This is a genomic window from Burkholderia sp. MSh2, from assembly GCF_000731655.1.
Classification (GTDB): Bacteria; Pseudomonadota; Gammaproteobacteria; order Burkholderiales; family Burkholderiaceae; genus Burkholderia; species Burkholderia paludis.
This window is the reverse complement of the sequence record NZ_JPGM01000006.1, coordinates 171,627-222,867: the sequence shown is the minus strand read 5'-3', so window position 1 is coordinate 222,867 and position 51,241 is coordinate 171,627. Positions and strand designations below refer to the sequence as shown.

Sequence of the window (51,241 nt, the reverse complement as noted above, 5' to 3'; positions counted from 1 at the left end):
GGGGCGATCGCTGACAAGAGGAGGGGCGCAGCACATCGGGCGTTCACCCGATGCCGGTTGTTGGGGGGCGGGGCGGGCGGCGCAGGCGGCCGCCCGCCCCGGTTCGTTGGCAATCCGGTGCGCCGGGGGCGTTCCCGCGACGCGCATCGCTTTCGTTGATCGACACCATGACACCGAATCAACCGTTTCTCGCGTCCCAGCGCGATGTGCTGTTGCTGCTCGCCCGGATCCTGCTTGTCATCCTGTTCATGATGTTCGGCTGGAAGAAGATCGTCGACTTCCCCGGCACCATCGCGTTCATGGGTTCGGAAGGCGCGCCCGCGCCGATCGTCTCCGCCGCGATTTCCGTCGTGATGGAGCTGTTCGTCGGGATCGCGATCCTCGTCGGTTTCCAGACGCGGCCGCTCGCGCTGCTGCTGGCGCTCTATACGATCGGCACCGGCATCATCGGCCATCACTACTGGACGATGACGGGCGGCGAGCAGATCGACAACATGATTCATTTCTACAAGAACATCGCGATCTCCGGCGGCCTGCTCGCGCTTTGCGCGGCGGGCCCCGGCCGTTTTTCGGTCGATCGCGGATAAACGGACCCTGGGCGCGCGCATGGGGCGTGCGCCGGAAGGTCGAGACTCCGAGGGGCATCATTTTGCGACTCAAACATTTCGCATGGCTGATCGCGGCTGCCACACCGGCGGCCGCTGTCGCGCAGACGAGCGTGACGCTGTACGGCCGCATCGACGGCGGCATCGAATACCTGAACCACATCGCGCAGCCGAACGGCGGCAGCGCGACGCGCTGGAGCGCCGAAAGCGGCGACTGGGGCACCAGCATGTTCGGGCTGAAGGGCTTCGAGGATCTCGGCGGCGGGATGGCGACGGTCTTCAACCTGGAAACCGCGTTCCAAGTGATGAACGGCCAGACGGGCGGCGGGCGCATGTGGTCGCGGCGCGCGTACGTCGGGCTGAAGAGCGACACGTGGGGCCAGCTGCAGGCCGGCCGCAACCTGTTCATCGACAGCGACGGCGTGTGGGAATTCGATCCGTTCGTGCAGCAGGCGTTTTCGTCGGCATCGCTCGTGCGCGGCCGCAACTGGCAGCAGACCAGCAACAACGTCGAATATCACAGCCCGGTGATCGGCGGCTTCGACGTGCAGGCGCAATACGCGTTCGGCAACCAGTCGAGCGGGTTCAACTACGGCGCGTCCGGCGATTTCGGCCGCTCGGACGGGATCATGCTCTCGTACCACTCGCCGCTGCTCGACGTGCGCGGCATCTACGACGAACTGCGCGACAGCAACGGCAAGTTCAGCAACATCTTCACCGCGTCGCGCGAGTATTTCGTCGGTGCGAACGTGAAGGTGTCGAAGTTCAAGATCCAGGGCGCGTATACGCACTACCAGGCGCCGGACAGTCCGGTGGGCGTCGCCGACCGGGCCGATCACTACTGGCTCGGCGCGACCTATTCGGCCACCCCGCAATGGGCGGTGACGGGCGGCGGCTATTACGTGAAGGTCGGCGACGGCGGCGGCGATGCATCGCACGATCCGTCGGGCCACGCGATGATGTATGTGCTTGGCACTACGTACAATCTGTCGAAGCGTACGTTCGTGTACGGCACGGTTGCGTACGTGCGCAACGGCGGCAACTCGAACTTCTCGCTGCTCGCGACGCCGCGCGACGCGACGTCGGGTACGAGCCCGATGACGGGCGAGTCGCAGACGGGCGCGTATGTCGGGATGATGCACACGTTCTGAACACGGCGGGTCGCACCCGCCGGGGCGTACACGAAAAAGGCACGAACGTTCGACGTCCGTGCCTTTTTTCCTGGCCGGCGCGTTGGCGCCCGGCTTTGCAGGTCCAGGCGAGGAGGGGCGCGGCGCGCTGCTCGAGCACGCAATCCTCTGACGTTTTCGCCGGCCCGGCCCGCTGCCGTCCGTTGCGGCGGACGATCCGCATCGCGCTTGTCGCCGCACTGATGCGCCCCGCCAACGTTTGCGCGCACCGCTTGAACCTCGACAACGTTTGCCGTTGTTTTTTAAGGAAAAAAATTGATCTGAGTCAGACGACTTGCGCTAGAAAACGCTTGGCTATCTCTATATACTCCGCACCGCGTTTGACGGAAGTGCCTCCGTCAGTCGCGAAACATGGGCCGGATACCTGCCGGTGCGCCTGTTTCCCCTTCTTTTATCCCCGGGGACGTCTCATACATGACGAGTGTCATCGATCCGCTTCTCGATCAGCGTGTTTCCCCGCAATGGCGTGGCCTGCTCGGGGCGCTGGCGGCTGAATTCGAGGATCAACTGGGACACGACGAACTGCGTCAGTTGATGGCGCGGGTCGGTGCGCGTTTCGCGGCGGCGCATCCGCTGCGCGCGTGCGCGTCGACCACGGAACTGGCCGCCGCGCTGAATGCGCAGTGGCGCGACATCCAGTGGGGGTATGTCGAACTCGCCGACGAGCGCGATTGTTTGCGCATCACGCACTATGGCGCTCCGCTGCGGGCGTTCGGCGGCGGTGCGCTGGCGTGGGCGCCGGCTTTCCTGCAAGGCAGTTACCAGGGGTGGCTGACTGCGATGGGGGCGACCGATCTCGACGTCGTGCAGGCCGGCCCCGTCGACGACGACTACGCAATCGAATTCACGCTCGGGCGCGGCGCGCGCTGACGCGCATCGTTCGCGCCTGTCTCCGTAGTGCCTTATCTACTGTCCCCGAGCGGGACGATCGAGCCAACCGCGCCATGACCAGCTCACGGGATATCGAATCACTCTTCGCCCGCTTCGGCGGCAACGCAGGGGACTATCAGGAGGTTCGCGCGGAGGCGGAAGCCGTCGAGGCGCGCGCCCGCTGGCCGTTGCTCGGCGTGCTCGACCCGGTCGGGCAGCCCGGCATCGTCCCGTCCGGCGATACGCCGCCGCGCGCGCCGGCGTCCCGGCCGGTTTCCGGCATACGGATGGCCGCCGAACGCGCTCGCGAGGATGAGCGCGCACCTGCGCGCGCGCCTGCCGTCGCGCCCGCTGTTGCACCGGCTGTCGCGCCCGTCGTTGCACCCGCTGTTGCACCGGCCGCCGCACCGGCCGTTGCGGCCCCGCAGCCCGGGCCGCTCCTGAAGAAGCTGTTTGCCGCTGCGCCGGCGCCCGCGGCCGAGCCGGCCGCCGCGGATGCCGTGCCGCTCGAGCGCCTGTTCGATCGCCTGCGTGGCGGCCGCGCGCAGGGTGCGCCGGATGCCGCGCCGGGGCGCGACCGTGCCGGACAGCCGGCGGCGGACGGCGGCATGTGGTTCATCGGGGGAGTACGTCGGTCATGAAGGTCATCACGGTCGTTTCAGCGAAGGGCGGCGTCGGCAAGACCACGCTCGCGGCCAATCTGGCGTCGGTGCTCGCGGCCGGCGGCGAGCGCCATGTCGTCGCCGTCGATCTCGATCCGCAGAACGCGTTGCGCCTGCATTTCGGCGTGCCGCCCGATTCCGGCGACGGTCTTGCGCGGGCCGCCGTGAGCGGCGCGCCGTGGGCGTCGGCGATGGTCGACGGCATCGACGGCATCACGGTGCTGCCGTTCGGCACCGTCGACGAGGACGACCAGCGCGGCTTCGAGCGCCTGCTCGACCGCGATCCCGCGTGGTTCGCGCACGGCGTGGCGACGTTGTCGCTCGGCGCGGACGACATCGTCATCGTCGACACGCCGCCGGGCTCGTCGGCCTTCACGCGCGCGGCGCTCACCGCATCCCATTTCGCGGTGAACGTCGTGCTGCCGGATGCCGCGTCCTACGCCGCGATTCCGCAAATGCGGCGCATGATCGATGCGTATGCAGCGCCGCGCGCCGATTTCATCGGCGAAGGCTACGTCGTCAACCAGGTCGACCAGTCGCGCGAGCTGGGCCGCGACGTGTTGCGCGTGCTGCGCGACCGCCTGGGCGCGCAACTGTTCCGCGGCGTGATTCATGCGGACGAGGGCCTGCCCGAGTCGCTCGCGTGCCAGACGACGCTGCTCCATTACGATGCGCGTTCGCAAGCGGCCGCCGACCTCGATGCGTGCGGCGCCTGGTTGCTGCGCGAGATCGGGGCCACGGCGCCCTCCCGGAGCGCCGCATGAGCACTGCGCCGGCCGGGCCGTCGTCCGTTCCCCCGCGCCGTTCGTGGCTCGACCGTTTCGTCGACGCACGCCTCTGGCAGAGCCGCCCGTTCGCGGTGCTGCTGACGGCGTTTGCCGTCGCGTCGCTGTTCTTCGTCTTCACGGTGCCGTTCGACAATCCCGAGCAACTGGCGTTTGCGACCTGCTGCTTCGTGTGCGCGCTGCTGTTCCGCCGCATCGAGGGGCACTACGCGACACTCGTGATGATCATGCTGTCGGTCGTGACGTCGGGCCGCTACATGTACTGGCGGCTGACCGAGACGACGGTCTGGGCGCATCCGCTCGACGCCGTGTGGGGCATGCTGCTCGTCTCGGCCGAGCTGTATTCCGCCATCGTGCTGATGCTCGGCTATTTCCAGACGTCCTGGCCGCTCGGGCGCAAACCGGTGCCGATGCCCGCGTCGCGCGACGACTGGCCGACCGTCGACGTGTTCATCCCGACCTACAACGAGCCGCTGTCGGTCGTGAAGCCGACGATCTATGCGGCGCTCGCGCTCGACTATCCGGCGGACAAGCTGGCGATCCACGTGCTCGACGACGGCCGTCGCCCGGAATTCAAGGCGTTCTGCGAGGAAGTGGGCGTGCACTGGACGATTCGCGCGCACAACCGTCACGCGAAGGCCGGCAACATCAACGAGGCGCTCAAGATCACGCAGGGCGAATATCTCGCGATCTTCGACTGCGATCACATTCCGACCCGCTCGTTCCTGCAGATCGGCCTCGGCTGGTTCCTGCGCGACCGCGACCTGTCGATGCTGCAGACGCCGCACCATTTTTTCTCCGCCGATCCGTTCGAGCGCAACCTCGGCACGTTCCGCAAGGTGCCGAACGAAGGCGAGCTGTTCTACGGCCTCGTGCAGGACGGCAACGACCTGTGGAACGCGACGTTCTTCTGCGGTTCCTGCGCGCTGCTGCGCCGCTCGATGGTCGAGGAGATCGGCGGCATCGCCGTCGAGACGGTGACCGAGGACGCGCACACGGCACTCAAGCTGCACCGCCTCGGCTATACCACGGCCTATCTGTCGATCCCGCAGGCGGCCGGCCTCGCGACGGAGAGCCTGTCGGGCCACATCGGCCAGCGGATCCGCTGGGCGCGCGGCATGACGCAGATCTTCCGCATCGACAATCCGCTGCTGGGCAAGGGGCTGTCGATCGGGCAGCGGCTCTGCTACCTGAACGCGATGATGCACTTCTTCTACGGCGTGCCGCGTCTCATCTTCCTCACGGCGCCGCTGTCGTTCCTGTTCTTCGGCGCGCACGTGATCCAGGCGTCGGCGACGACGATCGCGCTGTATGCGCTGCCGCACGTGATGCACGCGAGCGTGACGAACTCGCGGATGCAGCGCGCGTTCCGTCATTCGTTCTGGGCGGAAGTCTACGAATCGGTGCTGGCGTCGTACATCACCGCGCCGACGCTGCTCGCGCTGATCAACCCGAAGCTCGGCAAGTTCAACGTGACGGCGAAGGGCGGCCGGATCGATTCCGATTACTTCGACTGGGCGATTTCGCGCCCGTACCTGGTCCTGCTGCTGCTGAACATGCTCGGCCTCGTCGCGGGGGCGGTGCATATCGGCCTGAACTGGCACGTTCACAGCGAGGTGCAGACGACGCTCCTCAACCTCGCATGGACCGGCTACAACGTGCTGATCCTCGGCGCGACGGTCGCGGCGGCCAACGAACGCCGGCAGGTGCGCGCGGCGCACCGCGTCGCGATGACGATTCCCGTGATGCTGCGCTTCGATACGGGCCGGACGCTGTCGTGCGAGACGATCGACTACTCCGAGGGCGGCGTGGGCGTGAAGCTGCCCGACGGGTTCGTCGTGCCGCTGAAGGCGAACGTGAAGGTATCGCTGTTCCGCGGCGCCGACGAATACGCGTTCCCCGCGACGGTCGAATACTCGGAGCCCGGGCGTATCGGCCTGCGATTCTCGGGGCTCAGCAAGGCGCAGGAATTCGACCTCGTGAAGACCACCTTCGCCCGCGCGGACGCGTGGACCGACTGGGCGGACGGCCGTCGCGCCGATTCGCCGCTGCGCGGCCTGGCGCACGTGCTGCGGGTCGGCGGGCGGGGCATCGGCGGACTGTTCTCGCTCCTGTACAGCGACGTGCGGGCACTATGCGCATCCCGCAGGAACAACAAGCGCATCACCGCAACGACAGATAACTAGACGTATGGCTAACAGGACGGGGAGAATGCCGCGCGTGCGCGGCATTCAAGGGGCGGGCGCGCGCCTGCCGGTGCCGGTGCGCGAGTCCGCCGGCGGATGGATGCGGTGGCGGGCGCGGGTGCGGCGCATGGTCGTGCCGCTCGCATGCTGGATGATCTGGCAGGCGGGCGCGGTGCCGCTCGCGCAGGCCGTCGAGGCGGCGCAGGCGGTGGGCGACGTGCCGCCGCCGTCGCCGGCGGGGCCGTTCTTTCCGGAGGCCGGGCGTCAGCCCGCGCTGGCGGAAAGCGCGCCGGTGCTGTCCGCCGATCAGCAGCGCCTGCTCGGCGTGCGGCGGCCGACGACCGCGAATCCCGGCACGCTGCTGCCGGGCGGGCGTCGCCAGGGCCTGACGTTCGCCGATTTCGGTGCGCTCGATCCGCTGCAGCTGCGCGGAACGGAAGGCCAGAACGGCGTGTCGTTCGCGGTGCGCAACGACGAGATCGTGACGGGCGCGGTGCTGCATCTCGTCTACAGCTATTCGCCCGCGCTGCTGCCCGAGCTGTCGCAGCTGAAGGTGCTCGTCAACGGCGAGGTGGCGGCGACGCTGCCGTTGCCGCAGGCGCAGGCCGGCACGACCGTGTCGCGCGACATCCCGATCGATCCGCGTTTCATCACCGAATACAACCACCTGAACCTGCAGCTGATCGGGCACTACACGCGCCGCTGCGAGGACCCGTCCAACTCGTCGCTGTGGGCGACCGTCAGCAATGCGAGCACGCTCGACCTGACCTACGCGTCGTTGCCGGCGAAGGCGGATCTGGGCGCGTTGCCCGCACCGTTCTTCGATCGCCGCGACGTGCGCCGGCTCGAGCTGCCGTTCGTGTTCGCCGCGCAGCCGGGCCGCGAGACGGTCGAGGCGGCGGGGATCGTCTCGTCGTGGTTCGGCGCGCTCGCCGGGTATCGCGGCGCGCTGTTCCCCGCGAGCGTCGGCCAGGTTCCGCCGTCGGGCAACGCGGTCGTGTTCGCGACGCCGGACGATCGCGTCGACGGCATCGCGCTGCCGCGCATCGACGGCCCGACCGTCGCCGTGGTCCCGCGTGACGCGCCCGCGCGCGGGCAAGTGCTGCTCGTGCTGGGCCGCAACGCCGCCGAACTCAGGACGGCCGCGACCGCGCTCGTGCTCGGCAAGAACGCGCTGAGCGGGTCCAGCGCCGCCGTCGGGCAATTGTCGGGCGTCGCGCCGCGCGTGCCGTACGACGCGCCGAACTGGCTGTCGTCGACGCGTCCCGTGCGCCTCGGCGAGCTGCTCGACGAGCGCGCGCTGAGCGTGACCGGATACGACGGCGACGCGGTGCGGGTCAACCTGCGGGTGCCGCCGGACCTGTTCATGTGGAACACCCGCGGCGCGCCGCTCGATCTGCGCTACCGCTACACGGTGCGGCCGTTTCCCGATCGCTCGTCGCTGAACGTCAGCGTGGGCGACACGTTCGTGAAGTCGCTGCCGATTCCCGCGCGCGACGCGTCCCGTTTCAGCCTCGGTCACTACCTGCAGCGGATCGCCGCGGACGGCACCGGCGCCGAACGCTACCGCGTCGACGTGCCGCCGCCGCTGCTGACGCCGCGCGCGCAACTGCGCCTGCATTTCTACTACGACATCCCGAACACCGGCGAATGCGCGGGCCGGCTGCTGCAGAACGTGCAGGGCGCGATCGATCCGGACTCGACGATCGACGTGTCCTCGTTCCCGCACTACAAGGCGATGCCCGACCTCGCCGCGTTCGCGAACAGCGGGTTCCCGTTCACGCGGATGGCCGACCTGTCCGGCACGGCGGTCGTGCTGCCCGACGATCCGGGCGCCGGCGTGTACGGCCTGTTCCTGCTCGAAATGGGCCGGATGGGCGCGTCGACCGGCTACCCGGTCACGGGCGTGAGCGTGACGGATGCGGCCGGCGTCGACGCGCTCGCGGACAAGGACCTGCTCATCCTCGGCGCGCCGGGCAAGCAGCCGCTCCTCAAGCGCTTTGCGAAGGCGATGCCGTTTTCCGGCGACGGCGAGCGCAGCACGTTCGCGCTGACCGACCTGGTGTTCCGCGTCAAGGACGCGTGGCGCGGCGCGCAGGAAACCGAGCCCACCCCGACGCGCGCGGACCTGTCGCTCGTCAGCGACCAGGAGAACGCGCTGATTGCCGGGTTCGAGTCGCCGCTGCACGCGGCGCGCAGCGCGGTCGCGCTGGTCAGCATGGCGGGCCGGTCGGACGAGGACCTGACGTCCGCGCTGCTCGACGCCGACATCCTGCCGGCGATCCAGGGCGGGATGGCGGTCATTCACGGGCGTTCGGTCACCGTGACCTCGAACGGGGATATTTACCACGTCGGGTCGCTGCCGCCGATCGCATACGTGCGCTGGGTGCTGTCGGCGCATCCGCTGTTGCTGCTGTTCGGCGGGCTGTTCGCCGCGCTCGTGATCGCGGCGCTGTTCTATCGTTTGCTGCGCTCGGTTGCCGCGCGCCGTCTCAAGGAATGACATGAGGGTTCGACTCGGGATTGCGCGGGATGGCCGCGTTTCGCGCGGCGCCCGGATCGTGCGGTGCGCCGCCGTGCTCGCCGGCGGCATCGCGGCCGCGTCGGCGCCGGCGCTTGCCGTCGAGCCGGCCGCGCAAGCGTGCGGGGAGTGGAGCGCCTACCGCGCGTTCGTCGATCGTTTCGTGCAGGCCGACGGCCGCGTGATCGACCATTCGACCGCGACGCAGCAGACCACGTCGGAAGGACAGTCGTACGCGATGTTCTTCGCGCTGGTGGCGAACGATCGCGCGACCTTCGACCGCCTGCTTGCATGGACGCGCACGAACCTGGCGGACAACCGCTTTTCCGGGGGCTCGGTACGCCTGCCCGCGTGGCAATGGGGCCGCAAGGCCGACGGAACGTACGGCGTGCTCGATCCGAACGCGGCCGCCGACGCCGACCTGTGGATCGCCTACGACCTGATCGAGGCGGGCCGGTTGTGGCGCGCAGCCGAATACACGGCGCTCGGCACGGCGCTGGCCGAGCAGGTCGCGCAGCACGAAGTGACGACGCTGCCCGGCTTCGGCGCGATGCTGCTGCCCGGGCCGACCGGCTTCGTGACGGACGGCACGACGCGACTCAACCCGAGCTATCTGCCGTTGCCGGTGTTGCGCGGCCTTGCCCGCGCGTTGCCGAACGGGCCGTGGGCCGAACTCGCACGCAATGCGCTGCGCATGGTGAAGGCCACCGCGCCGCAGGGCTACGCACCCGACTGGGCCGCGTGGCGCGCCGGGCAGTTCGTCGTCGATCCGCAGCATCGCGATCTCGGCAGTTACGACGCGATTCGCGTGTATCTGTGGGCGGGCCTCGCGTCGCCCGCCGATCCGCTCGCGAAACCGTGGCTCGCCGCCGTGCACGGCATGGGCGAGCGCGTCGCGCAAACGGGCGTGCCGCCCGAGAAGGTGGCCGTGACGAACGGAATCGGCACCGGGGAAGGGCCGCTGTCGTATTGGGGAGCGCTCGCGCCGTATTTCAAGGCGCGCGGCGACCAGCGCAGTCTCGCCGGCGCACGCGCCGTGCTCGCCGCGCTGGACGGCGCGCCGCAGGGCCATGAACCCGTGTACTACGACCGCGTGATGGGGCTGTTCGGCGCGGGCGCGATCGACGGGCGCTATCGCTTCGATGCGAACGGCGCGCTGATCCCGGCGTGGAGGGCGACATGCGAATGATGTCGCACAGACGGTCGCGCGCGGCCGTGACGGGCCGTTCGGCCGGGCGCGGGCGTGCCCGCACGGGCGTGCGAGCGCTGGCCGCCGGCCTCGCGCTCGCGGGGCTCGCGGCGCTTGCACTGCCGCCCGCCGCGCATGCGGCCGGCGATCCGCTCAAGGTGCTGATCGACCAGGGCAAGTACTGGCAGGCGCGCGGGCGCGGCGATCTTGCCGAGCAGGCGTGGAAGAAGGTGCTGAGCCTCGACCCGAATCAGCCGGATGCGCTGTTCGGGATGGGCATGGTGCTCGCCGACCGCAAGGACGGCGGCGCACGGCGTTATCTGGAGCGGCTGCGCCAGGTGGCGCCGAACGATGCGCGTCTCGGGGAGCTGGGCCGCCGTCTTGGCGAGACCGGCCCGCACGACCAGGAACTCAACGATGCGCGGCGCCTTGCGCAGATGGGCCGCAGCGCGTCGGCGGTGCAGGAATACCAGCGGGCGTTGCAGGGCGCGCCGTCCTCTCCGGAACTGCGTCTCGAGTATTACCAGGCGCTCGCGGCGACGCCGAGCGGCTGGGACGAGGCGCGGCGCGGGCTCGAGCAGCTCGCGCGCGACAACCGCGACGATCCGCGCTATGCGCTCGCCTATGCGCAACACCTGACGTATCGCGACGCCATGCGTCGCGACGGCATCGCGCGTCTCGAACAACTGGCGAACGATCCGGCGGTCGGCGCGAAGGCGCGGCAGAGCTGGCGGCAGGCGCTGCTCTGGCTGGCCGCGCGGCCGTCCGATCAGGCGCGCTACGAGGCCTACCTGAAAGCCGTTCCCGACGATCCCGCCGTTCGCGCGCGTTTCGACGGCATGGTGCGGCAAGGGCAGACCGACCGCGAGCACGCGCAGGAAACGGCGCAGAACGATGCGCGCGGCAGGACGGTCGCCGACGGTTTCGCGGCGCTCGATCGCGACGATCTCGCGACGGCGCGCGACCGTTTCAGCAGCGTGCTCGCGGCGGCGCCGAACAACGGCGACGCGCTGGGCGGCATGGGTATCGTCGAGCTGAAGCAGGAACATTTTCCGCAGGCGCGCAGCTATCTCGAACGCGCGTCGCGCGCAGGCAACCCGGCGCGCTGGCGGAGCGCACTGACGAGCGCGACGTACTGGACGTATACGAGCGACGCGCTCGGCGCGCAGAGCAACGGCGATTTCGCGAAGGCGAAGTCGCTGTACGAGCGCGCGATCGCGCTGAATCCGTCCGACATCACGGCACAGGTGCTGCTGGGCGACGGCCTGCTGGCGAATCGCGATCCGGCCGGCGCGGAGCAGGCTTACCGCATGGCGTTGCGCCGTCAGGCCGACAGCCCCGACGCGATTCGCGGGCTGGTCGGCGCGCTCGCCGCGCAGGGGCGCGGCGACGAGGCGCTGCAGTTCGCGAACCAGCTGACGGTCGGGCAGCAGCAGAAGGCGGGCGGCGCGGACCGGCTGCGCCGGACGGCCGAAGCGGCGCAGGCGCGCGCGGCCGAGGCGCGCGGCGATCTGGGCACGGCGCGCAGCCTCTTCGAGGATGCGCTCGCCGGCAGTCCCGACGATCCGTGGCTGCGGCTCGATCTTGCGCGGGTCTACGTGCGGCAGGGCGCGATCGCGTCCGCGCGGAGCATCATGGACGGCCTGCTCGCGAGCCATCCCGACATGGCGGACGGGCTGTACGCGAGCGCGCTGCTCGCCGAGCAGACGCGCGAATGGTCGGCGGGCCTCCAGAACCTCGACCGCATCCCCGTCGCGCAACGCACGGCGGCGATGACGGCCTTGCAGCACCGGCTCTGGGTCGGGCAGCAGGTCGATCTCGCGACCCGGCTGGCGCGCCGCGGCCAGCGCCAGCAGGCGCTCGCGATGCTCGCCAACGCCGAAGGCGTCGCGGCGGGAACGCCGTCGCTCGCCGCGGTCCTGGCGGGCGGTTATGTTGCCGCGGGCGATCCGCAGCGCGGACTCTGGCTGGTTCGGCAGGCCCTGTCGGCCGCGCCCGGCGATACCGGCCTCCAGCTGCGGTACGCGGGTATCCTGCTCGCGGGCCATCAGGACGCGCTGCTGGGCGACGTGATGCGGCGCCTGTCGGCGATGTCGTTCACGCCGGAGCAGCGGGTCGATTTCGAGAACCTCAACCTGGCGATCGTGGTGCGCCAGGCCGATGCCGTGCGGACCCGGGGCGACCTTGCCGGCGGCTACGCGGTGATCGCGCCGTGGCTGGCCGCGATGCCCGACAACCCCGATCTGCAGGCGGCGCTGGCGCGTCTCTACACGTCGGCGGGCGATGCGGCGAACGCGCTCAAGTGCTATCAGACGGCGCTGGCGCGCCGGCCCGACGATCTCGGCCTGCTGACCGCCGCAACCTATGCGGCGAGCGGCGCGAAAGCCTGGCGCGACGGCGAGCGCTACGTGACGGCCGCGCTGGAGGCCGCGCCGGACGATCCGGACGTCCTGGCCGCCGCCGGCCGGTTCTATCGCGCCGAAGGCAAGCTGTCGGCCGCCGCGCTGTATCTGAAACGCTCGCTGCTCGCGAGCACCACGCCGCCGCCTGCGCCCGTCGCGCCGAGGGCCAATGTGCCGCGCGGCTGGGAGGCGGCGATGCAGCGAATCGGCGCGAACCCGCTGCCGGGCACCAATCCGTTCGAAGGCAAGACGGCGGTCGACGTCGGCGGCGGCGCCGCCACGCCCGCCGACGGCGCGCGCCCGTCGGCGCTGCTGCCTGCCGCCCCTTCGTGGTCCACTCTTTCGCTTCCCGCCCAGACCGTGCCGTATTCGATGCCGCCCGCGCCACCCGCGCCTTACGTGACGCCCGCTGTCGCGCCATCCGGCGGGCAGCCCGCCGCGCCTTCCGCTTATCCGTCCGGGAACGCGCCCGAGCGGCGGTCCGGCGTGTCGCCGTCGGCCGGCGTCGACACGAGCGGCTACGGGCAGGCGAGCGACGGCGGCGGCGAAAGCGGCGGGCCGCCGGCCGCGCAGCCCTATACGCCGTATTCGTCGGTTCCGCCTTATCCGCAGCAGGCCGCCGCGCCTGCGGCCTATCCGGCGCAGGGCGGCTATCCGGCGCCGCAAGACTATGCGGCGACGCCGTGGCCGATGTCGCCCGCCGCGCGTGCCGCGCAGACCGGAACGGATACGGCCGCGCCGGAGCGCACCCGCACGCGGAAGGCGACCAGGGCGGCGCAGTCTCGTCAGCCTGCGTATGCGCAGGGCTATGGGCAGACGTATCCGCAGCAAGGCTATCCGCAGCAGGGCTATCCGCAGCAAGGCTATCCGCAACAGGGCTACCCGCAGCAGGGCTATTCGCAACAGGGCTATTCGCAACAGGGCTATCCGCAGCAAGGCTACCCGCAGCAAAGCTACCCGCAACAGGCATATGGCCAGCCGTACACGCCGCAGCCGTATCCGGGCCAGGCAGGCGGCGCACCGACCTACATTCCGCAACCGCCGGCCGGGTACGCGCAGAGCTATGCGCCCGCACCCGCCGCGCGCGGCGGCACGGTCTCGGGCGACGCGAATGCGCAGACGCTCGGCGTGGCGGCCGAACTCGCGCAGGTGAATCGCGAACAGGCGAGCACGGTATCGGGCGGGCTCGTGTTCCGGAATCGCAGCGGCGAGGCCGGCCTGTCGAGCCTCACCGACATCGAGGCGCCGATCGAGGGACGCATCAGGGCCGGTAACGGCCACATCGTCGTCACCGCGACGCCGGTCACGCTCGATGCGGGCACCGCGACCCTCGACATCCCGACCTATGCGCGCTTCGGCTCCGGCCTGGCGAAAGCCCGGACGGGAACGTTCGGCGATCAGTCAGCGAGCGGCGTCGGCTTGTCGATCGGCTACGAGGGCAAGCAGCTGAAGGCGGACGTCGGCACGTCGCCGATCGGCTTCCCGTACCAGAACATCGTGGGCGGCGTGCAGTACGACGGCGGCATCACGGACAAGGTGACCTACTCGCTCGCGGTGACGCGCCGCGCGGTGACCGACAGCGTGCTGTCGTACGCCGGCGCGCGCGACGCCGGCTCGGGCCTCAAGTGGGGCGGCGTGACGAAGAGCGGCGCGCGGGCGTCGCTGAGCTGGGACGACGGCACGAGCGGGCTGTATGTCAACGGCGAATTCAACTACTACGACGGGCATCACGTCGAGCGCAACTACTCGGGCAAGGGCGGCGGCGGCGCGTATACGCGCTTCTATCAGGATGCCAACCAGACGTTTACCGCCGGCATCAATGCGACATGGATGCGGTTCAGCAGCAACCAGTCGTATTTCACGTACGGCCAGGGCGGCTACTTCAGCCCGCAGCAGTATGTGATCCTGAACCTTCCGATCGACTACTCGGGGCGCACGGGCGCATTCACGTATCAGGTCAACGGCTCGATCGGCGTGCAGCACTACCGCGAGAACGCCGTGCCGTATTTCCCGCTCGACCCGTTGATGCAATCGTCGGCCGCGGCCAATGCGGCGGCTATCACCAACGCGCTGCCGGTGACGCTCGATCCGGGCGCGGTCTATCCGGGGCAGAGCAAGACCGGTATCGCATATTCGATCGCCGGGCGCGGCGAGTACCAGCTCGCCTCGCAGCTCGCGGTAGGGGCGGCGGCGTCGTTCGGCAATGCGTATCAATATCGCGAGTGGGTCGCCGCGGTCTACCTGCGCTACAGCTTCACGCCGCAGGTCGGGCTGCAGCCGTTTCCGCCGAGAGTGTTCACTTCGCCGTATCTCGCCGGCCAGGATTGAACCGCCGAGCAGTCGGGCAGGCGAAGCGTGACGCATGACGTGTCACGTTTCACGTAGGCGGGCGGACGGGGTGCTTCGACGGGCCTGCGGCCGCGCCGTCCGGCGTGCGCTCCGAAGCGTTCGTCGAGCGCATGCACGACCCTGTGCGCGGCGAGACGGCGCATCGCCGATCGCGTCGGTCGCTTTCCGGCGCAGCGCGCGATGGTCGCGCGCCCGTCGCCGCATCGGGCGGTCGTGCCAGGCTGTGTATCGGCGGTCGGGCCAGCCGTCAGCCGTTGAACTCGCAGCTGTCGGTCGTCGTCAGCGTCGCAAACGGGCCGCCGAGCGTCGCGTTGTGGTGCGCAACGATCTGTTCGGCCGGCAGGGCCGGCGTATCCATGCAGGTGTGCGCGTCGGTCACGAGCACCGCGCGAAAGCCGTGATCGGCCGCCGCGCGGCAGGCCGTGTCGACGCAGTACTGGGTTTTCATGCCCGCGACGACGATCTCGCCGATGCCGGCCGCATGCAGCCATTCGGCGAGCTGCGTGCCCGCGAAACAGCTCGATCGCGACTTGTCGAACACGACGTCGCGCGCCGGATCGATCGCGAGGGCCGGCAGCAGTGCGGTCAGCGGCGTGCCGGGCGCAATCGGCGAACCGGCGGGCCCGGTGTGACGCACGGCGAACACCGGGGCGCCGGCCTCATGTGCACGACCGATCAACCGGTTGATGTTCGCGAGCACGCGCTCGCCGTCGTACGGACGCTCGGGGCCGTGAAACAGGCCGACCTGCATGTCGATGACGAGCAGGGCGCGTTTCGGGGAAGGGGCTGCGGACATGGTGTTTCTCCTGAGTGGCCGGTACGGACGGAGAAACGACAAGACCCCGTCCGGAACCGGCGGGGCCTGTGAGGGATTGCGCTACGACCTTGCGCGCACTCGCCGCACGAGCCCGCCGAAGGCGGTCGTGCGCGTCGTGGTCGAGGAGGAGGTCGTGGTATGGCGCATGCAGCGATCATGCCCGATCCGGGCCGGCCGCGTCAATCGCGCGGCGCGCGTCGGCCGCGGCTCAGTCGAGTGCCTTCCCGGCCTTTTCGTCCATGCAGCGCAGGGCGAGCAGCGTCATCGCGCCGCAGCCGATCGCATACCACGCGGGCGCGTTCGCGTTGCCGGTCGCCGCGATCAGCCACGTGACGAAGAATTGCGCGAAGCCGCCGAAGATCGCGACGCCGACGCTGTACACGAGCGCGCCGCCGGTGGCGCGCACCGCACGCGGGAACAGTTCGCCCAGCATCGCGCCGGTCGCGCCGATGTTGATCGCGTGCACGATCGACAGCGCGGCGATGATCGACAGCAGCGACGTGGCGCCCGGCCAGCGGTTCAGCGCGACGAACGCCGGATAGATCGCGGCCATCAGCACGACGCGCGTCCACCAGACGATCCGGTTGCGCCCGTACACGTCGGACAGGTGGCCGCCGAGCGGCGTCACCAGCATCAGGATCGCGCCGGCGACGCAGCCGGCCGTCATCGACAGCCAGGTCGGCAGGTGCAGCACCTGCACGCCGTAGATCGCCATGTAGAACACGATGATGTAGTGGATCGACGTGCCGCCGATCGTCACGCCGAGGCCCGCGAACACGGCCTTGCCGTGATGGCGCAGCACGTCGGCGAGCGGCAGCGACGCGACCGGTTCGTCGTGCACGGCGGCGGGCGCGGCGGCCGGCACCTCCTCGACGGTGCGGCGCAGCCAGTAGCCGAGCGGCACGAACAGCGTGCCGATGACGAACGGGACGCGCCAGCCCCAGCTTTCGAGTTGCGCGGCATTCAGCGTCGACGTCAGCGCGACGCCCGTCAGCGCGCCGGCAAGTGCGGCGAGCCCCTGGCTGGAGAACTGGAACGATGCGTAGAAACCGCGGCGGTGCTGCGGCGCCTGTTCGAGCAGCAGCGTCGTCGACGCGCCGACTTCGCCGCCCGACGCGAACCCTTGCAGCAGGCGTGCGAGGACGAGCAGCAGCGGGGCGGCAAGGCCGATCTGCGCGAAGGTCGGCGCGACCGCGATCGTCGCGGTGCCGAGCGCCATCAGCAGCAGCGTGAGGATCATCGCCTTCTTGCGGCCGACGCGGTCGGCATACATGCCGATCACGAGCCCTCCGAGCGGGCGCGTGACGAAGCCGACGCCGAAGCTCGCGACCGCGAGCATCAGTTGTCCGAACGACGAATGCACGGGAAAGAACAGCTTGCCGATCAGGATGGCGAAGAAGCTGTAGACCGTGAAGTCGTAGAACTCGAGCGCATTGCCGACGGCGGCCGCCGCGATCAGGCGGCGTTTCTTCGCGGCGGCACGTGCATCGACCGGCGTGCCGGCGAGCGAAAGGGCGGACGTTTCCATGTGGGGCTCCCCCGGTTGGCGCGTAACGATGGGATGAAGGGCCGTCAGGCCGCGAGCCAGGCTTCGGCGACGCGAACCCAGTAGCTCGCGCCGATCGCGAGAATGTCGTCGTTGAAGTCGTAGCCGGGGTTGTGCACCATGCAGCCGCCCTTGCTGCCGACGCCGTTGCCGATGAACGCGTAGCAGCCGGGGCGGGCCTCGAGCATGAAGGCGAAATCCTCGCTGCCCATCAGCGGCGCGGCGTCGGTCTCGACCCGCTCGGCGCCGAGCATCTGGCGCGCGATGTCGGCCGCGAACGCGGTGGGTTCCGCGTGATTGACGAGCACCGGGTAGCCGTAGTCGTAGTCGACCTCCGCCGTGACGCCGAAGCTTTCCGCCTGGCCTTTCGCGAGTGCGTCGATGCGGCGCGCGAGCAGCGCGCGCACGTCGGCGTTCAGCGCGCGCACCGACAGTTTCATCACGACGGTTTCGGGAATGATGTTGAAGGTCTCGCCGGCCTGCACGCTGCCGACCGTGATCACGGCGGCCTGCTGCGCATCGACCTCGCGCGCGACGATCGTCTGCAGCGCGACCATGATGCTGCCGGCCGCCGACATCGGATCGCGCGCGAAATGCGGCATCGCGCCGTGGCCGCCGACCCCGCGCAGCGTGATCGTCACGCGGTCGGCCGACGCCATCGCGGCGCCGGTGCGAAAGGCCATGTCGCCGGCCGCGCGGCCCGGCATGTTGTGGATCGCGAAGATCGCGTCGCACGGGAAGCGCTCGAACAGGCCGTCGTCCATCATCGCCTTCGCGCCGCCGAAGTTTTCCTCCGCCGGCTGGAAGATCAGGTTCAGCGTGCCCGAGAATCGGCGCGACGCCGCGAGGTAGCGCGCCGCGCACAGCAGCATCGCGGTGTGGCCGTCGTGGCCGCACGCATGCATCTTGTTCGCATGGCGGCTGGCGTACGGCAGGCCCGTGGCTTCGGCGAGCGGCAGCGCGTCCATGTCGGCGCGCAGCCCGACCGTGCGCGCGCCTTGCCCTTCGCGCAACACGCCGACGACCCCCGTCTTGCCGATGCCGCGATGCACCTCGTATCCCCAGCCGGCGAGCAGTTCCGCGACGAGATCGCTCGTGAGCGTCTCTTCGAAAGCGAGTTCGGGATGCGCATGGATGCGGCGGCGCACCTCGACCAGCTCGGGGGCGATCTCGGCGATGCCGGGGATGACGGGGTTCACGGCTTGCAGCATGGTCTCTCCTGTGGGGGCAGTCGGGCGTTTGACGCGCATGTGACGACCAAGGATATAAATTTCTTTTGGGTACCAGAAGCTGATAAATTGCTTTGGTGCTCACCGTCGGTTGCCGCTCGGGAATACCCTGAACCGGCGTCTGGTCGGCGTGTGTCGCGCAGCATCGGGTTTCCACGGATCACGCATTGCCGCCATGAAATACCATCAGTTGAAAGCGTTCGTCACGGTCGCGGAAGAAGGGAGCATTCGCGCGGCCGCGCGGCGCCTGAACGTGTCGCCGGCGGCACTGACGAAGGCGGTCAAGGAACTGGAGATCGCGCTCGGCGTGTCGCTCGTCGTGCGCACCGCGCGCGGCGTGCAGCTCACCGCGTTCGGCCAGCAGTTGCAGGTGCGCGCGCGGCTGATCGTCGCCGAGATGCAGCGCGCGCGCGACGACATCGAACAGGCGCAGGGCGCGATGACGGGCTCCGTTGCCGCGGCGATCACGCCGGCCGCCGCGATGACGATCCTGCCCGATGCGTTTCGCGCGTTCCGGCGCCGCTTTCCGGTGGCGCGGGTCAACCTGATCGAAGGGTTTCCGGGCGTGGCGCTGCCGCGGCTGCACGACGGCTCGCTCGATTTCGCGGTGGCCGTCGTCGTGCCCGAACTGCTGGCGGCCGAGTTCGATCATGCGGAACTCTATGCGAGCCGGTCGCTGATCGTCGCGCGCAAGGGGCATCCGCTCGCGGCGGCCACGTCGCTCGCCGATCTCGTCGAGGCCGACTGGCTGATGAACCCGTCGCCGGAAAGCTCCACGCAGGTGCTGTTCAACGCGTTCGTCGCATACGGGCTGCCGGTGCCGGCGCGGGTCGTCGAATGTCCGAGCTTCGGGCTGGCGCGCAGCCTGATGGCCGGCTGCGACCTGATCGCGTCGATGCCCGAGCAGTTGCTGCAGGGCGAGTGGGCGCACGACCAGTTCGTGGTGCTGCCGATACGCGAGCGCCTGCCGGGCGTGTCGGTGCAGGTCGTCACGCGCCGCGACAGCCCGCTGACGCCGGCCGCGGCGATGCTGCTCGACTGCCTGCGCGATTCCGCGCGGCGCAAGGGGCTGCGATGAGCATGCGTCGCCTGCGGATCGCATCGTTGTCGTGACGATTTTTCACCCGCGGCCGCTCCGGCGACACGCCGTTCAGGCTTGCGCGGCGCGAGCCGGTATCATAGCGGCCGGCCCGCCGCTCCGGCCGGCCTCCAACCACATCGCCACCCGGCATCCAGCAATCAGAGGCATCACATGACCAGTGCAACCCAATTCGACAACGTATCGGTCGTCAAGCGCGCGAACGTCTATTTCGACGGCAAGTGCGTGTCGCATACCGTGCTCTTCCCGGACGGCACGCGCAAGACGCTCGGCGTGATCCTGCCGTGCGCGCTCAACTTCGGCACGGATGCGCCCGAATTGATGGAAGTGCAGGGCGGCAAGTGCCGCGTCAGGCTCGACGGCAGCAGCGAATGGCAGACCTACGGCGCCGGCGAATCGTTCTCGGTGCCGGGCAAGAGCCGCTTCGACATCGAAGTGCTCGAGACGCTCGATTACGTCTGCAGCTACCTGTAACGCGCGTTCGGCGCTCGACAAGGAAAAAGCCCCGCTTGCGCGGGGCTGGTTGCAAGCGGATGGCGCCAGGCCATCCGGCGCGCCGATGCGCGTTACAGGCAGGCGTTGATGTCGCCGGCCGACGATGCATCGCCGCCGCGGAAACCGACCCAGGTCTTCGCATTCGCGGCGCCGGCCGGGCGTACGACGGCCGCGGCGCCGTTCGGCGGCTGCTGGCCCGGCGCATAGACGGCCATCGCGAGGCCATTCGCCAGCTCATACTGCGACGTCACCGGTTGCTGCGACTTGTCGGCCCAGGTCTTGGCGATGCACTGCGCCACTTCGTCGGCGGGTTTCTGGCTTTGTCCCACGTTCTGCAGGGCGGAATCGGCGGCATGAGCAGAAAATGCCACGGTCAATGCGATGAGCGGTAAGTATTTCGCGTTCACGTTATCTCCCTTGAGTCGTGATTGATTGAGCGGGATGCGCAGCAGAACTGCGTACAAGTGAGATTGCCTCGGGCAGGCACGGTTCCGGCCATTCCGAAACAAGTTGTTAGCGCGCTTGCCAAATGGCGGATCGGGTGCTGGGCACGTTGCCGCGGTGCGGCATGCACGGTGTGCGGCACGACGTCATGCGTTGCATGGCCGGTGCGCTGCGGGATCGTGTGGGGAGGTGACGGTCGCGGCGAACGGCACGTGTCTGCATGCCGTGCCGCGACTCTCGTTTTGATCGCGAAGTGGAATGGCTGATTGATGGCCCCGTCGCATGAACACCATCATGACAAACTTTCGCCCGTCGAATTGTTAACCAACTTCAAGCGCGGCAGGGCGAGTGCGCCCCGGCGCGCGGCGGCATGATGCAACGGGGCGTGCGCGGCCGGCGGCGCGCGCACGCAAGGGGTGTCAGCCGGCCTTGCGCGTGCCGATGCCGCGCAGGTTGGCCGGGACGATCGGGCGGAAGCGCTCGCGCTTCTGTTCGTCGTCGAAGTGCTGCAGCGCGGGCTTGACCAGGTCGCTGCGCGACACGATGCCCGTGATGCGCAGCGATCGCTCGTCGGCGACGACCGGCAGGCGTTCGAGGCCGAGCATCGCGAGCCGCGACGCGACGACGCGGCAGGTTTCGTGCGCCAGCGCGATTGCGGGCGCACGGTCGGCGAACGCGTCCGAGATCGGCGTGTCGACCGCGGCACGGCTGCGTTGCGCATCGAGCGTTGCGCGATCGACGAGGCCGAGCAGACGGCCGTTCTCGACGACCGGGTACGCGCGATGCGTCTGCGTTGCGCCGAAGTACCGCGACTCGACGGTGTCGAGCGTCGCCGCGCCGTCGATCGCGACGAGCCGGTCGGCGGACGTCATCACTTCGCCGATGTCGTGCCGCTCCAGCGGATCGACCCCGTATTCGCGATAGATGTGATAGCCGCGGCGCGCGATCTTCTCCGTCATGATCGAGCGCTTCATCGCGACGGTCGCGAAGCCGTGCGCGACCAGCGTTGCCGCGAGCAGCGGCAGCAGCGCGTTGGCGTCGTGCGTGAGGCCGAACGCGAACACGATCGCCGTCAGCGGCGCACCGAGCGTCGCGCCCAGCGTCGCTGCCATGCAGACGAGCGGCCACAGCGCCGGATCGCCGCCGGGCAGCAGCGGCGACAGCACGGTGCCGAGGCCCGCGCCGAGCATCAGCAGCGGGGCGAGCACGCCGCCCGACGTGCCGGAGCCGAGCGCGATCACCCACATCACGGCCTTGACGATCAGCAGCGCGAGCGCGATCTTCAGCGCGATATGCTGGTGCAGCAGGTCGCCGATCACGTCGTAGCCGACACCGAGCGCACGCGGCTCGAGCCAGCCGCCGACGCCGATCGCGATCGCGCCGAGCGCGGGCCACCACATCCAGTGCACGGGCAGCTTCGCGAAGGCGTCCTCGACACGGTACAGCGCGGCCGACAGGCCGCACGCCAGCGCTCCCGACAGCAGGCCCGCGACGAGGCACGACAGCAGCGCGACGGGCGTCGGCGCGGCCGTGCTCAGCGGAAACAGCGGATCGACGCCGAAACACAGCGCGCGTGCGAAGCCGGCCACCGCGCACGCGAGCGCGACCGGCAGGAAACTGCGAGGCCGCCATTCGAACAGCAGCAGTTCGACCGCGAGCAGCACGGCGGCGACCGGCGTGCCGAACACGGCCGTCATGCCGGCGGCCGCACCGGCGACGAGCAGCGTCTTGCGTTCGGCTGCCGTCACGTGCACGCATTGCGCGATCAGCGAGCCGAGCGCGCCGCCCGTCATGATGATCGGGCCTTCGGCGCCGAACGGGCCGCCGCTGCCGATCACGACGCCCGACGACAGCGGCTTGAGGATCGCGACCTTCGGCGACATGCGGCTCTTGCCGAACAGGATCGCCTCGATCGCTTCGGGAATGCCGTGGCCGCGGATCTTTTCCGAACCGAAGCGCGCCATCGCCCCGACGATCAGCCCGCCGATCACGGGCACGACGATCACCCATGCGCCGAGCGTGTTGTGCGCGGGCGAGCGGTCGGCGAACGAGAACTGCTGGAAGAAGAACAGGTTCGTGAACAGGTGGATCAGGCTCAACAGCACGAACGCGGCAAGCGTGCTGAGCAGGCCGATCCCGGCGGCAAGCAGCGCGATCACGGGCAGGCGTTCGTTGGTCGAGAAGTCGCGTTTGTGCGGTGCGTTCATCGGAGTGGGAGTGACGGGGGTCAGTAGTCGATCTGGGGAACCTGGAACGCGCCCTTGAGCGATTTCAGCTCGGCGCGATGCAGGGCCGCGAGATGGGCAAGCAGCGTCTCGCCGGCGGGCTCGAGGTGGACCTCGACCTGCCGACGGTCCGCCTCGCTCGTCTTGCGCTTCACGAGGCCGAGCGTCTCGCAGCGCGTGACCAGCGCGACGACGCCGTGATGCTGCGCCTGCAGGCGTTCCGCGAGCTCGCCGATGGTCGCCCATTCGCGATGCGGATAGCCCTTGATGTGCAGCAGCAGCAGGTATTGCAGCGGCGTCACGCCTTCGCTTTGCGCGGCGCGTTCGGAGAAGCGCTCGAAACGGCGCATCTGGTAGCGGAATTCGGACAGTTGCTGGAAATCGCTTTTCGCCAGCGCGCGTCGAGTGTCGGTCATGGAGGTCGGGGAATCGGTTTCGATAACGGCAAATATATCATGACGTGATATAAATGGACGAATTTGCACGCAATGGCTGGACGGTGTGACGTATGGGCGGCGGGGCGCTACGCGGCGGCGAGCATCTGCGTCTGCCGGTAAAGGCCCGTGACGAGATCCGTCTGCGTGACGATCCCGACGAGCCGGCGCGACGCATCGACGACCGGAATATGGTGGTGGCCCGACTGCGCGAACAGCGGCACGAGTGCCGTGACCGGCATCGTTTCCGGCACGCATGCGACGTCGCGCGTCATCACGGAGTCGACGCACGCGGGCCGGCCGCCCAGCGCTTGCGGCAGCCGCGCGGACCAGCGTTGCCACAGCGGAGTCGGGCGGCGCGACGCACGCGTGAGGTCGGTGCGCGTGACGATACCGGCCAGGCGGCCCTCGCCGTCCACGACGGGCAGTGCCTTCACGCGGTGGCGGTCGAGCAGCGCGAGGGCGGCCGTCACCGACGTCGACGGCGCGACTTCGATTGCATGACGCGTCATCAGGTCGGTGCACGTGAGCTGGCCGAACGTGCGCGCATAGGCCTGCATCTCGGTTTCGCGCAGCAGCGTTTCGAGATCGTCCGGATCGACGTCGAGCCATTCGCCGCGGCGCTTCAGCACCGCGTCGAGATCGCCGCGCGTGAAGCCGCCGCGCGCCGGCGCGGCGGGTTTCGCGTCGGCACGCGCGCCGCCGTGCGGGTAGCGGTGCCCCGTCAGTGCGTGATACACGAGCGCGGCCGACAGCAGAACGGCCGATTGCAGCGCGATCGGTTCCAGCACGAAGCCGAACCCCAGTGCATGAATCGCCGGGCCGCCGACCACGGCCGTCAGCGCGACGGCGCCCGACGGCGGGTGCACGCAGCGCAGCGCGAACATGCCGCCGATCGCGCATGCGATCGCGACCGCGGCGGCGGTAACCGGATCGGCGATCCAGTGTGCGCATGCGACGCCGACCGTCGCCGCGACGAGATTGCCGCCGATGATCGACCACGGCTGTGCGAGCGGGCTCGCCGGCACGGCGAACAGCAGCACGGCAGACGCGCCCATCGGCGCGACGAGCAGCGGCACGAGGCCCGGCACGCCGGGCAGCAGCCGCATCGTCGCGCCGACAGTCGCGATGCCGACGAGGGCGCCTGCGCACGAACGCAGGCGTTCGCGCCAGCCGAGCGACATCGGATGGGGAATGAAGCTGTGCAGCCATTGCCGCAGCGTGCGGCGCGACGAAGGGGAGCCTGACGACATGGACGGTGAGCGGTAGAGACGACAGCGCGGTCGGGTGCGACGACAAGCGGCGAATTGTATCTCATTGTGATATAAATCGTCGCGCCGCTTCGGGCTTTGTCGTGCATGGCTTGCAAAAGCCTTTCATGCGATGAAAGTTTTCGGGTGGCGCAAGCGCGCAAATTTGTCTGCAGCGGCGTACAATTCCGGCCACCGAATCCCGTCATGCCAGAACCACGTACGCGATGTCCGCTCTCCCGCCTTTTCCCCGGCACGGTGATCGTTTCGACGTGGTTCGCGGCTGCGTTCCGTTTCCCCTCTGACGCGAGCGCCGCCGACGCCTCCCCACCGACTCTCCCCAAGCCAATTCCCAATTCAATGGACATGCTCGAAAACATGCGCCTGTTCGTGCGCGTTGTCGAGGCCGGCAGTTTTACTGCGGTCGCGAAGGAAATCGATGCGACCACCGCGCAGGTGTCGCGCGCGGTATCGAACCTCGAAGCACACGTACAGACGCGCCTGCTGCATCGCACGACGCGCCATCTCGGCCTCACCGAAAGCGGCGAACGCTATTTCGAGCGCGCGAAATCGATCCTCGCGGAAATCGACTACGCGAACGCCGAGGCGCGCAACGCGTTGCTGCGGCCGAGCGGCAAGATGCGCATCCATGCGATGACGGGTCTCGGGCAGAGCCATGTCGTGTCGTCGATCGTGCGCTACCAGGAGGACAACCCGGACGTGTCGGTCGAACTGACGCTCGCGCAGCGGATGCCGAATCTCGTCGAGGAGGGCTACGACGTGTCGATCGTGACGGCGTCGCAACTGCCCGATTCGGGTTACGTTGCGCAGACCTGCGGCACGAGCTGCAGCGTGCTCGTCGCCTCGCGCGAATACCTGGCGCGCCACGGCACGCCGCAATCGCCCGACGAATTGCCGAACCACGTGTGCCTGCGCCTCGATACGCCCGCGTCGCCAGCCGGCGAATGGCGGCTCGAACGCAGCGACGGCGAGGAGGCCGTCTACGAGCTGCAGCCGGCGCCGTTCCAGGTCAACGTGCCGGATGCACTGTGCGTCGCGGTGCGCGCCGGGCGCGGGATCGCGTGCGTCGCGCTGTATACGGTGCTCGACGACATCCGCGAAGGGCGGCTGATCCGCGTGCTGCCCGAGTACCGGCTGCAGACGGTGAGCGTGTATGCCGTCTACGCGACGCGCCGCTATCTCGACGCGAAGATCCGCACGTTCCTCGACCACCTGCGCACGACGCTCACGCCCGCGCTGGAGGAAGACCTGCGCGAACTCGACCGGCTGACGACCGAGCACGCGCCGGGCGGCCGCAAGCGCGCCTGACGGCCCGGGCCCCCGCGGGCGCGCGCCGCGGCGGCGTTCAGGCGCGCGGCGCGATGCGGATCCGTTCGAAGCGTCCCGCGAGCCACACGTACGCGGCGATGCCGAGCAGCCCGTGCGCGGCGACGAACCACAACGCGCCCGCGAACGAGCCGGTGCGGGCGACGAAATAGCCGATCACAAGCGGCGTGACGATCCCGGCCAGGTTGCCGAGGCCGTTGAACACGCCGCCGCTCAGGCCGACCATGCCTTCCGGCGCCGTGTCGGCGAGCACGGCCCAGCCGACCGCCGCGAGCCCCTTGCCGAAGAACGCGATCGTCATCAGCGCGATCACGACCGCATTCGACGACGCGCCGTTCGCGAGCACGAGCAGCGTCGCCATCGCCATCCCCGCGACGAACGGCGTCTTGCGCGCCCGCGACGGATGCATGCCGCGCCGGACCAGCCAGTCCGACAGCACGCCGCCGAGCACGCCGCCCGTGAATCCGCAGATCGCCGGCAGCGCGGCGACCCAGCCGGCCTCCATGATCGTCATGCCGCGCCCCTTGATCAGGTAGATCGGGAACCACGTGATGAAGAAATAGGTGAGCGCCGTGATGCAGTACTGGCCGAGATAGATCGCCCACAGGTTCCGGTGCCGGAACAGTTGCGACACGTCGTGCCACGACAGGCGCGGCCGATGGCGCACGCGGTTCGCCTCGAGATCGACGAGCGCACCGTGTGCGCGGAGGTAGTCGCGCTCGGCGTCGGTCACGCGCGGGTGGCTGTGCGGTTCTCGATACCATGCGAACCACAGCGCGGCGAGCGCGATGCCGAGCAGTCCCATCCACAGAAACACGTGCTCCCAGCCGAGCGCATGCGTGAGCCATGCCATCGCGGGCGTGAACAATACGACGGCCATGTACTGCGCGGAATTGAACAGCGCCGACGCGGTGCCGCGTTCGGCGGTCGGAAACCAGCACGCGACGATCCGCGAATTGGCCGGGAATGCCGGCGATTCGACGAGGCCGAGCATGAAGCGCATCGCGAACAGCGCGAGCGTCGCGGCCGCACCCTGCACCGCGATCGAGCCGACCGTACCCTGCAGCATCGTGAAGACCGACCACAGCAGAAGGCTCAGGCCGTAGACGCGCCGCGCGCCGAAACGGTCGAGCAGCCAGCCGCCCGGGATCTGGCCGATCGCATAGGCCCACGCGAACGCGGAAAAGACGATGCCGAGCTGCACGGGCGTCAGCCCGAGGTCGTGCGCGACGCCGGTGCCGGCGATCGACATCGTCGCGCGGTCGGCGTAGTTGATGACGGTGACCGCGAAAATCAGCGCGAGGACCGCATGGCGGACGCGGCCGGTCGTGTGCGACGCGGCGGGCGATGCGGCGAGGGCGGCGCCGCTGGATCGTTGGGGCATGCGTGTCTCCTTGGGTGGGTTCTCGTTCATGACGGGCCGGCGAACGCGCGTGGCCGGTTGCGGCGCCGGGCGCCCCGAAGGCAGTCTCCTCGGGCGGCAGCGACGCGCGATGCCGCAATGCGTCCGGCAACGCGCGTTCCTCCGGCGCAAACCCGTCATGCGCGTGAACGGACCGTCGCCTCCGTCGTGCGGGAGGCATCCGGCGTGGTAACGGAAGCAGTCGCGTCGCGCGCGACGGTCAGCACGTGATGCTGGTCGGCGGGCGCTGGCCCGCGAAGCACGCGGCGAGGTTCGCGAGCACGATCCGGCCCATCTGCTCGCGCGTTTCGTGCGTCGCGCTCGCGCGGTGCGGCTGGACGACGACGCGGTCGAGTTCGAGCAGCGCGGCCGGCACATGCGGTTCGTTCGCGAACACGTCGAGGCCGGCGCCTGCGATCGTGCCATCGGCGAGTGCGCGCACGAGCGCGGCTTCGTCGACCAGCTTGCCGCGCGCGACATTGATCAGGAATCCTTTCTGACCGAGCGCGGCGAGCACCTCGGCCGTCACGAGCACGTTGCCGTGGTCGGCCGACGCGGCGATCGCGAGAACATCGCTGTCGCGCGCGAGCGCGGCGAGGTCGGGCACGAAGCGATAACCGCTGTCGCGATGCTCGCGCGGGCCGAAGTAGCTGACGGGCATCCGGAACGCCTGCGCGCGCTGCGCGAGCGCGCGGCCGACGCGGCCCAGCCCGACGATGCCGAGCCGCTTGCCCGTCACCCGGGTCGCGAGCGGCTGGGCCGTCTTGCCCCAACGGCCGGCGCGCACGATCCGCTCGCCGGCGCCGAGGTCGCGCAGCGTCATCAGGATCAGCCCCATCGCCATGTCGGCGACGTCGTCGGTCAGTACGTCGGGCGTCGTCGTCACATGGATGCCGCGCGCGCGGGCGCGGTGGAGATCGACCGCGTCGGTGCCGATGCCGCTGATCGCGACGATCTCGAGCGCCGGCAGCCGGTCCATCAGCGCGGCGGACAGGCCGTTCGCGCCGCCGGTCACGACCCCGCGAATGCGCGGGGCAACGCGATCGAGCAGCGTGTCCGGCCGTTCGGCCGCATGCAGCCGGTGCACCGCGTAGCGGGCCGACAGTTCGGCGTCGATCGCGTCGGGGAGCGGCTGGGTGAGCAGGATGTCGATGGTCATGAAGGGCTCGGTCGTCGTGCGCGGCAAGGGCCGCACATCAGGTGCAACCGAGTATAGAAATCGTATCGATATCCGTCTAACATCAAAAGACTATTGATCGATTCAAGAATTGGATGATCGAACTGCACCAGCTTCGCTGTTTCGTCGCGGTTGCCGAGGAACTGCATTTCGGCCGTGCGGCCCGGCGCCTCTTCATGACCCAGCCGCCGCTCAGCCGGCAGATCCAGCTGCTCGAGCACGCGCTCGGCATCGCGCTGCTCGAGCGCAGCAGCCGGCAGGTCAGCCTGACCGCGGCCGGCGAGCGGTTCCTGCGCGACGCGCGGCACCTCCTCGAATTCTCCGCACGCGCCGAGCAGGCGGCGCAGCGCGTCGCGCACGGCGGTGCGGGCCGCATCACGCTCGGTTTCACGGCCGTCAGCGCGTACCGGATGATTCCGGTGCTGCTCGCGCACGCGGCGCACGCGCTGCCGGACGTCGACGTCGAACTGCGCGAGATGGTGTCGACCGTGCAGATCGACGCGCTGGCGTCGCGCATGCTCGACGCGGGTTTCGTGCGCCAGCGCGCCGCGCGCCAGCCACTCGAATACCGGCTCGTGCAGCGCGAGCCGATGCTTGTCGCGGTCGCCGCCGGCGCGCCGCTTGCCGCGCGCGAGCGGATCGGTCCCGACGCGCTCGACGGCCAGCCGTTCATCGCGTATTCGCCGAATGAAGGGAAATATTTCCACGACATGATCTCGGGGATGTTTGCGGGCGCCGGGCGGCTGCCGAACTACCTGCACTACGTCGGGCAGACGCACACGATTCTCGGCCTCGTGCGCGCGGGGCTCGGCGCCGCGCTGGTGCCGGCGTCGGCGCGCGAGCTTCATGTCGATGGCGTGGTGTTCCGGCCGCTCGCGGGCGTCGACGTGGCGGCCGAGCTGTATCTCGCGTGGCGAACGGACAACGACAATCCGGCGTTGCCGGTGTTCAACGCGATGGTCGAGCGGTTTCTCGCGCAGGAGCAGGGCGGCGCGGTCGCGTGACGCGTCCGGAAATGCACTCGCGCGACGTGACAAGCTTTCAGTCCGGAAGCTTGCCGGATGCGATCACAAGCAATCCTGACCGAGCGGAACGGGTCGCAGTCCTGCGAGTCCTTACCGTATTGAAAGCTGACCCGGGGCCCGCGTTCCAGCGGCGGAACGCAGCGCTTCGCTGCACTGCGACAATCGCTTGACGCTACATGCCGGTCGGCGCAGGATACGTCCGTGCATTTGGAGCGGGACGCGCCGGCCGCGCGGTTTCCGCATCCGCGATACGCAAAAAAACAACGATGAGCCTTTACGCACTCGTACCGGAATACCGGCGCCGCGTCTGTCGGCCCGCCGCAGCAACGATTCTCCCGACGCCTGTCGCGTCACGCATCCGTCATCCCGTTTCGTACCGCAACCCGGTACAGGTTCCCGCTCGCGCGCCAGTCGCACCGGCCGGCGGCGCGGACGCGGCCCGCCGCATCGCGTCGCGATCCGCCGCGCCCGATCTCCGCATCCTGAACGGCGCCTACACCGGCGTGTCGTGACGCCCGCCGGCGCCCGTCCTGGTATCGCGCCGCCGGCTTGCCCGATCGTCCGGCGGCGCCGGAGTCCGAAGCATTTCCATTGAGCGTGAAGACGCTAACGCACGCAGTTCGATTCGAGGTTCAAGGAGAGAAACTCATGTCGCAGCTTTCGAATGAAGAGAACGGCAGTTCGGGGAGTGGCAAGGCAAGGCTGATCAAGTGGGCGATCATCATCGCCGGCGTCGCGATCGCGGCACCGGCCGCGCTGTTCATCCTGAAAGGGGTGATCGCGCTGGTCACGGCGGGCGTGATCGGCCTCGGCGCGATCTATTTCGCGCCGGTCGTCGCGATGAAGTTCGCGAACCAGAAGGTCAGGATGATCGTCGAGGAGGCGCAGTCGAACCCGATCGAGACGCTGATCAACCAGCTCGCGGAAAAGCGCCAGGCCGCGCAGAAATTCGCGGACAGCATCACGGCGTTCCGTACCGAGGTGAAGAACTTCGAGAGCAAGACGGAACTGTTCGAGAAGCAGTATCCGGACGACGCGCCGCGTTTTCGCGCGCAGCTCGACACGATGAAGCAGCTCCTCTCGTTTCGGGAAGGCCGCTACAAGCAGGTGCAGGCCGAACTGAAGAATTTCGCGTCGGCGATCGACCGCGCGAAGGCGATGTGGGACATGTCGCAGGCGGCCCAGCAGATGAACAAGCTCGCGGGCCGGCAGACGGCCGATACGTTCGAGCAGATCAAGACCGACGTGGCCGTCGATTCGGTGATGCGCTCGGTCAACAAGGCGTTCTCGGAAATGGAGACGTCGCTGATGGATAACCCCGAGGTCAAGCAGGCGCAGCAGCAGGCGGTGATGAACGCGCCCCACGCGCCCGGGCTCGATGCGGCGAACCCCGCGCAACTGCCGTCGAAACAACAATAACTTCCTGCAGGCCCGCAACCATGAAAAAACTTCTTGGCGCAATCGCGTTTCTGGTAGTGCTCGTCGGCGTATGGGTCGTGCATCAGGGCGGCCTGTCGACGCTGCTTCCCGTGCATGACTCGACGTCCGCGCAAAACGTCGACACCGGCCAGTCCGCGCCGACCTCCACGTCCACGTCGGCCGGCGTGCTGCCGGCCGGCTTCACGCCGCAGGCCAGCACGCTGAAATCGATCGCGGAAAACGGCATCGTGCGGATCTCGGTGCAGAACCCGAGCGAACCGTTCTTCGGCGAGGACAAGGGCACGCCGCACGGCTTCAACGTCGAGTTCGCGCGGCTGCTGTTCGCGGATCCGTCGTTCTCGCACGGCGGCAAGCCGGTCGTGGTCGATACGCGTCACGAGGTCGACACGTACCCGGGCGTACCGAAGCAGCTGCTCGACACGGACGCCAAGGGCAACCACGTGGTCGACGTCGCGATGGACGGCTTGACGTTCCCGGACAACACGCCGGCCGGCGTCGTCTATTCGGTGCCGTACGTCGACGATTTCGGCTATTCGCTGATCGTGCGGCAAGGTTCGGCGATCCGCTCGACCGACGATCTCGCGGGCAAGACGGTCGGCATCCTGAAGGGCGACCCGGACGTGCGTGCGTTCGTCACGCGCCAGTATCCGAACGTGAAGTTCGTCGAGGTCGACGATTCCGATCCGGCGTTCATCGCGAAGAGCGTCGACGGCCGTACGGTCGATGCGTTCATCTACGACTATCCGTTCGCGGTCAGCTCGATCAAGGACACCGACCTGAAATTCGCGGTGACCAAGCTCGACGGCTCGAACATCGCATACAAGATCGGCGTGCGCGCCGACGACCAGGATCTGCTGATCTACCTGAACGCCGCGATCGCGAAGCTCAAGCAGTCGCCGCAGTATCTCGACCTGCTGCGCAAGTACTTCGTCAGCGACCAGGCCGTGACGACCGCAGCCGCGTCGGGCGAACTCGTGTACGTGGTGAAGTCGGGCGATACGCTGAACATGATCGCGGCGAGCAAGCTCGGCAGCGGCCAGCGTTATCGCGAGATCCAGCGCCGCAACAACCTCGCCAATCCGAACCTGATCCTCGCCGGCCAGCATCTCGTGATCCCGGTGCGGTAGCGGCGGCGTGACGCGAATGCAGGGGCGTGAAAGGACCTGAACGACAGCGCGCGGCCCGGCGGAGAAGATCCGCCGGGCCGCGCGCCTGTGGGCGTCAGTGGGTGATCGACAGGAACAGGTAGGCGGCGAACAGCGACAGGTGCACGACGCCGTGCAGCACCGTCGTGCGCCCCTGGCTGAGCGTCAGCGTGCTGACCAGCAGCGTCAGCGACAGCAGCACGGTTTCCATCGGGCCGATCCCCAGCGTGAGCGGCTGGCCGACCCAGATGAACACGGCCGCGACGGTCGGGATCGTGAGCCCGATGCTCGCGAGCGCCGAACCGAGCGCGAGGTTCATGCTGGTCTGCAGGCGGTTCGCGCGCGCGGCGGTGACGGCCGCGAGCCCTTCCGGCAGCAGCACGAGCGCGGCGATCACGATGCCGACCGCGGCTTCGGGCGCGCCGAGCTGCATCACCGCGTGCTCGACGGCCGGCGACAGCAGCTTCGCGAGCAGCACGACGGCGACGAGGCTCACGAACAGGAGCAGCAGGCTGATCAGCGCGGTGCGGCTGCTCGGCGGCGCCGCGTGCACCGACTCGTTCCCGCTGTCGTGCGCGGTGAGGAAGTAGTCGCGGTGACGCACGGTCTGCACGAACACGAACGCGCCGTACAGCACGAGCGACGACACGCCGGCGAAGGCGAGCTGCGACTTCGAAAAGAACGGGCCCGGCGCGGCGTTCAGGTAGTTCGGCATCACGAGCGACAGCACCGACAGCGACGCCAACACCGCGAGCGCCTTGCTTGCGCCGCGCCCCTGGAAGTCCTGTTCGCCGTGCTTCCACGCGCCGACCAGCAGGCAGATGCCGACGATGCCGTTGCAGATGATCATCACGGCGGCGAACACGGTGTCGCGCGCGAGGCCCGATTTCTCGGGGCCCGCGCCGAGCATCACCGACACGATCAGCGCGACCTCGATGACGGTCACGGCGACGGCGAGCACGAGTGTGCCGAACGGTTCGCCGACCCGATGGGCGACGACTTCGGCATGGTGGACCGCGGCGAACACCGCGCCGGCGAGCGCGGCGGCGAACAGCGCGATGACGAGGCCTTCGGCCGGCACGGCGCGCGACAGCGCGAGTACCAGCCACGCGGCAAGCGGGGCCAGCAGGGTCCAGCGCGGGAGCTGGTTGGACGAGAGCGGCATGGAGGGTTTCCTTATGCGAGCGGCGGCGCGCGACGCGCCGTCACGGGTTGACGAAGCCCGGCCGTACTATCCGCCGAACGAGGACGATGAAACCGAAAGGTGGCCGCGCACGACGGCGCGGCCCCGGGTTCGCCGCCATGCGGCGGCGAGGGGCGCGGGCGGGCCGAAGCCCGTCGCTGGATGAAACGGTTAGATGCGGCTGGCCGCGGACGAAGCGGTGAGCACGTATGACGATGCACGGGCCGGAGGCTCGGTTCCGACCCCGAAAGGGCGGCCGGCAATGGACGGCGGTGGCGGCGTGACACGCGGTTTCCCCCTGAAATCCGGCGGTTTGTCGAATTTTATCAGGCGTTCGGGGGCTACTATCTCACATTCGGACGCTTACGTTGACCTTTCGGTTTACAAAAAGTGCCCCGATTTTTCAATTTTTTGTCTTTGCCGTTCCCGTAACGGTTTCCTGCACGACACATTCGGGCTCACCCTGACATAAATCTACCGACCGGTCGGTTTATAATAGCCCGCACCTCCACTTCTTGACGGATCGCAAGCGATGGCTGTTTCTTCTGCACATTCGGTGAACTCGGGCGCGCTGGCGCCGTCGGCCGTCGTCGGCGTGATCGGCGCCGGCGCGATGGGCGCGGGCATCGCGCAGGTCGCGGCGGCGGCCGGCCATCCGGTGCTGCTGTACGACCTGAACGAAGCCGCGTGCGACAAGGCGCTGGCCGGCATCCGCGCGCAGTTCGCGCGACTCGCGGAGAAGGGCCGGCTCGATCCGGCGCAGGCGGACGCGGCCGGCAGCCGGATCCGCGCGGTGCGCACGCTGGCCGACTTCACGGGCGCCGCGCTGATCGTCGAGGCGGCGGCCGAGCGGCTCGACGTGAAACGCGAGATCTTTGCGACCCTCGAGCGCCATGTCGACGACGCGTGCCTGCTCACCACCAACACGTCATCGATCTCGATCACGTCGATCGCGGCCGGGCTGCGGGCGCCGCAACGCGTCGCCGGCCTGCATTTCTTCAATCCGGCGCCGCTGATGGCGCTCGTCGAGGTGGTCAGCGGGCTCGCGACCGCAGACGAGGTCGCGCAGGTGCTGTATGCGACCGCCGCCGCGTGGGGCAAGCAACCGGTGCTGGCGAAATCGACGCCGGGCTTCATCGTGAACCGCGTCGCGCGGCCGTACTACGCCGAGGCGCTGCGGGTGCTGAACGAGCAGGGCGGCTCGCCGGCGTCGATCGACGCGGTGATGCGCGAGGCCGGCGGCTTCCGGATGGGGCCGTTCGAGCTGATGGACCTGATCGGCCACGACGTGAACTTCGCGGTGACCGAGTCGGTCTTTCGCGCGTACTTCAACGATCCGCGCTACACGCCTTCGCTGATCCAGCAGGAACTCGTGAACGCGGGCTTCCTCGGGCGCAAGTCGGGGCGCGGCTTCTATTCCTACGCGGACGGTGCGACGCCGCCCGCGCCCGATCTCGAGGCGCCGCGCGACGCGCCGGCCGACGTCGTGCTGCACGCGCAGGACGGCCCGGCCGCGGCGCTGCGGGCGCGCTGCGCCGAACGTATCGCGGGCGCACGGCAAGCCGGCGCGCATGCCGACGACCTGCTTGCAACGGCCGGCCGTGCGTCGATCGCGCTGACCGACGGCCGCACCGCGACCGCGCGAGCCGCGCAGACGGGCGTGGCCGATCTCGTGCTCGTCGACCTGGCGCGCGACTATGCGCAGGCCGGGCTCGTCGCGCTGACGCGTGCGCTCCAGTGCAGCGACGCGGCCTATACGGATGCGGTCGGCCTGTTCCAGCAGGCCGGCTTCCGGGTCGTCGGCATCGCGGACGTGCCGGGCATGGTCGCGATGCGCACCGTCGCGATGCTCGCGAACGAGGCGGCCGACACGGTAAACCAGGGCGTGTGCTCGCCCGCCGATCTCGATCTCGCGATGGAGAAGGGCGTGAACTACCCGTGCGGCCCGCTCGCGTGGGCCGATGCGATCGGCATCGGCCGCGTGCATCGCGTGCTGTCGAACCTGGCGGCGAGCTACGGCGAGGACCGCTATCGCGTGTCGCCGCGCATCGCCGCGCTGCACGCGGCCGGCCGTACGTTCCGTTCGTAACGCCCGCTTCGTTGCCTCGATCACGATAACGACATCACTCCATTGGAGGAGCCCCCGATGACCCACCCGACCCATCCCGCCGCCGCCCTCGAGCCGATCGAGACCGCCAGCCGCGACGAACTGCAGGCGCTGCAGCTCGAGCGCCTCAAGTGGTCGCTGCGCCACGCGTACGACAACGTTGCGCACTATCGCCGCACGTTCGATGCGGCCGGCGTGCATCCGGACGACCTGAAGTCGCTCGCCGACCTCGCGAAATTCCCGTTCTCGACGAAGCACGACCTGCGCGACAACTACCCGTTCGGCCTGTTCGCGGTGCCGCGCGAGCAGGTGGTGCGCGTGCACGCGTCGAGCGGCACGACCGGCAAGCCGACGGTGGTCGGCTACACCGCGCGCGACATCGACACGTGGGCGAACGTCACCGCGCGCTCGATCCGCGCGGCCGGCGGCCGTCCGGGCGACACGCTGCACAACGCGTTCGGCTACGGGCTCTTCACCGGCGGCCTCGGGATCCACTACGGCGCGGAACGCCTCGGCTGCATGGTCGTGCCGATGTCGGGCGGGCAGACCGAGAAGCAAGTGCAGCTGATCCGCGATTTCGAGCCGAAGATCATCCTCGTCACGCCGTCGTACATGCTGAACCTGATCGACGAGATGGTGCGGCAGGGGATGGACCCGGCCGCGTCGTCGCTGAAGATCGGCATCTTCGGCGCGGAGCCGTGGACGCAGGCGCTGCGCGAGGAAGTGGAGACGCGCGTGGGCATCGACGCGCTCGACATCTACGGGCTGTCGGAAGTGATGGGCCCGGGCGTCGCGTGCGAATGCGTCGAGACGAAGGACGGCCCGGTGATCTGGGAGGACCATTTCTATCCGGAGATCATCGATCCGGTCACGGGTGAGGTGCTGCCCGACGGCAGCCAGGGCGAGCTCGTGTTCACGTCGCTGACGAAGGAGGCGATGCCGGTGATCCGCTACCGCACGCGCGACCTCACCGCGCTGCTGCCGCCGACCGCGCGCGCGATGCGGCGCCTCGCGAAGATCACGGGCCGCTCCGACGACATGCTGATCGTGCGCGGCGTGAACGTGTTCCCGAGCCAGATCGAGGAAATCGTCGTCGCGTTGCCGCAGTTGTCGGGCCAGTTCCAGATCACGCTGACGCGCGACGGCCACATGGACCGGCTCGACCTCGCGGTCGAACTGCGCTCCGAGGTGGCCGCGACCGTCACCGAAAGCGACCGTGCGGCGCTCGCGCGCGAGCTGCAGCACCGGATCAAGACGATGGTCGGCGTGTCGTCCGGCGTGACGGTGCTCGCGGCCGGCGGCATTCCCGCGACCGCGACCGGCAAGGCCCGCCGCGTGATCGACCGCCGCCAGGTCGCCTGATTCTCCCGTTTGCCGTTTGTATTACCCGAGGAACCTGTTCGATGGATGGATTGAAGACCCTGGCCGTCGCGGTCGATGCGCGCGGCATCGCGACCGTCGCGTTGCAGCGCGGCGACGTGCTCAACGCGTTCGACGAGACGATGATCGCCGAGCTGACCGACGCGTTCACGGCGCTCGGCCGGCGCGAGGACGTGCGCGCGATCGTGCTGCGCTCGGACGGCCGCGCGTTCTGCGCGGGCGCCGACCTGCAGTGGATGCAGCGTGCGAGCGCGAACGACGCGGCCGCGAACCTGCGCGACGCCGAGCGGTTCGCCGCGATGATGCGCGCGATCCGGCAATGCCCGAAGCCGACGGTGGCGCGCGTGCAGGGCCACGCGTTCGGCGGCGGCGTCGGCCTGTGCGCGGCGTGCGATATCGTGATCGCGAGCGATCACGCGCGCTTCTCGGTCAGCGAGGCGCGCTTCGGGATCCTGCCGGCCGTGATCGGCCCGTACCTGGTCGAGGCGGTCGGCCAGCGCCAGGCGCGCCGCCTTGCGCTGACCGCGACGCAGCTCGCTGCCGCCGAGGCCGTCGCGATCGGCCTGATCCACCAGGCCGTGCCGCTCGACGCGCTGGACGAGGCGCTCGACAGGACGCTCGCCGAACTCGGCCGCAACGGCCCGAATGCGCTGACGGAAATCAAGCGCTTCTTCGACGCGATCGGCGAGTATCCGCCGTCGGACGAGCGCGCGGCATTCACCGCGCAGACCATCTCCCGCGTGCGCGCGACGCCGGAAGCGAAGGAAGGCTTCGCCGCGTTCTTCGCGAAGCGGCCGCCGGCATGGGAGGCGGGCGCGGAATGAGGGCCGCCGGCGGCGCTCGCCGGTGAACCGGGCGGGGCGCATTTTGCGGCGCGGGCGGGCGCTTGCTCTACAATGCGTGACCTCCGGCGTGCCGCCGGCCCAGCTCCGACCGATTCGCCCTCCGATGATCGTCAACCGCCTTATTTCCGAGATCCTGTTCGGCTTCACCGGCCTGATCGGCATCATCAATCCGATCGGCATCGCATTCCTGTTTCTCGAACGTACCGAGGCGCTGACCGAGCACGAGCGGAACCTGCTCGCGAAGAAGGTCGCGTTCAACGCGTTCATCGTGCTGCTGGTCGCGTTCTTCGCCGGCACGCCGGTGCTGCATTTCTTCGGGATCTCGATGGAAGCGCTGCGGATCGGCGGCGGGTTCGCGGTGGCCGTGGCCGGGTGGCAGATGCTGAACGAGCCCGACGGGCCGGGCGGCGGCGATACGCCGGTCAAGCCGATCGACGCGAACGCGATCATGACGCGCGCGTTCTTCCCGCTGACCGTGCCGCTGACGGTCGGCCCCGGCTCGATCGCCACCGCGATCGCGCTGAACGCGAACCGCACGCACAAGCTGTCGGAATTCATGCTGTCGAGCATCGTGTCGGTCGCCGTTTCCGCGCTGGTCGCGGTCGTGATCTGGCTGACCTACAGCCGCGCCGCGCTGCTGTCGCGCTACCTGGGCAGCGAAGGCACGAAGGTCGCGAAGCGCGTGTCGGCGTTCCTGCTGCTGTGCATCGGCGTGCAGATCATGCTGACCGGCTTTTCCGCGTTTCTGCAACCGATCGCCGACCAGGCCAAGTAAGCGGCCGGCGGCGCGTCTCCCGCCGTACGCAACCCCGCACCGACGATCGCCCCCTTCGCCCCTTTCGCGCAGGCCCGCGCCGCACGCAATTCCGCCGCCCGGGATAACATGCGACGGTCCGGCGGAGGCGCGGTGCGCATCCTGCCGTCAGCTCAACTTCAATGGCGAGGCGTGCAATGGAATATGTGAAATTCGGGTCGACCGGGCTCGAGGTGTCGAATCTGGTGCTGGGTTGCATGACGTTCGGCGAGCCGTCGCGCGGCTCGCATCCGTGGACGCTGCCGGAAGCGGAGAGCCGCCCGATCATCCAGCGGGCGGTCGAGGCCGGCGTCAACTTCTTCGATACCGCGAACATGTATTCGGACGGCACGTCGGAGGAGATCGTCGGCCGCGCGCTGCGCGATTTCGCGAAACGCGACGAGATCGTGATCGCGACCAAGGTGTTCTACCGGATGCGGCCGGGGCCGAACGGCGCCGGCCTGTCGCGCAAGGCGATCATGACCGACATCGACCAGAGCCTGAAGCGGCTCGGTACCGATTACGTCGATCTCTACCAGATTCACCGCTGGGACTACGGCACGCCGCTCGAGGAAACGCTCGAGGCGCTGCACGACGTCGTGAAGGCCGGCAAGGCGCGCTACATCGGCGCGTCGTCGATGCACGCGTGGCAGTTCGCGAAGGCGTTGTACACGTCGAAGCTGAACGGCTGGACGCGTTTCGCCAGCATGCAGAACCACCTGAACCTGCTCTATCGCGAGGAGGAGCGGGAGATGCTGCCGCTGTGCGAGGCCGAGGGGATCGCGGTCATTCCGTGGAGCCCGCTCGCGCGTGGCCGCCTGACGCGCAACTGGGACGAGTCGACCGAGCGGCAACAGAGCGACGCGGTCGGCCAGCGGCTGTACGACGCGACGGCGGAAGCGGACAAGGCGGTCGTCGAGGCGGTCGCCGCGATCGCGGCGGCCCGCGACGTGCCGCGTGCGCAGGTCGCCCTGGCCTGGGTCGCGCAGAAGCGCGGCGTCACCGCGCCGATCGTCGGCATTTCGAAGCCGCACCAGCTGGACGACGCGCTTGCCGCGCTCGACCTGAAACTGACCGACGACGAGATCGCCGCGCTCGAACGCCCGTACGTGCCGCACGCGGTGGCCGGCTTCAACTGAGCGGCCGCACGGGGGCGCCGCCGTGCCGGATTCAGTGCGCGGCGGCGAGCATCGGGTAGGTGAACAGGCCGAAGTGGACGACGTTCAGCCCCGCGTGCGCGAGCGCGGCCGCGAGCAGCCCGCCGCGCCGCCACGCGAGGCCGTAGCCGGCGCCGGCCACCGTGCCGAGCACGATCCATGGCCAGCCGCCGGCCGCATGCGCGGCGCCGAACAGCACCGCGCCGATCGCGAGCGCGGCCCACGGCCCCCATGCGAAGGCGCGGAGCGCGCGCGTCAGGCCGCCCTGCACGTAGCCGCGAAACAGGGCTTCCTCGGCAAACGTCACGAGCAGCAGGTTGTTCGCGAGCCACAGCCAGCCGGACGGCGGCCACTTGGGCGCCCAGCCGGCCATCCCGAGCGCGAGCGCGCCGGCCAGGCATACAGCGGCCGTGGCCGCGGCCGCCGCCACGCCCGTGCGCAGCGCGCGCGCCGGCGGGACGTCCGGCGCGACCCACGGCAGCACCCATGCCAGCCACAGGCCGACGAGCGGCTTGTCGAAATTCAGGTACATCGTGAACGGTACGGCGTCCGGCGTGAAGCGGGTCGGCCCGATCACGCGCGGATTGTGGAAGCCGGGGATCAGGTGCAGGCTCAGGCCGATCGCGATCGCGACGAAGACGACGTGGGCGGCGACGCGCACCGCGCCCGGGCGCCCGGGCAGCGCGCCCCAGGCGGCCGCGGCCAGCAGTGCGAGCGGCGCCAGCGCGACCGGCGCGAGCTGGCCGAACGCCAGCGCGCCCGCATAGCCGAGCGCGGCGAGGCCGATGCTCAGGCTGTGCAGCGGGCGATGCCACGCGAACGCGGCGGCCCCGAACAGGGCGATCCAGATCGTGGCGCAGGGAAGGAGCGAAAGGGACATGACAGGAGCGGCATACGTCTGACGATACGCCGCGCATCATACCGTAGCCGGTCCGGCCGGCTGCCGGGACGGCGATCAGCGGCCGGCGGTTTCGGTCATGCCGTCGCGGCCCGGGATGTGGGCGCGGTTGCGCACGCGCATGCGCCGCCGGTACCAGAAGGTCCACAGCAGCAGGCCGCCGAACACGGTGTAGCCGACGATCGGCGACACGACCAGCACGCGCTCGACCGGCCAGGTCACGACCATCCAGCAGCGCAGCAGCATTTCCAGCGTCATGAAGGCGCCCCAGACGAAGGTCATGCGCCGCAGCATCTGCCGCACGCCCGGCTGGGCGGCCCAGACCGCCTCGAAATGGGCGGCGCCGCCGTCCATCTCGCGCGCCACGGTGGCGCGGGCGAGATAGAAGATCATCGGACGTGCGCGGAACAGCGACAGCAGGAACACGACGCCGATCGAGCCCGACGCGAGGGATTCGCGCATCAGCAGCGTGCGCGGGCTGCCGCCGAGCGCCATGCCGACGATCGACAGCGCGATGCCGAGCAGCACGATGGCGGCCACCGCGTCGACGCGGCGCGAGCGGATGAATTCGACGATCGACCAGACGATCGGCGGAACGGCCGACGCGTACAGCGCGCCGGTTTCGCCGAAGGACGGATGCGCGGCCCGGTAGGCGACCCAGGGCAGAACCAGGTTGACGAAGAGTTCGAGTATCAGGCCGGCTCGCGGTTTCACGGTGCGCCATTCCAAGCAGGTTGGGGCGAACGCGCGACGGGCGTGGTTGCCCCGGGTTGCCCCGAAAAGGGTTCGGTCCAGTATATCGAAGAATCGCGCGGGGCCGCGCCCTCGCCGTCACCCGTGCTCCGCCGCCGGCAGCGTGATCGTGACCGTGGTGCCCCGCTGCACGACGCTGTGCACGTGGATGTGGCCTTCGTGCCGTTCGACCACGGCCTTGACGAACGCCATGCCGAGGCCGACGCCGCTGGTTTCCGGCTGTCCGGCGGTGCGAAAGCGCCGGTAGCGCTCGAACAGCCGCGTCTGGTCCGCGCCGCTGATGCCGCGGCCGCTGTCGCGGATCGTGCAGCGCACGGTCCGGCCGTCGCCGCCCGGCTCGACCCTGCATTCGACGCGCGTCGACGGCGCGCTGTACTTGATGGCGTTGTCCAGCAGGTTGATCAGCGCGCGCGACAGCAGCGCCGGGTCGCCCTGCACGATCGCGTCGTCGCGGCGCGGCACGTCGTCGATCGACATGGCTTTCCGGTGCGCGAGCGGCCACACCGCGTCGCGCGCCTCGTTCATCAGGTCGGCGAGGTTGACCGGCACGCGTTCGTATTCGCTGGCCTCGGCCCGCGAGAGCTGCGCGAAGCCGTCGGCCATGGCGAGCGTGTGCCGCGCGAGCTTGGCGATCCTCGCGAGCTGCCGCTTCGTCTGCTCGTCGTCCGCGCGTTGCGACTGCGCGTCGATCAGGATGATCAGCGAGGTCAGCGGGGCGCGCATGTCGTGCGAGAACAGCGTCAGCATGTCGTTGCGCTGGCGCTCCAGCATGTCGCGGCGTACATACGCGTTGCGCAGCGTCTCGAGCGCTTCATGGATGCGGGCGATCTCGGGCCCGATGCCGCGCGGCATCGGGACCTGCGTCGTATCGCCGTCGCTGAGCGCGACGATCCGCCGGCCGAGTGCATCGAGCGGCTTCGACAGCAGCCGCTGCGTGCCGCGCGCCAGCGACACCAGGATCGCGACGCACAGCACGGCGGCGCATGCCGACAGCACGACCTTCATCCGGGCAGCGTGCCGGTCGCCGCCGGCGCGACGCCGGGCGAGATCGAGCACGCGGTCGCGCAGCCGTTCGGCCGGCCGGAAGTGCGGCACGATCGTACGCGAAAAGTCGGCCGCGCCCATCGCGTAGGCGCCGGTCCGGCCGCCGCCGGCGACGGTCGCGTCGACGAGCGGCAGGATGTGTTCGTCGAAGGCGGCGTCGAGCTGCGCGTATTCGCGCGCCACCTCCGGATCGTCGAGCTGCGGGCCGATCTCGCCGTCGATCAGCGTGCGCAACTGCTCGATGCGGCCGCGCAGCCGCATGATGTCCGCGTATTGCGCCCGGTCGAGCGCCTGCCGCGCGAACATCGGCGCGATGAGCAGCGAGCCCGTGCGGCCCGCGTATTCGCGGAGATCGCCGAGCAGCCGTGCCAGCAGGATCGCGCCCGACGTGTGCGAATCGCGCATCGCCGTGTCGGTCATCGCGCCGTCGATCAGCAGCGACAGCGTATCGACGATGCGGAACAGGCGGGCCTGCGCGTGCTGGATATCGTGAACGGTGCGCGCGGAAAGCGGCCGCGCGTCGAGCGCATCGACTTCCGCACGCGCATCGGCGAGCATCGTCCGGGTCGAGTCGAGTGCCTGCAGCAGGTTGCCGCGTTCGCGATCGTCGAGCATGGCCGCCTGGGCGATGCAGGTTCGAAAGCGGGCGAGCGCCTCGTCGGAACGGGTGCGGGCGGCGACCAGGTCGCGCACCTCGGCGGCACCGTCGTCCTGCAGGCGCACCAGCAGGTCGTTCGTCGGGCCGCGCTCGGCCGAGATCACGTTGGCGGCGACCATCGCGCCGCGGACGAATTCGAAGCTCTGCAGGTCGGCGTTCTCCTGCCGGTATTGCCGGAAACTTCCCCAGATGATCGTGCCGCACAGCAAGGCCAGCAGCGTCGTGACGAGTGCGAAGCCGATATGCGTCTTCTGCTGGATCGTCAACGATCGAACGTTAACTGCGTGTTCCCGGTTGAACGAGAATGATCGATTCATGACACACCATGTTTGCAAGCTATCCCGGGCGGGTCCGTATTCTCGGCCTGTCGGCGCCGTGACGCAGCAAGGTTTCATGAGGGACGGCGCCGCATTCACGGGGGCGCGATCCCGACCGGGAAGCCGGATCGCGCTTCGCACAGGATCGCCTTGCGTCAAGCGCCTGTCGATACCGGGCGGATCGTGCCCGATCCGGAGAAACCCTGAGCGCCGGTCGGGCAGGCGGCGCAAGGCGACAAATGATTCGGATTGCGAATGGTGTTGGGCGGTCGTATCCGACCCGGTGCGCGGCGTCGGGTCCGCACCGGACGACGGCAACGAGGCGGGGCAGGCTGCGCGGGACGGGCGTGGCGGGCAGGCGCGTCGCCCGTGTGCGGGCGACGCTTCAGGGGCGCGACGGCAGGCGTGCGGCGGCGTGTATTGCCGCCGCGGCCGTGCGCGCGATCAGGAAACGGCGGGCTGCACGATGATCTTCACGTTCCGGTCCTTGTGGTTGACCAGTTCCTCGAAGCCGTGCGAGACGATGTCGCCGAGCGCGATGCGCCCGGTGATGAGCGGTTGCACGTCGATGCGGCCGTCCGCGATGAAGCGGATCACGTCCGCGAATTCGCCGTTGTATGCGAGCGAGCCGATCACTTCCTTCTCCGTCGATACGATGTCGAAGAAATTGAAGGGTGCGGGCTCCTCGAAGATGCCGACCATCACCGACTTGCCGGCCTTGCGGATCACGTCGATCGCGAGTTTCGCGGTGGTGGTGTGCCCGATGCACTCGAACGACACGTCGGCGCCGTAGCCGCCGGTCAGCGCCTTGACTTCGGCGATCGCGTCGGCCGTTTTCGGATCGACGACGACGCTCGCCCCGACTTCCAGCGCCTTCTGCTTGCGGGCGGCCGACATTTCCAGCGCGATCACGCGCCCGGCGCCCGCGGCCTTCGCGCACATGATGGTACACAGGCCGATCGTGCCCGCGCCGACCACGACGACGGTCTGCCCGACGATGTTGCCGGCCTTCTTGACCGCATGCAGCCCGACCGCGAGCGGCTCGATGAGCGCGCCGGCCTCGGTGGGGAAGTCGTCGGGCAGCTTGTACAGCAGTTCGGCCGGCACGTTCACGTATTCGGCGAACGCGCCGTTGTTCATCAGCCCGGTGAATGCGAGGTTCTCGCAGATGTTGTACAGCCCGTGCCGGCAATACCAGCAGGTGCCGCAATGCTGGCATGCGTCGGCCGTCACGCGATCGCCGGGAGCGAAGCCCGTCACGCCCGCGCCGAGTTCGGCGATCTCGCCGCTGAACTCGTGGCCGAGGATGCACTGGCCCTTCAGGCCGGTCAGCGGGTGCGGTGCGTCGACCGGGATGAAGACGGGCCCCGCGACATATTCGTGCAGGTCGGAGCCGCAGATCCCGCACCAGTGCACGCGAATCGTGACCCAGCCCGCCGGCGGGCGCTCCGGTACGGGAACCTGTTCGACGCGGATGTCGTGGCGGCCGTGCCAGACGGCGGCCTTCATGCTGGGGGCGGTGCTCGATGCCGGTGTACTCACGTTGCTGTCTCCGTCAGGTTGTCGTCGGGCGCGAGGCAGGGTTGCCGGTGCGTCCGTCGCGCGAGTGCGCGCTCGACCGGCATGCAGGAACGGGGCCAGCGTGAATCGGCGTCTGGAACGGCGCGCCGGCGGGCGGGACGTGTGCGATGCGGCATGGTCCCTGTCCGTTGACAGGCCGCGATGCGGCGGGGGGGCGCGGGCGGAGATTGCTGCGGCAGCGCATCCGCGCGCCGGGTGAGACGTCGGGACATTCGTCTCACCACGGTGAGACGGATCGCGAGACGAGCGACGCGGCACGGTCGGGCTCGACGGGCACTCAGGCGACGGCTTCGTCCACCGTCACCGGTGCGAGCGGCGTGATACCGGCGGCGCGGCCGGGGTGGCAGGCCGGCCTCGGGCGACACGAGCCACACGCGCTGGACGCCGCGTTGACGTGCGTGCGCGACGGTCGCTTGCGGCGCAGTATCCGGCGATGACGGTGCGCGCGGCGGCCTTGCGGCGGGGGAAGGTCGACCGGGCCGCGTCGAGCGGCAGCGGGGCGTCGTGCGCGGGAGAGGCATGCGGCGTGCGCAACGTTGTTGGGACGAGGCCGACAGACTGGAACAGGATGCCGCGTGCACTCATGTCTTGTCGTTGCCGCGATCGCTGGAGCGGATCGTCGTGCAATTTACCTCTTTACTTGAAGTTAACTTCAATTTGTATGATGTGCGTCGGTCCGATCGCGGCCGCGTACACGTCCCGTCGCACGCGGCCGCTTCAACGGAGGTGGAAGATGGCCGGAGCGCCTGTCGCGGCCGATGCCGCGATGCTGCCGCTGCGCAGCGAGCGGGCCGTGCGTTCGAGCGTCGCCGCGTCGCGCGGGGCGAGCGGCGTCGGGCCGATGCTTGCGATCGCCGTTGCGTTCGCCTTCGCCTCGATCGGCGAGTTCCTGCCGCGCGAATCGATGAGCGGGCGCCGGGCGCGGCGCCGTTCACCCTGCACGGAAACCCGTCAAGCATGCCCGACACCATGGAAAGCCTGATCTTCGAAGAGTACGCGCCGTGCGATGCGCCGGCGTGGAGCGCACGCGATGCGATGCCGCCGCGTGGCGGCGTCGCGCATCCGCTCGTCACGATCGGCCGCGCGCCGGTTCCGGCGTGTGCGGCGGCGCTGGCGTCGCCGTTGCGCCCGCAGCTGTTCGTCACGGTGCTGGAAGCCGGCGACGATGCATTGCTGGTCCGGTGGGTCGAGAGTGGCCGATGCCATTACGGCGAACAGCGCTGGCGCTTGCGCGTCGCGCTGCAGCCGGGCCGCTGCGCGATTTCGGGGCGGCCGATCGAGCCGGGCGAGCCGGTGTTCCGGCCTGTGCGGCGGCCGGTGCCGGCCAACGGCGACGAGATGATTCGCCCGGCGTCGGTGCCGGGCGCCTGCGGCGCAGCGCGTGACGCCGCGCCGCGGGACGACGACGGGCGCGTGCCGGCCGACCTTCCCGGATGACCGCCGGCCGGCCGCGGCGCCGTGTCAGCGCTTCAGGTCGTGCCGGTACTGGATGAACCCGGCGTGGTTCGCGAGCTTGTCGTACAGCGCGCGCGCGGTCGTGTTGGTTTCGTGCGTCAGCCAGTACACGCGGCTCGCGCCGGCTTCGCGGGCGTGGTCGTACACGGCCTCGATCAGCGCGCCGCCCGCGCCTTGCCCGCGCGCGTCGGGCGCGGTGTACAGGTCCTGCAGGTAGCAGTAGGGCCCCTCGGTCCAGCACGAGCGGTGATAGATCGAATGCACGATCCCGACCAGCGCGCCGGATGAGTCGAACGCGCCGAGCACGAACATCGGCTCCGCCGGGTCCATCAGGCGGGCCCACGTCGTCGTGAACACCGCGTCGCTCAGCGCGGTGTCGTAGAACGTCTGGTAGCCCTGCCACAGCGGGCGCCACGCGGCTTCGTCGGCCGCGACGAGCGGGCGCACCGTGACCCGCGTCGCATCGTGCGCGCGGCCGGCCGCATCGCGGGCGCGCGCCTGCGCATGGCGGATCGCGGTGAGCGACTGGCGCTGCGCGCCGTGCGCGTCGAAGTTCTCCGGTGCAAGCCACGCGTCGAGCGCGGCGCGAACGTCCGGCCATTCGCCGTCGATGATCGAGTACCACGCGGTGTCGCGATTGCGGCCCCGGTACATGATCGCCTGCCGGAACGTGCCTTCGTAGCGGAAGCCGAGCCGGGCGGCGGCCTTGCGCGACGGCGCGTTCAGGTCGTCGCATTTCCATTCGTAGCGCCGGTAGCCGAGCGTGTCGAACGCGTACTTCATCAGCAGGAGCTGCGCTTCGGTCGATACGGGCGTGCGCTTGAGCAGCGGCGAGAACGTGACCGAGCCGACTTCGATCACGCCGTTGGCCGGATCGATGCGCATCAGCGCGAGCGTGCCGACCGCGCGGCCGCTGGCGAGATCGATCACCGTGTAGTGCAGCGGATCGGCGCTCGCTTGCGCGCCGCGCGCGTAGTCGCGGTAGCTCGATTCGTCGGTGTACGGGCCGTGCGCGAGATAGGTCCAGTCGCTGCCGTCCGGCGCCTGTGAATAGGCGGCGAAGAGGTCGGCCGCATGGCGCTCGGCGTCGAGCGGTTCGAGCCGGCAGTAGCGGCCTTCGAGCACGATGCGCGCGGGGCGCTGGCGCGCGGACCAGTCGGGAACGGGGTGGCCGATGGGTTGCTGGAAAGCGTTGGTAAGCGTGGACAAGGCGGATCTCGCTGCGGTTGGCGGCCGGCGACATGCCGGCATGCAGACGATCGTAGTCGCGACGAGGTACCACGAGAAGCGCCAGAGTACGGTAAATTTATGGTGCCACGCGCTGCCGCTCGCGCGCTACATTACGACACTTTCACGCTGCGACGATCCGATGACGACTGCCTTTCCTTCCGGCGCCGCGCCGTTGCTGCCGCTCGACGCGCCGCTGGCGCGCACGCCGGGCGCACCTTCGCTGCAGCGCCAGTTGCTGCGCCGGGTGCGCGACGCGATTCTCGGCGGCGCGATGCCGGCCGGCACCCGGCTGCCCGGCACGCGCGCGCTGGCCGAGACCCTCGGCGTGTCGCGCAACACGACGGCCGCCGTCTACGAGCAGCTCGTCGCCGAAGGCTTCCTGCAGTCCGACCGCCGCGGCACGCGCGTCGTCGGGCTGTCGCGGCCGGCGCCGCCGCGCCGGCGTGCCGCGCCGCCGGCCGTCGCGCAGCGGCTCGGCCGGATTCGTCCGAGCCGCATCGGCAGCGGCGAATCGGAGGCGTTTCGGCCGGGCGTGCCCGCGTTGTCGCAGTTCCCGGTGGACGCGTGGCGCCATGCGATCGACCGCGCGCTGCGCCGCGCCGGCCGCGACCTGCTCGGCTACGGCGATCCGCTCGGCGAGCCGGCGCTGCGTGAATCGATCGCGCGGCACCTGGCCGTGACGCGCGGCGTGCGCTGCGATCCCGAGCAGATCGTGATCACGGAAGGCGCGCAGGGCGCGATCTCGCTATGCGCGCAGTTGCTGACGAATCCGGGCGACACGGTGTGGGTCGAGGAGCCCGGCTATCGCGGCGCGCGCACCGCGATGCAGGCGGCCGACCTCGACGTCGTGCCGATGCCGGTCGACGCGGAAGGGCTGCGCGCGGACGCGGACGACTGGCGCATGCGGACGCCGCGCCTCGTCTATACGACGCCGTCGAACCAGTTTCCGACCGGCGCGGTGCTGTCGATCTCGCGCCGCCTGGCGCTGATCGACGCCGCGCGCCGGCATCGCGCGTGGATCATCGAGGACGACTACGACAGCGAATTCCGTCACACCGGCGAGCCGATCGGCGCGATGCACGGGCTCGCGCCCGATTCGCCGGTCGTCTATCTCGGCTCGTTCAGCAAGACGATGTTTCCGGCGCTGCGCATCGGTTTTCTGGTGCTGCCCGAGGCGCTGCTGGCGGCAGTGCGGCCGGTGCTGCCCGAGATGCTGCGCGGCGGGACGCGTCACGTGCAGCTCGCGCTGGCCGATTTCATCGAGACGGGGGAATACGGGCGCCATCTCGGGCGGATGCGCCGGCTGTACCGCGACCGGCGGCGCTTGCTGCTCGCCGCGCTCGACGGCGGCCTGAGCGTGCCGCATCAGATCGAGGGCGGGCCGTGCGGGCTCCATGTCGCGCTGCGGCTGCCCGCGCGCTACCGCGATCGTGCGATCGTCGACGCGGCCCGCGCGCACGGGATCGGGCCGTTCCCGCTGTCGGGCTTCTCGATCGACGCGGCGTCGGCGGGCAACGGGCTCGTGCTCGGGTTCGGCAATACGTCGGCCGATGCGTTCGAGCCGATGTTGCGGATGCTGTCGGCGATCGCGGAGCGGGTGGGCGGCGGCGAGGGCTGACGCGCGCCCCGGCGAAGGGCGGGTGAAGCGCGCTTGCCGCGAGCGGTTGCGGATTGCCGGAGTGTCGGCGGCAGCGACAGGTCGCGATGTGCCGAGCGTGGCACAAACCGGTGCGTTGGACGGCAACGGCTGGCAGCGAGCACGTTGCACCCCGGCCGGGCTCGGGCATTTCGGGGTATTGAATATTCGGATTGACGAATCGCGCACTTTGTTCGGAACGACCGCCGTCGCGGCTCCGCGCCCGTCGCGCTGCCCGCTATGCGGGTTTCGATTCGTATGTTCCAACAGGCCGCTTGGACTATAAATGGAGGCGTGTGCCGGTGCTTGTCGGGCGGCTGCGCGTCTCGCGCATGTCGTCGCCTCGACGCCCGGGGGAGGTGCACCGTGGTTCGCCATACGCTTGCTCGCGCCGTGCTTCGCACCGCGTTGATCGGGGGCGTGTTTGCCGCTTGCTTGCCGCCGCCGGCCGCCGTTGCCGGAACCCTCTCGCCGCCCGTCACGCCGCCCGCGATGAAGCAGCGGCCGGGCGCCATGCCGTATGCGATGCCGGTCGATTTTCCGGCGATCGTCGACCGTTACGGCCCGGCGGTCGTGACCATCATGACCGCCGCGCCCGACCAGCAGGCCGGCGGCCCGTCCTTCACGATCCTCGATCCCGACGATCCGCTCGCCGCGTTCTTCCGGCACGGCGCGCCGCCGCCCGCGCAGGGCCCGCAGCCGCCGGCGCCCGACACGTCGCCGCGCGCGGTGTCGGGCAGCGGCTCGGGTTTCATCGTCAGCGCGGACGGCCTGATCCTGACATCCGCGCACGTGGTCGACGATGCGACCGACGTGACGGTGCGGCTCACCGACCGCCGCGAATTCAAGGCGACCGTGCTGGCCGTCGATCCGCAAAGCGACGTCGCCGTGCTGCGGGTCAGCGCGACGAAGCTGCCGTTCGTGCGGGTCGGCGATTCGTCGAAGGTGCGGGCGGGCGAGCCCGTGATGACGATCGGCGCGCCGGACGGATCGGGCAACACGGTCACGGCCGGCATCGTCAGCGCGACGTCGCACCGGCTGCCGGACGGCAGCGCGTTTCCGTTCTTCGAAACCGACATCGCGCCCAATCCCGACAACTCGGGCGGCCCGGTGTTCAACCGCGCGGGCGACGTGATCGGCATCGCGGTGCAGGTCTACACGGGCGCCGATCGCTACGCGAGCACGACGTTCGCGATCCCGATCGCGTTCGCCACCAAGGTGCGCGCGCAACTGCAGACGCAGATGCAGGCGCAGCAGGCCCAGGCGCCGGGCGCGTCGTCCGGCAACGCGATCGGTGTCGACGTGCAGGATGTCGGCATGGGGCTGGCCGCGGCATTCGGGCTGCCGCGCCCGGCAGGCGCGCTCGTCAACGGCGTCGCGCCCGGCTCGCCGGCCGCGGCGGCCGGCGTCAAGCCCGGCGACGTGATCGTGAAGCTGGGCGACAAGACGATCGGCCGCTCGGCCGAGTTGAACGACCTGGCCGCCGCGCTGCCGCCCGGGCAGAAGGCGCCGCTGCGGCTGATCCGCAACCGCGCGCCGGTGATGCTGACGATCACGGGCGCCGACGAGGCGGCCGGCGGCCCGGGCCCGGCCGCCGCCGGCCCGGCCGCGCCGAAGGCAGCGGCACGATCGGGGCCGGAGGCCGGCGACGGCAGCGATCGCCTGGGGCTGACGATGCACGCGCTGAGCGACGACGAGCGTCGTTCGACGGGGCTCGCGGTCGGGATGATGGTGGACGCGGTGCGCGGCCCGGCCGCCAACGCGGGCATCCAGCCGGGCGACGTCGTGCTGGAACTCAACGACACGCTGCTCGAGACGCCGGACGACGTGCAGTCGCTCGAAGCGAACAGCGGCAGCGTGATCGCGGTGCTGATCCAGCGCAACAACGCGCGCAAGTTCGTGTCGGTGCGGGCGCATTAGAGTGTTGACGCGCCCGGCGCGGCCTGTCTACCATCACCCCAGCCGGCCCGAAATCCGTCAGCCCGGCGTTCAGGAGCCATTCGGCATGAAAGCAGCTCGCTTCATCGTAGTAGTACGCAGGCGCAGGGTCCGGTAGCGGCACCGCGCCGGCACCCATGCGCCCCCGACTGGTTCGGGGGCTTTTTTTTGCATTGCGCACGGCCGTGCGGCACGTGCGCGGAGGGCATCCGCTTGCGACCGAACCTGCAGACCGCTTCCGAACCGGCGGCGCCGCGACTGGCGACGCTGATCCTGCTGTGCGCGTGCTCGGTGCTGCCGCTGGGCCTGTTCCTGCCGTCGCTGCCGGAGATCGCACGCGACCTGCACGCCGACTATGCGCTCGTCGCGCTGTCGCTCGGCGGATACGCAGCGGTGGCTGCATCGCTCGAGTGCGCGATGGGGCCGCTGTCG

Annotated in this window: 39 protein-coding genes (1 of these 39 running past the window's edge); 24 read left to right on the top strand and 15 right to left on the bottom strand. The window is 69.6% G+C overall.

The features are described 5' to 3' along the window. Nucleotides 1-167: 167 nt before the first annotated feature. The 9 genes from GQ57_RS05555 (at nucleotide 168) to GQ57_RS05515 (ending at nucleotide 14,738) form a co-directional block, all read left to right on the top strand. A complete protein-coding gene (locus tag GQ57_RS05555; protein ID WP_031403109.1) occupies nucleotides 168-587 on the top strand; it encodes a DoxX family protein in 420 nt (139 codons plus the stop codon). A gap of 62 nt (nucleotides 588-649) precedes the next feature. Continuing rightward, nucleotides 650-1,756, top strand: a complete 1,107-nt coding sequence (locus tag GQ57_RS05550; protein WP_031403110.1) for a porin — start codon at nucleotides 650-652, stop codon at nucleotides 1,754-1,756. Nucleotides 1,757-2,209: 453 nt separating this feature from the next. Further along, the gene (gene bcsD, locus GQ57_RS05545) at nucleotides 2,210-2,665 is read left to right on the top strand and encodes a cellulose biosynthesis protein BcsD (protein WP_031403111.1); all 456 of its coding nucleotides are present in this window, start codon (nucleotides 2,210-2,212) and stop codon (nucleotides 2,663-2,665) included. Between the two features lie 74 nt (nucleotides 2,666-2,739). Then, nucleotides 2,740-3,306, top strand: coding sequence for a cellulose biosynthesis protein BcsP (gene bcsP, locus GQ57_RS05540; RefSeq protein WP_052001095.1), 567 nt, complete (start codon nucleotides 2,740-2,742; stop codon nucleotides 3,304-3,306). Then, a complete protein-coding gene (bcsQ, locus tag GQ57_RS05535) occupies nucleotides 3,303-4,091 on the top strand; it encodes a cellulose biosynthesis protein BcsQ (RefSeq protein ID WP_031403113.1) in 789 nt (262 codons plus the stop codon). The genes bcsP and bcsQ overlap by 4 nt, the downstream gene beginning before the upstream one ends. Further along, on the top strand, nucleotides 4,088-6,298 hold the full coding sequence (gene bcsA / locus GQ57_RS05530) for a UDP-forming cellulose synthase catalytic subunit (protein ID WP_031403114.1): 2,211 nt from the start codon (nucleotides 4,088-4,090) through the stop codon (nucleotides 6,296-6,298). Before bcsQ ends, bcsA begins: the two co-directional genes overlap by 4 nt. A gap of 100 nt (nucleotides 6,299-6,398) precedes the next feature. Beyond that, nucleotides 6,399-8,801 carry a cellulose biosynthesis cyclic di-GMP-binding regulatory protein BcsB gene (bcsB, locus tag GQ57_RS05525; protein WP_235215026.1) on the top strand — a complete coding sequence of 801 codons (2,403 nt, stop codon included), beginning with the start codon at nucleotides 6,399-6,401 and terminating at the stop codon, nucleotides 8,799-8,801. Nucleotide 8,802: 1 nt separating this feature from the next. Then, nucleotides 8,803-10,008, top strand: coding sequence for a cellulose synthase complex periplasmic endoglucanase BcsZ (gene bcsZ / locus GQ57_RS05520; protein WP_034197316.1), 1,206 nt, complete (start codon nucleotides 8,803-8,805; stop codon nucleotides 10,006-10,008). Beyond that, nucleotides 10,005-14,738: a cellulose synthase subunit BcsC-related outer membrane protein gene (locus GQ57_RS05515; protein ID WP_235215024.1), complete on the top strand. Its 4,734-nt coding sequence runs from the start codon at nucleotides 10,005-10,007 to the stop codon at nucleotides 14,736-14,738. Before bcsZ ends, GQ57_RS05515 begins: the two co-directional genes overlap by 4 nt. A 268-nt stretch (nucleotides 14,739-15,006) precedes the next feature. Here the strand turns inward: GQ57_RS05515 and GQ57_RS05510 are convergent, their stop codons facing one another. The 3 genes from GQ57_RS05510 to GQ57_RS05500 form a co-directional block, all read right to left on the bottom strand. Further along, complete coding sequence (locus GQ57_RS05510) at nucleotides 15,007-15,555, bottom strand: cysteine hydrolase family protein (protein WP_031403118.1); 549 nt, start codon at nucleotides 15,553-15,555, stop codon at nucleotides 15,007-15,009. Between the two features lie 229 nt (nucleotides 15,556-15,784). After that, nucleotides 15,785-17,104 carry an MFS transporter gene (locus GQ57_RS05505; RefSeq protein WP_034197315.1) on the bottom strand — a complete coding sequence of 440 codons (1,320 nt, stop codon included), beginning with the start codon at nucleotides 17,102-17,104 and terminating at the stop codon, nucleotides 15,785-15,787. A 44-nt stretch (nucleotides 17,105-17,148) separates the two neighbouring features. Continuing rightward, nucleotides 17,149-18,333 (bottom strand): M20 aminoacylase family protein, encoded by a 1,185-nt coding sequence (locus GQ57_RS05500; protein ID WP_034197314.1) that lies wholly within the window; start codon nucleotides 18,331-18,333, stop codon nucleotides 17,149-17,151. Nucleotides 18,334-18,526: 193 nt separating this feature from the next. On the opposite strand from GQ57_RS05500, the gene GQ57_RS05495 reads away from it, so the two are divergent. After that, nucleotides 18,527-19,429, top strand: coding sequence for a LysR substrate-binding domain-containing protein (locus GQ57_RS05495; RefSeq protein WP_031403121.1), 903 nt, complete (start codon nucleotides 18,527-18,529; stop codon nucleotides 19,427-19,429). Nucleotides 19,430-19,603: 174 nt separating this feature from the next. Further along, entirely contained in the window at nucleotides 19,604-19,924 is a 321-nt protein-coding gene (gene ppnP, locus GQ57_RS05490) for a pyrimidine/purine nucleoside phosphorylase (RefSeq protein WP_031403122.1), read from the top strand. A 92-nt stretch (nucleotides 19,925-20,016) separates the two neighbouring features. Here the strand turns inward: ppnP and GQ57_RS05485 are convergent, their stop codons facing one another. The 4 genes from GQ57_RS05485 to GQ57_RS05470 form a co-directional block, all read right to left on the bottom strand. Further along, nucleotides 20,017-20,352 carry a hypothetical protein gene (locus GQ57_RS05485; RefSeq protein WP_031403123.1) on the bottom strand — a complete coding sequence of 112 codons (336 nt, stop codon included), beginning with the start codon at nucleotides 20,350-20,352 and terminating at the stop codon, nucleotides 20,017-20,019. Between the two features lie 456 nt (nucleotides 20,353-20,808). Continuing rightward, the gene (locus GQ57_RS05480; RefSeq protein WP_034197313.1) at nucleotides 20,809-22,596 is read right to left on the bottom strand and encodes a chloride channel protein; all 1,788 of its coding nucleotides are present in this window, start codon (nucleotides 22,594-22,596) and stop codon (nucleotides 20,809-20,811) included. A 20-nt stretch (nucleotides 22,597-22,616) separates the two neighbouring features. Continuing rightward, the gene (locus GQ57_RS05475; RefSeq protein WP_031403125.1) at nucleotides 22,617-23,030 is read right to left on the bottom strand and encodes a MarR family winged helix-turn-helix transcriptional regulator; all 414 of its coding nucleotides are present in this window, start codon (nucleotides 23,028-23,030) and stop codon (nucleotides 22,617-22,619) included. A gap of 107 nt (nucleotides 23,031-23,137) precedes the next feature. Further along, nucleotides 23,138-24,301 (bottom strand): HPP family protein, encoded by a 1,164-nt coding sequence (locus GQ57_RS05470; protein ID WP_034197312.1) that lies wholly within the window; start codon nucleotides 24,299-24,301, stop codon nucleotides 23,138-23,140. A 357-nt stretch (nucleotides 24,302-24,658) separates the two neighbouring features. Here GQ57_RS05470 and GQ57_RS05465 point away from each other — a divergent pair, with 357 nt between their 5' ends. Further along, the gene (locus tag GQ57_RS05465) at nucleotides 24,659-25,627 is read left to right on the top strand and encodes a LysR family transcriptional regulator (protein ID WP_031403127.1); all 969 of its coding nucleotides are present in this window, start codon (nucleotides 24,659-24,661) and stop codon (nucleotides 25,625-25,627) included. Between the two features lie 37 nt (nucleotides 25,628-25,664). Here the strand turns inward: GQ57_RS05465 and GQ57_RS05460 are convergent, their stop codons facing one another. Both GQ57_RS05460 and GQ57_RS05455 read right to left on the bottom strand, forming a co-directional pair. After that, the gene (locus GQ57_RS05460; RefSeq protein WP_034197311.1) at nucleotides 25,665-27,029 is read right to left on the bottom strand and encodes an MFS transporter; all 1,365 of its coding nucleotides are present in this window, start codon (nucleotides 27,027-27,029) and stop codon (nucleotides 25,665-25,667) included. 238 nt (nucleotides 27,030-27,267) lie between these two features. Then, nucleotides 27,268-28,206: a 2-hydroxyacid dehydrogenase gene (locus GQ57_RS05455; protein WP_034197333.1), complete on the bottom strand. Its 939-nt coding sequence runs from the start codon at nucleotides 28,204-28,206 to the stop codon at nucleotides 27,268-27,270. Nucleotides 28,207-28,319: 113 nt separating this feature from the next. Here GQ57_RS05455 and GQ57_RS05450 point away from each other — a divergent pair, with 113 nt between their 5' ends. From GQ57_RS05450 to GQ57_RS05440, 3 genes are all read left to right on the top strand, one after another. Beyond that, entirely contained in the window at nucleotides 28,320-29,228 is a 909-nt protein-coding gene (locus GQ57_RS05450; protein WP_031403130.1) for a LysR substrate-binding domain-containing protein, read from the top strand. A 669-nt stretch (nucleotides 29,229-29,897) separates the two neighbouring features. Further along, entirely contained in the window at nucleotides 29,898-30,668 is a 771-nt protein-coding gene (locus tag GQ57_RS05445) for a hypothetical protein (RefSeq protein WP_031403131.1), read from the top strand. A gap of 20 nt (nucleotides 30,669-30,688) precedes the next feature. Further along, entirely contained in the window at nucleotides 30,689-31,816 is a 1,128-nt protein-coding gene (locus GQ57_RS05440) for a transporter substrate-binding and LysM peptidoglycan-binding domain-containing protein (RefSeq protein WP_034197310.1), read from the top strand. Between the two features lie 94 nt (nucleotides 31,817-31,910). Here GQ57_RS05440 and GQ57_RS05435 read toward each other — a convergent pair whose 3' ends face one another. Beyond that, entirely contained in the window at nucleotides 31,911-32,999 is a 1,089-nt protein-coding gene (locus GQ57_RS05435; RefSeq protein WP_031403133.1) for a calcium:proton antiporter, read from the bottom strand. 550 nt (nucleotides 33,000-33,549) lie between these two features. Between GQ57_RS05435 and GQ57_RS05430 the strand changes: the two genes are divergently transcribed. The 5 genes from GQ57_RS05430 (at nucleotide 33,550) to GQ57_RS05410 (ending at nucleotide 39,281) form a co-directional block, all read left to right on the top strand. Then, entirely contained in the window at nucleotides 33,550-35,106 is a 1,557-nt protein-coding gene (locus tag GQ57_RS05430; protein ID WP_034197309.1) for a 3-hydroxyacyl-CoA dehydrogenase, read from the top strand. Nucleotides 35,107-35,163: 57 nt separating this feature from the next. Then, nucleotides 35,164-36,486 (top strand): phenylacetate--CoA ligase PaaK, encoded by a 1,323-nt coding sequence (gene paaK / locus GQ57_RS05425; RefSeq protein ID WP_034197308.1) that lies wholly within the window; start codon nucleotides 35,164-35,166, stop codon nucleotides 36,484-36,486. 41 nt (nucleotides 36,487-36,527) lie between these two features. Then, on the top strand, nucleotides 36,528-37,328 hold the full coding sequence (locus tag GQ57_RS05420) for an enoyl-CoA hydratase-related protein (protein WP_031397633.1): 801 nt from the start codon (nucleotides 36,528-36,530) through the stop codon (nucleotides 37,326-37,328). A 124-nt stretch (nucleotides 37,329-37,452) separates the two neighbouring features. Beyond that, nucleotides 37,453-38,124, top strand: a complete 672-nt coding sequence (locus GQ57_RS05415; protein ID WP_031397632.1) for a MarC family protein — start codon at nucleotides 37,453-37,455, stop codon at nucleotides 38,122-38,124. 176 nt (nucleotides 38,125-38,300) lie between these two features. Then, nucleotides 38,301-39,281, top strand: coding sequence for an aldo/keto reductase (locus GQ57_RS05410; RefSeq protein WP_031397631.1), 981 nt, complete (start codon nucleotides 38,301-38,303; stop codon nucleotides 39,279-39,281). A gap of 31 nt (nucleotides 39,282-39,312) precedes the next feature. On the opposite strand, the gene GQ57_RS05405 is transcribed toward GQ57_RS05410, so the two are convergent. From GQ57_RS05405 to GQ57_RS05390, 4 genes are all read right to left on the bottom strand, one after another. After that, nucleotides 39,313-40,179: a CPBP family intramembrane glutamic endopeptidase gene (locus GQ57_RS05405; protein ID WP_034197307.1), complete on the bottom strand. Its 867-nt coding sequence runs from the start codon at nucleotides 40,177-40,179 to the stop codon at nucleotides 39,313-39,315. Nucleotides 40,180-40,254: 75 nt separating this feature from the next. Next, nucleotides 40,255-40,911 carry a VC0807 family protein gene (locus GQ57_RS05400; protein WP_031397629.1) on the bottom strand — a complete coding sequence of 219 codons (657 nt, stop codon included), beginning with the start codon at nucleotides 40,909-40,911 and terminating at the stop codon, nucleotides 40,255-40,257. Nucleotides 40,912-41,028: 117 nt separating this feature from the next. Beyond that, nucleotides 41,029-42,987 carry a sensor histidine kinase gene (locus GQ57_RS05395; RefSeq protein ID WP_235215023.1) on the bottom strand — a complete coding sequence of 653 codons (1,959 nt, stop codon included), beginning with the start codon at nucleotides 42,985-42,987 and terminating at the stop codon, nucleotides 41,029-41,031. Between the two features lie 426 nt (nucleotides 42,988-43,413). Continuing rightward, entirely contained in the window at nucleotides 43,414-44,478 is a 1,065-nt protein-coding gene (locus GQ57_RS05390; RefSeq protein WP_031397627.1) for a 2,3-butanediol dehydrogenase, read from the bottom strand. A gap of 1,029 nt (nucleotides 44,479-45,507) precedes the next feature. On the opposite strand from GQ57_RS05390, the gene GQ57_RS05380 reads away from it, so the two are divergent. After that, nucleotides 45,508-45,987, top strand: coding sequence for a DUF3331 domain-containing protein (locus tag GQ57_RS05380; RefSeq protein WP_031397625.1), 480 nt, complete (start codon nucleotides 45,508-45,510; stop codon nucleotides 45,985-45,987). A gap of 24 nt (nucleotides 45,988-46,011) precedes the next feature. On the opposite strand, the gene GQ57_RS05375 is transcribed toward GQ57_RS05380, so the two are convergent. Then, complete coding sequence (locus GQ57_RS05375; protein WP_034197305.1) at nucleotides 46,012-47,214, bottom strand: GNAT family N-acetyltransferase; 1,203 nt, start codon at nucleotides 47,212-47,214, stop codon at nucleotides 46,012-46,014. A 160-nt stretch (nucleotides 47,215-47,374) separates the two neighbouring features. Between GQ57_RS05375 and pdxR the strand changes: the two genes are divergently transcribed. The 3 genes from pdxR to GQ57_RS05360 all read left to right on the top strand — a co-directional run. After that, a complete protein-coding gene (gene pdxR / locus GQ57_RS05370) occupies nucleotides 47,375-48,853 on the top strand; it encodes a MocR-like pyridoxine biosynthesis transcription factor PdxR (RefSeq protein ID WP_034197304.1) in 1,479 nt (492 codons plus the stop codon). Nucleotides 48,854-49,237: 384 nt separating this feature from the next. Further along, complete coding sequence (locus GQ57_RS05365; protein WP_031397622.1) at nucleotides 49,238-50,791, top strand: trypsin-like peptidase domain-containing protein; 1,554 nt, start codon at nucleotides 49,238-49,240, stop codon at nucleotides 50,789-50,791. 231 nt (nucleotides 50,792-51,022) lie between these two features. Next, nucleotides 51,023-51,241, top strand: the 5' portion of a protein-coding gene (locus GQ57_RS05360; RefSeq protein ID WP_052001091.1) for an MFS transporter. It continues 993 nt past the right edge of the window; 219 of the gene's 1,212 nt are visible here — the first part of the coding sequence; its start codon is at nucleotides 51,023-51,025; its stop codon lies off the right edge, out of view.

Excerpts from the sequence above, each read along its gene's own strand:
- GQ57_RS05420 (WP_031397633.1), top strand. The coding sequence starts at position 36,528 with ATGGATGGATTGAAGACCCTGGCCGTCGCGGTCGATGCGCGCGGCATC.
- GQ57_RS05415 (WP_031397632.1), top strand. The coding sequence starts at position 37,453 with ATGATCGTCAACCGCCTTATTTCCGAGATCCTGTTCGGCTTCACCGGC.
- paaK (WP_034197308.1), top strand. The coding sequence starts at position 35,164 with ATGACCCACCCGACCCATCCCGCCGCCGCCCTCGAGCCGATCGAGACC.
- GQ57_RS05380 (WP_031397625.1), top strand. The coding sequence starts at position 45,508 with ATGCCCGACACCATGGAAAGCCTGATCTTCGAAGAGTACGCGCCGTGC.
- GQ57_RS05460 (WP_034197311.1), bottom strand. The coding sequence starts at position 27,029 with ATGCCCCAACGATCCAGCGGCGCCGCCCTCGCCGCATCGCCCGCCGCG.
- pdxR (WP_034197304.1), top strand. The coding sequence starts at position 47,375 with ATGACGACTGCCTTTCCTTCCGGCGCCGCGCCGTTGCTGCCGCTCGAC.
- bcsA (WP_031403114.1), top strand. The coding sequence starts at position 4,088 with ATGAGCACTGCGCCGGCCGGGCCGTCGTCCGTTCCCCCGCGCCGTTCG.
- bcsQ (WP_031403113.1), top strand. The coding sequence starts at position 3,303 with ATGAAGGTCATCACGGTCGTTTCAGCGAAGGGCGGCGTCGGCAAGACC.
- GQ57_RS05495 (WP_031403121.1), top strand. The coding sequence starts at position 18,527 with ATGAAATACCATCAGTTGAAAGCGTTCGTCACGGTCGCGGAAGAAGGG.
- GQ57_RS05515 (WP_235215024.1), top strand. The coding sequence starts at position 10,005 with ATGATGTCGCACAGACGGTCGCGCGCGGCCGTGACGGGCCGTTCGGCC.
- ppnP (WP_031403122.1), top strand. The coding sequence starts at position 19,604 with ATGACCAGTGCAACCCAATTCGACAACGTATCGGTCGTCAAGCGCGCG.
- GQ57_RS05470 (WP_034197312.1), bottom strand. The coding sequence starts at position 24,301 with ATGTCGTCAGGCTCCCCTTCGTCGCGCCGCACGCTGCGGCAATGGCTG.
- GQ57_RS05465 (WP_031403127.1), top strand. The coding sequence starts at position 24,659 with ATGGACATGCTCGAAAACATGCGCCTGTTCGTGCGCGTTGTCGAGGCC.
- GQ57_RS05455 (WP_034197333.1), bottom strand. The coding sequence starts at position 28,206 with ATGACCATCGACATCCTGCTCACCCAGCCGCTCCCCGACGCGATCGAC.
- GQ57_RS05480 (WP_034197313.1), bottom strand. The coding sequence starts at position 22,596 with ATGAACGCACCGCACAAACGCGACTTCTCGACCAACGAACGCCTGCCC.
- bcsB (WP_235215026.1), top strand. The coding sequence starts at position 6,399 with ATGCGGTGGCGGGCGCGGGTGCGGCGCATGGTCGTGCCGCTCGCATGC.
- GQ57_RS05510 (WP_031403118.1), bottom strand. The coding sequence starts at position 15,555 with ATGTCCGCAGCCCCTTCCCCGAAACGCGCCCTGCTCGTCATCGACATG.
- GQ57_RS05475 (WP_031403125.1), bottom strand. The coding sequence starts at position 23,030 with ATGACCGACACTCGACGCGCGCTGGCGAAAAGCGATTTCCAGCAACTG.
- bcsP (WP_052001095.1), top strand. The coding sequence starts at position 2,740 with ATGACCAGCTCACGGGATATCGAATCACTCTTCGCCCGCTTCGGCGGC.
- bcsD (WP_031403111.1), top strand. The coding sequence starts at position 2,210 with ATGACGAGTGTCATCGATCCGCTTCTCGATCAGCGTGTTTCCCCGCAA.
- GQ57_RS05410 (WP_031397631.1), top strand. The coding sequence starts at position 38,301 with ATGGAATATGTGAAATTCGGGTCGACCGGGCTCGAGGTGTCGAATCTG.
- GQ57_RS05505 (WP_034197315.1), bottom strand. The coding sequence starts at position 17,104 with ATGGAAACGTCCGCCCTTTCGCTCGCCGGCACGCCGGTCGATGCACGT.
- GQ57_RS05555 (WP_031403109.1), top strand. The coding sequence starts at position 168 with ATGACACCGAATCAACCGTTTCTCGCGTCCCAGCGCGATGTGCTGTTG.
- GQ57_RS05405 (WP_034197307.1), bottom strand. The coding sequence starts at position 40,179 with ATGTCCCTTTCGCTCCTTCCCTGCGCCACGATCTGGATCGCCCTGTTC.
- GQ57_RS05500 (WP_034197314.1), bottom strand. The coding sequence starts at position 18,333 with ATGCTGCAAGCCGTGAACCCCGTCATCCCCGGCATCGCCGAGATCGCC.
- GQ57_RS05430 (WP_034197309.1), top strand. The coding sequence starts at position 33,550 with ATGGCTGTTTCTTCTGCACATTCGGTGAACTCGGGCGCGCTGGCGCCG.
- GQ57_RS05450 (WP_031403130.1), top strand. The coding sequence starts at position 28,320 with ATGATCGAACTGCACCAGCTTCGCTGTTTCGTCGCGGTTGCCGAGGAA.
- GQ57_RS05390 (WP_031397627.1), bottom strand. The coding sequence starts at position 44,478 with ATGAAGGCCGCCGTCTGGCACGGCCGCCACGACATCCGCGTCGAACAG.
- GQ57_RS05435 (WP_031403133.1), bottom strand. The coding sequence starts at position 32,999 with ATGCCGCTCTCGTCCAACCAGCTCCCGCGCTGGACCCTGCTGGCCCCG.
- bcsZ (WP_034197316.1), top strand. The coding sequence starts at position 8,803 with ATGAGGGTTCGACTCGGGATTGCGCGGGATGGCCGCGTTTCGCGCGGC.
- GQ57_RS05445 (WP_031403131.1), top strand. The coding sequence starts at position 29,898 with ATGTCGCAGCTTTCGAATGAAGAGAACGGCAGTTCGGGGAGTGGCAAG.
- GQ57_RS05440 (WP_034197310.1), top strand. The coding sequence starts at position 30,689 with ATGAAAAAACTTCTTGGCGCAATCGCGTTTCTGGTAGTGCTCGTCGGC.